Raw genomic sequence first — 55,316 nt, 5'->3', positions numbered from 1 at the left:
CAAAGTCATGAACGAGCTGAAGAAAAGTTTCCGTCCGGAGTTCTTGAACCGGATCGACGAAATTATCGTCTTCCACTCTCTCGACGAGAAGCATATTGCTGAAATCGTCAGCCTCATGGCCGATGAGCTCCGCAAACGCCTGAAAGAACAGGAAGTCGACTTTATCCTCACCGATAACGCGAAGAACTTCCTGGCTAAGGAAGGCTTTGATCCAAGCTATGGAGCAAGGCCGCTTCGCAGGGCGATCCAGAAACACATTGAGGACCGTCTTTCCGAAGAACTTCTTAAAGGAAGCATTTCCAAGGGCGACTCCCTTACTATAGACGAAAAAGACGGCGAACTTGTTGTACTTCGGAACGAAGAAGCGATGACGCAAACCAAGTAAGGTATAAAATCAAGCATTTTGCGGTGCGCAGCTGTACCGCAAAATGCTTTTTCTTTTGCCAAGTACTTTCATAGCATTCGCAAAAATGGTAAACTTTGAATGACGCTGGAACGGTTTGCCCGTTTTGCGCGTAGAAACAGAAGGGGAACTTCGCGCCATGAGTAAAACAAAAACGAAATTCATCTGCCAGCAGTGCGGGTATGAAACCCCGAAGTGGCTCGGCAAATGTCCCGGCTGCGGAGCGTGGAACAGTTTTGCCGAAGAAGTAGAGACGGTTGTCAAGACGCAGGGAATGAATTCTTCTTTTCTGCGGACGAAAGAAAAACCGACTCCGATCATAAACATAGAAAGCAGCGTAGAGCAGCGTGTGCTTACGGATAATGGCGAGCTCAACCGCGTTTTGGGCGGCGGGTTCGTCCCCGGTTCGCTCATACTGGTCGGGGGAGATCCCGGTATAGGGAAATCAACGCTGCTCCTGCAAACCTCGCACTCGCTGACCAAAGAGGGGCGGAAGGTTCTGTACATCTCAGGCGAGGAATCGATTCGTCAGACGAAGCTTCGCGCGGACCGGCTGGATGCCGTTTCGCCGAATCTATACGTGCTCTGCGAAACGAATATGGAAGTGGTTGAAGAGGCGATCCAGGAAGTCCAGCCGGATTTTCTGGTCATCGACTCCATTCAGACCGTCTACCATCCAAGCGTATCCTCCGCCCCGGGAACCGTTTCCCAAGTACGTGAATGCACAAGCCATTTCATGCGCATAGCTAAGCTTAAGAATATAGCGACGGTTCTTGTCGGCCATGTAACCAAGGAAGGCGCCATTGCAGGACCGCGCCTGCTCGAACACATGGTGGACTGTGTGCTTTATTTTGAAGGGGAACGGCATCACACCTACCGCGTTTTGCGTGCGGTTAAAAACCGGTTCGGTTCAACGAACGAAATCGGCATCTTCGAAATGCGGGAAACCGGGCTGGCCGAAGTGAGCAATCCGTCGGAGCTTTTCCTGTCCGAGCGTCCGCTTGGCGTAGCCGGGTCGACAGTCGTCGCCAGCATGGAAGGAACGAGACCGGTCCTGGTTGAGATACAGGCGCTTGTCTCGTCAACCAATTTCCCGTCTCCGCGAAGAATGGCTACGGGAATCGACCATAACCGGCTGTCGCTCATTATGGCGGTCTTGGAGAAACGGGTCGGCCTGTTCCTTCAGAGTCAGGACGCTTACTTGAACGTAGCCGGCGGAGTCAAACTCGATGAGCCGGCCGTCGATTTGGCCGTGGCGATAAGCATCGCCTCCAGCTTCAAAGAGCAGCCGACGCAGGCTTACGACGCCGTGTTCGGCGAGATCGGGCTCACGGGAGAGGTCCGCGGCGTATCGCGTATCGACCAGCGGGTCAAGGAAGCGCAGAAGCTCGGTTTCCGGCGCGTCATCATGCCTGAGAAAAGCCTCAAGGGCTGGACGCCTCCAAAGGGCATCGAAGTGGTCGGCGTAAGTACGGTGTCCGAAGCTTTAAAAGCGGCATTGGACTAGTCTAAAAGTCTGTGCGGCCTGACTAGTTCGGCTCTGCAAGACAGATCTATTGAAAACAAGGCATAGCGGAACACGCTCGGCTAACAGAACGGAAATGCTTCAGGAGGATTAACATGAGCAAAGAAGAAACTAAACGAGACGTCATGAGCCAACTGCTCCAGCTGGTCGCTCCGGGTACGCCTTTCCGCGATGGGCTCGAGAACGTGCTTCGTGCCAAGACGGGAGCCCTGATTGTCGTCGGATGTACTCCGGAAGTCATGGAAATCGTGGACGGCGGATTTTCCATCGACTGCGATTTTACGCCAAACTATTTGTATGAATTGGCCAAAATGGACGGAGCCATTATTCTAAATGAAGATGCCAAGAAAATTTTATATGCGAATACCCAATTGATTCCGAACTCTTCGATTCCATCGACCGAGACGGGAATCCGGCATCGTACGGCCGAGCGAGTTGCCAAGCAGACGAATAAACTGGTTGTGTCTATTTCCCAGCGTCGGAACATTATTACCTTGTATCAAGGAAACCTGCGGTATTCACTCAAAGATATCGGGGTCATCCTGACCAAGGCGAATCAGGCGATTCAGACGATGGAACGATACAAGACGGAACTGGATCAGTCCTTGATCAATCTGGGCGCTTCCGAGTTCGAAGAGCTTGTGACTCTGCATGATGTCACCAATGCCATTCAGCGGGTAGAAATGGTGCTGCGTATTAAGAACGAGCTCAACAGATACATCACGGAGCTTGGAACCGAAGGACGCCTGATTTCCATGCAGCTAGAAGAACTGGTCGGTAATACGGAGCTGGAAGTGCGTCTGCTTCTGAAGGATTATGTCCGGGAACTCAGCGAAGAGAAGATCAAAGATATTTTGCTGGGACTCAAGCGTCTCTCTTCCGAAGAATTGCTCGATCCGCATCACATTATCCGGTTGCTCGGCTATCCGCACACCAACGCCGTATCGGAGGAACTTGTTTCTCCGAGAGGGTTCCGGGTACTCAACAAAATTCCGCGGCTTCCTTCCATCATTATCAGTAATTTGGTGGAAAAATTCGGTCGCTTGCCTCATATCACGGTGGCGACAATCGAAGAGCTGGATGAGGTAGACGGAATCGGAGAGGTCCGGGCGAGAGCGATCAAAGAAGGGCTGCGCAGAATTCAGGAGCAAGTATTAATTGACAGGCATATTTAAATTGCATACAATCATAAAGTATAAATATGGGTTGGATCACGTTGTTTTAATGGGGTACAGTATATTTAGAGGTGGACTAAACTAATATGATAACCAAATCGCTTCCTAGCTTGTTTACTGTTGGGAATCTGTTTTTAGGCGTTCTGGCCATTATTCTCGTATTTAACGAAAGACCGGATACGGCGGCCGTACTTGTCATTGTGGCTATGCTGCTCGACGGTCTGGATGGACGAGTTGCTCGTGCGCTCAACGCACAGAGTGAGTTTGGTAAAGAACTGGATTCGTTGTCGGATGTCATTTCGTTCGGTGTAGCACCGGCATTCATTATGTACGTTGTCGCATTCGGCGATATCCGCCCGGCCGCGGCAGCTTGGGTCGTAACGGCAATATTCCCGATTTGCGGCGCTCTTCGATTGGCACGGTTTAATGTGGTGGCAGGTACACCGGGTTACTTTATCGGCTTACCTATTCCGGCAGCAGGCGGCATACTTGCAACGCTGGCATTGTTCCACAACGAGCTTAATGTCTATGTTCTACTGGTCAGCACAGTGCTGCTTTCCTATCTGATGGTGAGTAACGTCAAATATCCGAACTTTAAGAAAACGGGCATTCCCAAGGCCGCTATCTGGATTACACCGATCATTGTGATCATCGCCGTTATTATCGGAATCAGCAAACCATCGTTCATTTCCAAAATGATTTTCATACCGCTTGTGATCTATGCGCTCTATGGCTTAAAAAAAAACGTTGATCGCCTCTTCGTTCTTCGCCGCAGAAAGCGCAAAGGCATGGAAACGTCCGAAGATCTGGCGAATTCAAAAACTCATCTATAAAAAAGAGCAGGGAGCATAAGCTTCCTGTTTCTTTTTTTGCCGCTGAATCAGTATCGCAGTGAACAAAAAAAGCATCTATTTTCATCCGGGCTGCGGAGGAGAATACATGCTTTTTTTCTTCTATACTAAGACATATTGAAAAATCCGAGTGTCGAGCATTTTTTCGATTCGTCTTCGAGCACTTTTTCCAAGTTCACATCAAGTAGATTGCTCAGAGCGGAAAGATAAAAAAGGTGCTTACCGATTTCAGTGGAAATCGCCTCCATGCAGTGTTCGCACAACTGGCCTTCCAAATGGGTTTGCAGCTCGATTTTAGCCTGATCCAATGTCATTTCGGGAGAATACTCCTGTTTCTTGGCATTGACTTCAACGCAGCCGCATTCGGTAATCGATTTGATGACAGAGCGGTTCACACCGGCATTGGATTGTTGGAATTTGGACAATACATCAAGCAGGCTGCGGTGGCGAAGCAGCAGCTCACCAACTTGTTCCTGGAAATCTTTCAGGGACAGGGCATTCATCTCATGCACCTCATTTTAGTTTCGTCTCCATCTCATTATATAGAAATTAGGTTAGCGAGGCAATCTGACACCTTCCCTGTGTTTATACATCCAACATTTGGAACATACTTGTAACAGGGGAGAGGATCCTCTTACTTTGGATGATGGAGGTGAATCCGTAAGATGAAATGGATTCAATGGATTATTGCCGTCTTAGGTGGTGCGCTCGGTTACGGGTGGAGTGATGCCATTATTCAATTATCGGGAATCAACGGTGGAGCGGTTGCGGATTACACGGCAGCTGGAGCGGGATTTGTCGGGATGTTTATCGTGTCATGGATAGGCATGGGCCTTATTTTAAGACTGGTGCAGCGCGGAGAAAATAGCTTATCGCAAATGCCCGCTTCCGACCTTCTTCCGGCCGCATTCGGTACGATCGTGGGGCTGCTTGCAGCCGTGCTGGTATTCCCGGCGCTTGAACGGGTTCATGTGGTATTGGCGGGTATGGCTACCGTTCTTCTGGCCGTCATGGGCGGCCGGATCGGCTATGGTAAGAGCGAGGAAATTTTCGAACTTCTGAGCAGCCGAAAAGACGGCGGAAGCGGCAAAGGAAAAATGCCGGAGGAGCACAAGATTCTCGATACGAGCGTGATCATAGACGGACGGATTGCGGACATTTGCAAAACCGGATTTATTGAAGGGACGCTGGTTATTCCGGAATTTGTCCTTGAGGAGCTTCAGCATATCGCGGATTCTTCCGATTTGCTCAAACGTAATCGCGGCAGGCGCGGATTGGATATTTTAAATAAGATTCAGAAGGAACTTGACGTGAAAGTTCTTATCTATGAAGGCGACTTCGAGGAAATTTCCGAGGTGGACAGCAAGCTTATCCGGCTCGCCAAAGTGCTTCAAGGTAAAGTGATCACCAACGATTATAACTTGAACAAGGTTTGTGAGCTCCAGGGCGTGTCCGTTCTGAACATCAATGATCTGGCGAATGCCGTAAAACCGGTTGTCCTCCCCGGCGAAGAGATTCTGGTTCAGGTCATCAAGGACGGTAAAGAGCATGGACAAGGGGTAGCGTATCTGGATGACGGAACCATGATCGTCGTGGAAGGCGGACGGGACTTTATCGGTTCCCTGCTTGAGGTAATGGTTACAAGTGTCCTTCAAACGTCAGCTGGAAGAATGATCTTCGCGAAGCCGAAGCTCTTGGAAAAAGCGCAATAAAGGGTTATCATAGGGAGAGTATTTCGCTGGGGCTGCAGCTTGGCGCGTTAAAGCAGAAGAAGAAAGCTGCAGCAGCAAAACCCGGTGGTAACCGGAGGTATGCAGGTGAATAAAGTCGGCGTCATCGTCGTTGCGGCAGGCAGAGGTTCACGAATGCGGACGGCGGAAAGTAAACAATATCTGGAGCTGGCGGGTAAGCCGATTTTGGTACATACGCTGGAACTCTTCGAGAAGATTGCCCGCATCGACTCCGTCGTGCTGGTGACCGGGGAAGAGGACGTCCCGCGCTGCGAATCGTATGCCGCTCGCTACGGGCTGCATAAAGTCAGCCGGGTTATAGCCGGCGGGGCAGAACGGCAGGACTCCGTCCGGTCCGGACTGGAGGCGCTCGGCGCGGACACGCAGTGGGTACTTGTCCATGACGGCGTCCGCCCGCTTGTTACCGAGGAGCAGGTAGTCGCCTGTCTGGACAAAGCCATAGATACGGGTGCGGCCGTGCTGGCCGTTCCCGTTAAAGACACGATCAAGGTCGTGAGTGAGGATGGCCAGATCATGTCCACACCCGACCGTAAAAGCTTGTGGGCGATCCAAACGCCGCAGGCTTTTCGGTTTTCTCTTTTAAAAGAAGCGCATGAGGAGGCAGTCCGCGACGGATTCCTTGGCACAGACGATGCCATGCTCGTCGAACGGGCTGGGCATACGGTGCATGTCGTAGAAGGGGATTATGCCAATATCAAAATCACCACCCCCGAAGATCTGCCATGGGCGGAATGGTTGTTAGGCAACAGGAGAGGAGAATAGACGGATGATTCGAGTAGGACAAGGATTTGATGTGCATCAGTTGGCGGAGGGCCGCCTATGTATTATCGGAGGCGTTACGATTCCTTATGAAAAGGGATTGTTGGGGCATTCGGATGCGGATGTACTGCTTCATGCCATTACCGACGCCATACTGGGGGCGCTGGGTTTGGGCGATATCGGCAAGCATTTCCCGGATACGGCTGCCGAATTCAAGGATGCGGACAGCCTGGTGCTGTTGAAGCGGGTCTGGTCCCTGGCCAGAGAACGCGGTTACCGGCTCGGCAACGTCGATTCCACGATTATCGCGCAGAAGCCTAAGATGGCTCCGTATATTCCGCAAATGGCGGAAATTATTGCCCGGGCGCTGGACGCGGAACTGGAGCAGGTGAACGTGAAAGCGACCACTACGGAGCAGCTCGGCTTTACCGGAAGAGGTGAAGGAATCGCGGCGCAATCGGTTGTTTGTTTGATAAAAGGTGTGCTATCATAAATTATTATTTCAAAGGATCCCGTAAGGGAAAAACGGAAGAGAGGCTAATACCATGAGTACCCCACTCCGCGTACGTTACGCACCGAGTCCGACCGGACATCTTCATATCGGTGGAGCCCGTACCGCTTTATTCGATTATTTGCTTGCCCGTAAAAACGGCGGCCAATTCGTGGTCCGCTTCGAAGATACAGACCAGACCCGCCATGTCGAGTCCGGCGTACAGAATCAGCTCGACGGCTTAAGCTGGCTGGGGCTGAAGTGGGACGAATCCGTCGACATCGGGGGCCCGTACGCTCCTTACCGTCAGATGGAACGTCTGGGCCTGTACCAGCCGTTTATCGATCAACTGCTGAACGAGCGGAACGCGTATCACTGCTACTGCACCGAGCAGGAGCTCGAGCGCGAACGGGAAGAGCAGGAAGCGCGCGGAGAAACTCCGCAGTATTCGGGAAGATGCCGCCACCTGACCGCCGAACAGAAGGCGGAGTTCGAAGCGGAAGGACGTAAGCCTTCTATCCGGTTCCACGTACCGAAGGATAAGATTATCGCATTTAAAGATAAAGTGCGCGAAGAGGTCGAATTCGAAACGAACGGAATCGGCGACTTTATCATCGTCCGTCCGGACGGAATTCCGACCTACAACTTTGCCGTTATACTGGACGACCACTTGATGAAAATCTCCCTCGTCATCCGGGGCGAGGAACATCTGACGAATACGCCGCGCCAGATCATGCTGTATGAGGCGCTCGGCCTGCCGGTACCGGATTTTGCGCATCTTTCCTTGATCCTCAACCCGGACCGCAAAAAAATGAGCAAGCGCGACGAGTCCATCATTCAATTCGTACAGCAGTACAGCGAATTGGGTTACCTGCCGGAAGCGGTCGTGAATTTCATCGCTTTGCTGGGCTGGTCTCCCGGAGGGGAAGTGGAGATGTTCACGCTGGAAGAGCTTGTAGAGCAATTCGATCTGGACCGTGTTTCCAAAAGCCCGGCCGTCTTCGATATGGACAAGCTCAACTGGATGAACAATCATTACATCAAACAAGCGCCTCTTGAAAGAATCGCCGGACTGGCTGTTCCTCACCTTCAAAAAGCGGGGCTTATACCGGCGGAACTCTCGGAGGACCAGCAGCGCTGGGCGACCGAACTCGTCGGCTTGTATCAGGAACAGCTTCGTTACGCTGCGGAGATCGTAGATCTCGCCGAGCTGTTTTTCCGCGAAAAGCTGGCTTTCGACGATGAAGCGGCCGCGCTGCTTGCCGAAGAGCATGTGCCGGCCGTGGTGCAAAGCTTCTTGAAACAGGTGGAATCGGCCGATAGCCTGGCGCCGGAAAATGTGCAGAAGCTGCTTAAAGCCGTGCAGGCGGAAACCGGCTATAAGGGCAAACAGCTCTTTATGTCCATCCGCGTAGCTTTGACAGGACAGATGCACGGAAGAGACCTGAACATGACCATCCATCTGTTAGGCCGCGAAAAAGTACAGGAACGGCTTCGCGCCTTATTGTAAAGCTGTCTCTTTTGAGCTATACTGATACCAACTTTATACGATTATGAACAGCGCCGAACAGGAGAGTACCCATAAGACGGAATCTCCAGAGAGGATAACCGAGCGGCAACCCCGCTGGGCTGAAAGTTATCCGATCCCTTTATGAGGAAATGCACCTGTGAGCTGCTGCGCCGAATGATGGTTGTCCATCTGTAGGTTCAGTCGGGTCGTACCCGTTAACAACGCAGAGTTGGGAGACTTCACAGTCACCAAGCAGAGTGGAACCGCGATTATACGCCTCTGCAGCCTTACGGCTGCGGAGGCTTTTTAATTTTTACCAGGAGCAGTTGGTAGGAGCTAAACATCCCAGAAACGAATAAGAAGGTGATGAACCTTGTGGAAAACCATACGTTCTGATATAAAAGCCGTCTTCGACAATGATCCTGCCGCCCGAAGCTGGTTCGAGGTTGTGTTTACTTATTCCGGGCTCCATGCCATTTGGGCGCATCGGATTGCTCACTGGTTGTATACCCGCAAGCTGTTTGCGGCGGCACGTATCATTTCGCAGTTCAGCCGTTTTATGACTGGCATAGAAATCCACCCGGGAGCGACAATCGGCGAAAGGCTGTTTATTGATCACGGGATGGGGGTAGTGATTGGCGAAACGTGTGAAATCGGCAATGACGTTATTCTTTATCAGGGAGTCACCCTCGGCGGAACGGGTAAAGAGAAAGGCAAGCGGCATCCGACGATCGGCAGCAAGGTGGTTATCTCCTCGGGGGCCAAGATACTGGGCTCCTTCAAAGTGGGAGACAATGCGATGATCGGGGCCAATGCGGTCGTGCTTAAGGAAGTTCCCGCAAACTCTACGGTAGTGGGCATTCCCGGAAAGATTGTAAAAAGGGACGGAATCCGGGTCAACCGGCTGGATCACGGCAACGTGCCCGATCCGGTACTTGATCTTTGCCGCACTTTACAGGTGCAAATCGACGAATTAAGGGAACAATTAGAAGAAGAGAAGATCAAGAATGGAGGCGTTAGGGAGCATGACACTCAGAATGTTTAATACGATGACAAGAGAAAAAGAAGAATTCAAACCTCTTGAACCGGGCAAGGTGAAAATGTACGTGTGCGGCCCGACCGTATATAACTATATTCATATCGGCAACGGACGCCCGGCGATTTTCTTCGATGTCGTCCGCCGCTATTTAACCTATGTCGGTTACGAAGTGACCTACGTGGTGAACTTTACGGATGTGGACGATAAGCTGATCCGCAAAGCGGAAGAAACGGGAGAGACCGTCCAGGAGCTGGCCGACCGTTTTATCGCCGCCTATATGGAAGATATGAAAACCCTCCGTATCGAGCCGGCCACGATTCATCCCCGGGTAACGGACAACATGGAGATCATCATCACCTTCATTAATTCGCTGGTGCAGCAGGGCTTCGCTTACGAGAATGGCGGAGACGTGTACTACCGGACCTCCCGCTTTAAGGAATACGGAAAACTGTCTCATCAGAATCTGGATGAGCTTCAATACGGTATCCGCATCGAAGTGGATGAGCGCAAGGAAAATCCGCAGGATTTCGTCCTTTGGAAAGCGGCGAAACCGGGCGAGGTGTTCTGGTCCAGTCCGTGGGGCAACGGGCGTCCGGGCTGGCACATCGAATGCTCCGCTCTCGTACACAAGTACCTGGGAGAGTCGATCGATATTCACGGCGGCGGCGTAGACCTCACGTTCCCGCACCATGAGTGCGAAATTGCCCAGACGGAAGCCATTACGGGCAAGCCGATGGCGAAATACTGGCTCCATAACGAATTCCTCAATATCGATAACGAAAAAATGTCCAAATCCCTCGGCAACGGGGTGCTGATCAGAGAGATCGCCAAAAAGATCAAGCCGGAGACGCTCCGCTTTTTCATGCTGTCCTCCCATTACCGGAATCCTCTTAATTTCAGCGAAGACGGGTTAACGCAAGCCGGCAACGGATTGGACCGTATCCAGAATTGTGTGACCAACCTGAAGCACCGTCTCGGCATCGCTCAAGAAGATGCGCTGGACGATCAGGTAGAGGCGCGCGTGAAAGAAATCGAAGCCCAGTTTATTTCGAAAATGGACGACGATTTCAATACTCCCGATGCGATAACCGCTGTTTTCGATCTCGTCACGGAGGCCAACCGTGTGCTGCAGCAGGAGCGGGTATCCGCGGCAACACTCAGACTGATTATGGGACGCTTCCGCAATTTCGATTCCGTACTCGGCATCTTGGCAAGAGAAGAGGAAGAGCTGCTGGATGAGGAAATCGAGGGACTGATTGAAGAACGCAATGAAGCGAGACGGGCGAAAAACTGGGCGCGCGCCGATGAAATCCGCGACCTGCTTACTGAGAAGGGCATCTATCTCGAAGATACACCGCAGGGTATCCGTTGGCGCCGGAAATGAATCTTTCCGATAAGCTGAACCCGCAGCTGTTCCGGTACCCGCCTTCCCAAAAGCCGGAACTTCTCAACCCGCTGGTCCTTGCTTACATCGGGGATGCCGTCTATGAAATGTTTATCCGCCAGTACGTCATCTCCATGCCCAGCCAGCGGCCGAATCATCTGCACCGCGCGGCTACGCGCTACGTATCGGCCAAAGCGCAATCGAAAGCGCTGCAGGCGCTGATGCCTCTCCTTACGGAGGAAGAAGCGGGCATCGTCAAACGCGGGCGCAACGCCAAATCCGGCTCGACGGCCAAAAATGCGGATGTGCTGGAATACCGGCACAGCACCGCATTCGAATCCCTGATCGGCTATTTGTACTATAAGCAGGCGTATGAACGCCTGAACTATATCATGGAAGCCTCGCTGGCGCCGGAAAAAATTGCGGCTTTGCCGGCTTCGGAGTCCGAAGCGGGCACAGCTTCGAATCAACCCGGCGATACGGACACCGGCACCGGAAGGGTACAATCCGACGTCTCCGGAGGGCCGGAGGCAGCCGGAGCAGATCCGGAAGCGCCGTCCGATGCACACAAACTTTAAGCAGAATCATTATAGGAGGCACGACCATGGAAGAATACATCGGCGGTAAACACTCGGTGCTTGAAGCATTGCGCTCCGGCCGCACCATTCATAAAATATGGCTGAGCGAGTCCGCCCAGAAGCAACTGGCCCAGCCCGTTGCCGCGGAAGCCAAGAAGCTTGGCGTCATCGTGCAGACAGCCGACAAGCGCAAGCTCGATCAGCTTGCTCCGGATTTGCAGCACCAAGGCGTCGTTGCCCAGGTGGCGGCATACGATTACGCCAGCGTGGATGACATCCTGGCGCGCGCCGAGCGCAAAGGAGAGGATCCGTTCATTCTGATCCTCGACGAGATCGAAGATCCGCATAATCTCGGATCCATTCTCCGTACAGCGGACTGCACCGGCGTGCACGGCGTCATCATCCCCAAGCGGCGCTCCGTCGGCTTAACCGCAACCGTCTCGAAGACATCGGCGGGAGCGGTGGAGTATGTGCCCGTAGCCCGCGTGACGAATATTTCCCAGACCATCGCCGATCTGAAAGAACGCGGTGTCTGGGTAGCGGGCACGGACGTGACTGCGGCTGACGACGTATACCGCAGCAATTTTAAAATGCCGCTGGCTCTGGTCATCGGCAACGAAGGCCGCGGAGTCGGTCGCCTCATCAAAGAATCGTGCGATTTTCTCGTGAAGCTGCCGATGCATGGACGGGTGAATTCGCTCAATGCATCCGTAGCCGCGGGAGTATTGATGTACGAGGTAGTCAGACAACGTACTACGGGATAACCTCGTATGAAAGAATTCCTGATTGTGGACGGCTACAATATTATCGGGGCCTGGCCCGAGCTGAAGCAGCTGCGCGACCGCAGTCTGGAAGAGGCGAGAGACAGGCTCATCACCATATTGGCGGAATACCAGTCTTTCTCCGGCGTGAAGGTTTATCTGGTTTTTGACGCGTATCAGGTCCCGGGACTGGGCAAAACTTACGTGCAGAGCAGACTCAGCGTTTTGTATACGAAAGAGAAGGAAACGGCCGACGAACTGATCGAACGTCTCGTTACTCAACTGACCGGCCGGCGTCGTCAGATTTACGTGGCGACCTCCGATATGACCGAGCAGCATGTGATATTCGGCAAAGGCGCGCTCCGTCTTCCGGCTTCCGAACTTTTCGTCAAAATTAAACAGAGCCGCACGGAGGTCCGAAAACGTATCCGGGAAGAGGCCGAGAGCGGCCGAAACACCTTTGACAGTAAGCTGAATGAGGAAATGCGGGAGATCTTCGAGAAATGGCGTCGGGGGAAGTAACATCAGACACTTTTGAAAAAGTCTGGAAAAAGAATGTCCGTTTGCATTGACGATGTAAGATTACATAATGTATACTTATCCTATCCTTTTTAGCAAACTTGGTAGTTTTGCAGGCCGGAGGGATTGTTGGTGAGTGTCGACCTCAAAGAGCTTAGAATGACCGATTACGATCTCAAGACTGACGAAGACATCGTCGACGCTGTCCATTGCGGCAACAGCGACGCGCTGGAGTATCTGATCAACAAGTATCGCAATTTTGTTCGCGCTAAAGCCCGTTCGTATTTTCTCATCGGCGCTGACCGCGAAGATATCGTGCAAGAAGGCATGATCGGTTTATATAAATCGATTCGTGATTTCCGTGGAGACAAGCTATCGTCATTCAAAGCGTTTGCAGAGTTGTGCATTACGCGGCAGATCATTACGGCTATTAAAACGGCGACCCGCCAGAAGCATATCCCGCTTAACTCTTACGTTTCGCTGGACAAGCCTATCTACGACGAGGATTCGGACCGCACGCTGCTGGACGTTATTTGCGGCTCGAAGGTTACGGACCCTGAAGAACTGATTATCAATCAGGAAGAATTCAGCGGACTCGAAGACAAGATGGGCGAGATTCTGAGCGATCTGGAACGCCGTGTGCTTATGCTCTATTTGGATGGAAGATCTTATCAGGAAATTGCGGTGGATCTGGACCGTCACGTGAAGTCGATCGACAACGCGCTGCAGCGGGTCAAACGTAAGTTGGAGCGTTACTTGGAAGTACGCGATTTATAGATGAGGCACCCTTTCGGTGAATGGGTGTTTTTATTTTTGTCGCCGGCGGATACTGGAAATAAAGCACGTTTAAGGGAATGTCGGCTGGTCGATAATGAGAAGAGAACCCGGGTCGAGAAAGGGTTTTTTGCTGTGCGCGGGGCAGGATGTTATCCTTGACACCCCATACCGGTTATGTTAAAGTATTGCAGGTAGCCCTATCGCTTTTTTTTTGTGCGCAAAAATGGGTATATCCTGATACGGGAGGTGTAACACATGCGAGTTGTTATGACGCTAGCTTGCACGAACTGCAAGCAACGGAACTATACTTCCAACAAGAACAAGCGTAACCATCCAGACCGTATGGAGTTCAAGAAATTCTGCAAATATTGCAATGAACATACCGCTCATCGCGAAACCAGATAGTCTGTGGAGGTGTAGTGCGTGGCTTTCTTAGCTAAAATGAAGCAGGGTTTCGGCTCCTCGTTCTCGTTTTTTGGTGAAAGCTGGAGCGAACTGAAGAAGGTCAAGTGGCCAACACGCAAGGAAATGATCAGCTATACGACCGTTACCCTTGTGACGGTGGCTTTCGTGACTGTCTATTTTTTCTTGCTCGACCTGGGGATCTCTGAGTTGCTGCGGCTTGTCTTCAAATAAATTCAGGAACTAGGTGGCAAATATGGAAAAAAGATGGTATGTCGTTCATACCTATTCAGGTTACGAGAACAAAGTCAAAGCTAATTTGGAGAAGCGCGTTGAATCTATGGATATGGCGGACAAGATCTTCCGCGTACTCGTACCCATGGAGGAAGAGCTGGTAAACAAAGACGGCAAGAAGAAAACCGTCATGCGTAAAGTTTATCCCGGATACGTGCTCGTAGAGATGATTCAAACCGACGATTCCTGGTATGTTGTTCGCAACACTCCTGGCGTAACCGGCTTTGTAGGCTCGACGGGTTCCGGCTCTAAACCGACTCCGTTGCTTCCGGAAGAAGTCGAATCTATTCTGAAGCATATGGGAATGGAAGAACCGAAACCGAAGATCGATTTCGATCTGAAGGAAACGGTTCGCGTGAAGGTAGGTCCTTTTGCGAATTTCGTCGGCACTGTCGAAGAAATTATTGCAGACAAGAGCAAGCTCAAGGTTCATGTCAACATGTTTGGTCGAGAGACTCCGCTGGAGCTTGAGTTCCATCAGGTGGAGAAACTGTAGACTACATCGATTCAAATCCCTCTATTGAGGAAGTTTCTCTTGCGGAATCAGGTTGCTGATTCTGGCTGGTTCCTTAAGAAAAGCTTAGCCAGATCTGTTTCTTTCGCGGATGGGCTTTTGCTGGTGGGAGGGAAATGATCCCGTCGAACCACACTACGTGCAAGGAGGTGTCATCACACATGGCAAAAAAGGTAATTAAAATGGTGAAACTGCAGGTTCCTGCAGGGAAAGCGAATCCTGCTCCGCCAATCGGTCCTGCTTTGGGTCAAGCTGGCGTGAACATCATGGCTTTCTGTAAGGAGTTCAATGCTAAGACTGCTGATCAAGCAGGTCTGATCATTCCGGTTGTTATCACTGTATTCGAGGACCGTTCGTTCACATTCGAAACGAAAACGCCTCCGGCAGCCGTACTTCTTCGTATCGCAGCTGGCGTCGAAAAAGGTTCCGGCGAACCGAACAAGAAGAAAGTTGCAACGGTTAAGCGTGCGAAAGTTCGCGAAATCGCTGAAACGAAAATGCCTGACCTTAACGCTGCAACCGTAGAGGCTGCAATGCTTATGGTTGAAGGTACTGCTCGCAGCATGGGCATCACGATCGAAGACTAATTCGATTCGTAGGCTTCTCCTGGAAGCCGCAAAACAGTGGGAGGGCAATCCGTTACGACCACAGAGGAGGAATACAAATGGCTAAACACGGTAAGAAATATAACGAAGTGGCTAAGCAGGTTACTGCCGATGCACTTTATGAGCCGGCTGAAGCGATTGAGCTTGTTAAGAAAACAGCTCCGGCGAAATTTGATGAAACAGTTGATATTGCTGTTCGTCTTGGCGTTGACCCAAGAAAACAGGACCAGGCTGTCCGCGGCGTAGTTGTACTTCCGCACGGTACTGGTAAAACTAAGCGCGTCCTCGTATTCGCGAAAGGCGACAAAGCTAAAGAAGCAGAAGCAGCTGGCGCTGATTTTGTAGGCGATCAGGATATGATCAACAAAATCCAGCAAGGTTGGTTCGAATTCGATGTTTGCGTAGCTACTCCTGACATGATGAGTGAAGTTGGTAAGCTCGGACGTCTGCTCGGTGGTAAAGGCCTTATGCCTAACCCTAAAGCAGGTACCGTAACTTTCGACGTTACCAAAGCTGTTCAAGAGATCAAAGCTGGTAAAATCGAATATCGCCTGGATAAAGCAGGACAAATTCATGCTCCACTCGGCAAAGTATCTTTCGACGCTGACAAGCTCTCCGAGAACTTCAAAGCGCTGATCGACGCACTGCTCAGAGCGAAACCTGCCGCTGCTAAAGGTGTATACCTGAAAAGCGTTGCAATTTCCTCCACAATGGGCCCGAGCGTTCGCGTGAACCTTCAATCCTTCAGATAAGTTATTCTACGGTTGACATCTTATGTCGAACGTGATAATATTACTGAGGTCGTTAGTTTAACAAACGAATATATAGACCGTAGACAGCAGGTGCCGATGGGAACATCCCAAACAGCTTAATGTCCTGCCGAGGTGTTATGATATAAGTTCGGGTTATACCGGAAGTGTCATGCCTTCGTAGAGTCTACGAAGGCATTTCTTATGCTTAGGCTGCGGAAATGCTTGTAATAGATTCGGTGAAAACCAGATTGACAAGAAGTGAGGTGTACCTATGGCAAACGCAAAGATTTTAGCAGAAAAAGAGCAGATCGTATCCGACTTGTCGGAAAAACTACGTGCAAGCTCCTGTACAATCGTAACCGACTATCGTGGACTTAACGTTGCGCAAGTAACGGAACTTCGTAAGCAACTACGTGAAGCAGGCGTAGAATTCCAAGTTCTTAAGAACTCGATGGTAAGACGTGCAACTGCTACCGCTGAGCTGACGGAACTGGATGCACATCTGACAGGACCGACTGCTATCGCGTTCAGCAAAGACGACGTTGTCGCTGCAGCTAAAATCCTTAACAACTTTGCTAAGAAAAACGAAAGCCTGAGCATTAAAGCGGGCGTTGTTGAAGGTAAAGTTGTGGATGTAGCTCAAATCAAAGCGCTGGCAGACCTGCCTTCCCGCGAAGGTCTTCTGTCCATGCTCCTCAGCGTGCTTCAAGCACCTGTGCGCAACTTCGCTCTTGCGGTTAAAGCTGTGGCTGAAAAGCAAGAAAGCGGAGCGGAAGCTTAATTTTTACCCAAAAATCATTCAAATGAATATAATGGAGGTTTAACCATGAGTAACGAGCAAATCTTGGAAGCCATTAAAGGCATGACAGTTCTTGAACTGAACGATCTGGTTAAAGCAATTGAAGAAGAATTTGGCGTCACTGCTGCAGCTCCAGTTGCAGTAATGGGCGGCGCTGCTGGCGGTGCTGAAGCTGCTGAGCAATCCGAGTTCGACGTAATCCTGAACAACGCTGGTGCTTCCAAAATCAACGTTATCAAAGTCGTTCGCGAAATCACTGGTCTTGGTCTGAAAGAAGCAAAAGACCTGGTTGACAACGCACCGAAGCCTATCAAAGAAAAAGTAGGCAAAGAAGAAGCAGAAGCAGTAAAAGCAAAACTCGAAGAAGCTGGCGCTTCCATCGAAGTGAAATAATTTTGCTTTACACGAGAAACCTCTTGAAGCCTGGCTTCAAGAGGTTTCTTTTGAATTTATGGAGTTTTTTGCATGCAGTTCATGTAGAGCTCCATAATTCCGGGTATTCTAGGATAGGAATAGCGACTTGAATACAAAGGAGCGATGGCGGTGGCGGATCACTACTATACGCAAAAACCGACAGTGAAACACGATGTGCGGGAAATAGAGTTTCAAGTGGGAGAACGCAAGCTCCGACTGATGACGGACGCCGGCGTTTTTTCCAAGAACGAGGTTGATTTTGGCAGCCGTCTGCTAATTGAAACCATGGCACTGCCGGCTAAGGCCCATGTTCTGGATGTGGGCTGCGGATATGGACCAATCGGACTGAGTGCAGCTTTTAAATATCCGGCCGGTCGTGTGACGATGGTAGATATCAACGAACGGGCTGTGGAACTGTCACGGCAAAACGCGGAACGCAACGGAATCCGGAATGTCACCGTACTTCAAAGCGATAAGCTGGAGGCGGTTAAGACGGAGAAGTTCGACGTCGTATTGACAAATCCGCCGATACGGGCAGGCAAACAAACCGTGCATGCCATTTTTGAAGAGGCTTGCGAGTGCCTGAATCCGGGAGGCGCTTTATGGGTGGTTATCCAGAAGAAACAAGGGTCGCCGTCGGCATTCGCTAAGATGGAAGAGCTTTTCGGAGAGGCTGAAGAGGTTACAAAAGACAAAGGCTACCGTATATTACGGGCCTTTAAGAAATAGTCAAGTGTCTGAGAAAAAAGTTTGACTTGACAATCCTGATATGGTATCATTAAAAAATGTCAGTATTAAGATGGGCTTGATGTCTTTCGTTAAAGAAAATGTCAAGCATTTTTTTTGGAGAGAAATGAATAAAATTTCAAACGTTGAGTATAATGTTGAAATTTTAGGAAATTCTAACAAAATAGTAGTACTAGTCATAACGATGCGGATCAACAAGAAAAACCTCCATCCATTGCAGTCGCTTCTTCGGACGGGCTCTCTGACAAGATCGGAGATGTCCAACCTTAGCGTGCGCCCGGCTTAGACGCCCTTCCTTAAGGGGGTGCCACCATACAAGACGGCGCCGCCTGAAGTGTACGTCGATAGAAGTTTTTCTTATTTATTTTTATGAACTGAGTAGACTTAAGGGGTGAATGAAGTTGGCGGGACATCTTGTTCAATTTGGACGACGCAAACGCAGGACTTATGCTCGAATTAATGAGGTGCTGGACATCCCCAACCTGATTGAAATTCAACAAAAATCATACGAATGGTTTTTGGATGAAGGATTGCGGGAGATGTTTTTAGATATCTCACCGATTCAGGATTTTACGGGGAATCTAGTGCTTGAGTTTATTGACTACAGCTTAGGAGAGCCTAAGTATTCCGTGGACGAATCCAAAGAGCGGGACGTAACCTACGCTGCACCGCTTCGGGTGAAGGTACGTCTGATCAATAAGGAAACCGGAGAAGTAAAGGAACAGGAAGTGTTCATGGGCGATTTCCCGATCATGACCGAAACCGGAACCTTTATTATTAACGGTGCTGAACGTGTAATTGTCTCCCAGCTCGTTCGTTCTCCTAGCGTCTATTATAGCACTAAAGTGGATAAGAACGGTAAAAAGACTTACACGGCTACGGTTATTCCTAACCGGGGAGCCTGGCTGGAATTAGAGACGGACGCGAAAGATATCATTTATGTGAGAATCGACCGCACACGTAAAATTCCGGTTACCGTTCTTCTGCGCGCACTTGGATTCGGAACCGATGCCGAGATTCTTGATCTTCTTGGCGACAATGAATATATACGCAACACACTCGACAAAGACAACACCGATTCAACGGATAAAGCGCTGATTGAAATTTACGAGCGTCTTCGTCCGGGCGAGCCGCCGACCTTGGATAACGCAAGAAGCTTGCTTGTAGCGCGTTTCTTCGATCCGAAGCGTTATGACCTCGCTAACGTAGGTCGGTACAAAATCAACAAGAAGCTTCATATCAAGAACCGTTTGTTCAACCAACGTCTTGCCGAAACTCTTGCGGATCCGGAAACGGGCGAAATCGTAGCCGAAGCCGGTCAACTGCTTGACCGCCGTCTGCTTGACGAAGTGCTGCCTTTCCTGGAGAAGAAGATCGGGTTTAAAGATTATTCCGTTCCTAACGGAGTTGCCGGAGAAGAGATCATTCCGGTTCAAACCATCGATGTGTACTCCCCGATTGAAGACGGGAAAGTAGTTAAGGTAATTTCTAACGCTGTCATTGACAAGTCCGTTAAGAACATTACACCGGCCGATATCATTTCGTCCATTAACTACTTTATAAACCTTCTGCACGGAATCGGAAACACGGATGATATCGATCATCTCGGTAACCGTCGTCTCCGCTCGGTTGGCGAACTACTTCAGAACCAGTTCCGTATCGGTTTGTCCCGTATGGAACGTGTCGTTCGCGAACGTATGTCCATTCAGGATGCGAACGTTATTACACCACAGGCTCTGATCAACATACGTCCGGTTATTGCCGCGATTAAAGAGTTCTTCGGAAGCTCCCAACTCTCGCAGTTTATGGACCAGACGAATCCGTTGGCTGAGCTGACGCACAAACGCCGTCTGTCCGCATTGGGTCCCGGTGGTTTGACGCGTGAGCGCGCGGGCTTTGAAGTTCGTGACGTCCATCACTCCCACTATGGCCGGATGTGTCCGATTGAAACGCCGGAGGGTCCGAACATCGGGTTGATCAACTCCTTGTCCACCTTCGCGCGGATCAACGAGTACGGCTTTATCGAGGCTCCTTACCGCCACGTAGATCCGAAGACCGGTGTGGTCACGGAAGAAATCGTGTATATGACAGCGGATGAAGAGGATAACTACGTCGTTGCTCAAGCGAATGCTGAACTTTCGGAAGAAGGAACATTCGTTAATGACAGTGTTATCGTTCGTTATAAAGATGATATCTTGACTCTGCCTAAAGAACGCGTCGACTACATGGACGTATCTCCTAAGCAGGTCGTATCGGTTGCGACAGCATTGATTCCGTTTTTGGAAAACGATGACTCCAACCGTGCCCTCATGGGATCCAACATGCAGCGCCAAGCCGTTCCGCTTCTTATTCCTAAGGCGCCGCTCGTCGGTACGGGAATGGAACATAAGTCCGCTAAAGACTCCGGTGTTTGTATTGTTGCCAAACATGACGGAATTATTGAAAAAGTTGCCGGCAATGAAATTTGGCTGCGCCGCCAGGAACTGGTGGACGGTAAATTGGTCAACGGCAATCTCATCAAGCATAAGCTTCACAAGTTTATGCGTTCCAACCAAGGTACGTGTATCAACCAGCGTCCGATCGTTCAAAAGGGCCAGCTTGTTAAAGCGGGCGACATCCTTGCTGACGGTCCTTCGACGGAACAGGGCGAACTAGCTCTTGGTCGTAACGTAGTCGTTGCCTTCATGACATGGGAAGGTTACAACTATGAGGATGCGATCCTTCTGAGCGAAAGACTTGTAAAAGAAGATGTGTATACATCCATTCACATCGAGGAATACGAGTCCGAAGCCCGGGATACGAAGCTCGGTCCGGAAGAGATCACTCGTGACATTCCGAATGTCGGCGAAGATGCTCTGAAGAACCTCGACGAGCGCGGAATTATCCGCGTCGGTGCCGAAATCGGCGCGGGCGACATTCTCGTCGGCAAAGTAACGCCGAAAGGCGTAACGGAACTGACGGCAGAAGAACGTCTCCTGCACGCGATCTTCGGTGAGAAGGCGCGTGAAGTGAGAGACACTTCCCTGCGTGTTCCTCACGGAACCGACGGTATCGTCGTAGACGTGAAAGTATTTACACGCGAGAACGGCGACGAACTGCCTCCGGGCGTTAACCAGCTCGTTCGTGTCTACATTGCCCAGAAGCGTAAAATCTCCGAGGGTGATAAAATGGCCGGACGTCACGGTAACAAAGGGGTTATCGCGCGTATCCTCCCTGAGGAAGATATGCCGTTCATGCCGGACGGAACGCCTGTAGAAGTCGTACTGAACCCGCTGGGCGTACCTTCGCGTATGAACATCGGTCAAGTACTGGAAGTTCATTTGGGTATGGCCTCCAGAGCGCTCGGTATCCACGTGGCCACGCCGGTATTCGACGGAGCGCGCGAGTACGACGTGTTCGATACGATGGAAGAAGCCGGCATGCAGCGCAACGGTAAAACCAAGCTCTATGACGGACGTACAGGCGACGCTTTTGAACGCGAAGTTACCGTTGGCGTCATGTACATGATTAAACTGGCGCACATGGTCGATGATAAAATCCACGCCCGTTCCACAGGTCCGTACTCTCTCGTTACACAGCAGCCTCTGGGGGGTAAAGCCCAGTTCGGCGGACAGCGTTTCGGGGAGATGGAAGTGTGGGCCCTAGAGGCCTACGGTGCGGCTTACACGCTGCAGGAAATCCTGACCGTGAAGTCCGATGACGTGGTTGGTCGTGTTAAAACGTACGAATCCATCGTCAAAGGCGAGAACGTGCCGGAGCCGGGTGTTCCGGAATCGTTTAAAGTATTGATCAAGGAGCTTCAAAGCTTAGGGATGGACGTTAAAATCCTGTCCGGCGATGAAGAGGAAATCGAGATGAAAGAACTCGATGATGAGGAAGATACGACCAGTGACAAGCTTAATCTGAACCTTGAAGGGGCAGAAATTGGAGTCGAATAGCTGCAACTGATAGAGGAAAGGCGGACATAGCAGTCCGCCTCCTTCCCATAACTAGCACATTCTAAGGAGGGTTGCTCCTTGTTGGACGTAAACAACTTCGAATTTATGAAAATTGGATTGGCCTCACCTGAGAAGATCCGTTCGTGGTCCCGTGGGGAAGTTAAAAAACCGGAAACCATCAACTACAGAACTCTGAAACCGGAGAAAGAAGGTTTGTTCTGCGAGAAGATTTTCGGACCGACGAAAGACTGGGAGTGTCACTGCGGTAAATACAAGCGTGTGCGTTACAAAGGTGTCGTTTGTGACCGTTGCGGCGTTGAAGTAACACGTCAGAAGGTTCGCCGCGAACGTATGGGACACATTGAGCTTGCCGCTCCCGTATCCCACATCTGGTATTTCAAAGGTATTCCAAGCCGCATGGGTCTTGCTTTGGATATGTCTCCTCGTTCCCTTGAAGAGATTATCTACTTTGCATCCTATGTAGTAACGGACCCCGGAGACACGCCTCTTGAGAAGAAGCAGCTTCTTTCCGAAAAAGAATACCGCAGCTACCGTGAGAAATACGGCTATGCTTTCCAAGCGGGTATGGGTGCCGAGGCGGTTAAGAAACTTCTGCAGGATATCGACATCGATAAAGATGTGGAATCCTTGAAAGAAGAACTCAAAACCGCTCAAGGCCAACGCCGCAACCGGGCGATCAAACGTCTGGAAGTTATGGAAGCTTTCCGTAATTCGAAAAACCGTCCGGATTGGATGGTTCTTGATGTGCTGCCGGTTATTCCTCCGGAACTTCGCCCGATGGTTCAGTTGGACGGCGGACGTTTTGCGACTTCCGACCTTAACGATCTGTATCGTCGCGTTATTAACCGTAACAACCGTCTGAAGCGTCTTCTCGACCTGGGCGCCCCGGATATTATCGTTCAGAACGAGAAGCGTATGCTTCAAGAAGCCGTTGACGCTCTGATCGATAACGGCCGTCGCGGCCGTCCGGTAACGGGTCCCGGTAACCGTCCGCTTAAATCTCTCAGCCACATGCTGAAAGGTAAGCAGGGCCGTTTCCGCCAGAACTTGCTCGGTAAACGTGTTGACTATTCCGGCCGTTCCGTTATCGTTGTAGGTCCTAGCCTCAAAATGTACCAGTGCGGTCTGCCTAAAGAGATGGCATTGGAACTTTTCAAGCCTTTCGTTATGAAAGAGCTCGTAAACAAAGGTCTTGCCCATAACATCAAAAGCGCGAAACGCAAAGTAGAGCGCGTTAGCCCCGAAGTATGGGACGTCCTTGAAGAAGTCATTAAGGAGCACCCGGTTCTTCTGAACCGTGCCCCCACACTGCATAGATTGGGTATCCAGGCGTTCGAGCCGATTCTGGTCGAAGGACGCGCCATCAAGCTGCATCCGCTCGTATGTACGGCCTATAACGCCGACTTCGACGGTGACCAAATGGCCGTTCACGTGCCGCTTTCCGCTGAAGCGCAGGCTGAAGCACGGCTTCTCATGCTTGCGGCAGGCAACATTCTTAACCCGAAAGACGGCAAGCCGGTTGTAACTCCATCGCAGGATATGGTTCTGGGAAGCTTCTATCTGACTACGGACAACAAGTATGGCCGCGGTGCGAACTTGATCTTCCGTTCCGTTAACGAAGCCGTTTCCGCTTATCAGAACGGGACTGCCGAGCTTCATGCCCGAGTAGCTATCCCTGCTAAGGTTTTGAACAAGAAGAACTTTACGGAAGCCCAACAGAACGCTTATCTGATTACGACTATCGGTAAAATCATCTTTAACGAGATTTTCCCGGATGACTTCCCGTACATCAATGATGCGACTAAAGCGAATCTGCTTAACGGCCCGTCCGATGACTATTTCGTATTTGAAAAAGGCTCCAACATCCGTGCCAGAATGGAAGAGCTGCCGGAAGCGAAAGCGGTCGGTAAAGACTACCTCGGTTCGATTATTGCCGAGTGCTTCCGTAATTACCATACAACTAGAACTTCGGTCATTCTCGACAAGATCAAAGAACTCGGCTTCACATACTCCACTAAAGCCGGTATTACGGTTGCCGTGGCGGATGTCGTGGTACCTAACGAGAAGAAGAAGATTCTTGAAGATTCCGAAGAGAAGGTACGCACGGTAACGAACCAATACCGCCGCGGTCTTATTACCGACGACGAGCGTTATGACCGTGTTATCGCGATTTGGAGTAAAACGAAGGATGAAATCACGGATATCCTGATGAAATCCCTCGACAAATACAACTCCATCAACATGATGGTGGAATCCAAAGCACGGGGTAACAAATCGCAAATCACTCAGCTGGGCGGTATGCGTGGTCTGATGGCCAACCCGTCCGGTAAAATCATCGAGTTGCCGATTAAATCGAACTTCCGTGAAGGCCTCACCGTCTTGGAATACTTTATTTCCACGCACGGTGCCCGTAAAGGTCTTGCCGATACGGCCCTTCGTACAGCGGATTCGGGTTACCTGACTCGCCGTCTCGTTGACGTAGCCCAAGACGTTATCGTTCGTGAAGATGACTGCGGAACGGATAAAGGATTCATCGTCAGCAAAATTCAGGATGGTAAAGAGGTTATCGAAGACCTGTTTGACCGTATTGAAGGCCGCTATGCGTTTGAAACGATTCGTCACCCGGAGACGGGCGAAGTTATCGTAAACCGCAATGAGCTGATTGAAGCCAACATTGCGAATGCGATCATTGATGCGAATATTGAACGTCTTCAAATTCGTTCCGTACTCAGCTGCCGTTCCCGTCACGGGGTCTGTAAGAAGTGTTACGGACGCAACCTGGCGACTGGCCAGCACGTTGAAATCGGAGAAGCTGTCGGTATTATCGCGGCTCAATCCATCGGTGAGCCGGGAACCCAGCTTACCATGCGTACGTTCCATACCGGGGGCGTAGCCGGAGACGATATCACGCAAGGTCTTCCGCGTATTCAGGAGCTTTTCGAAGCCCGGAATCCGAAAGGTCAAGCGATTATCTCTGAAATCGACGGACTTGTTAAAGAGATCCGCGAAGCTAAGGATCGCCGTGAAATTGAAGTTCAGGGCGAAGCCGAGTCCCGTGTATACGCGGTACCATACGGTTCCCGCGTAAGAGCGATTGTCGGGCAGACGATCGAAGCCGGGGATGAGCTGACCGAAGGTTCGATCGATCCGAAGGAAATGCTTCGTATCAAAGGTATCCGCGGCGTTCAAAACTATATCCTTCAAGAGGTTCAGCGCGTTTACCGGAACCAGGGTGTAGAAATTAACGATAAACACGTCGAAGTTATGATTCGTCAAATGCTTCGCAAGATTCGTATCGTTGATGCCGGGGATACGACGCTTCTGCCAGGTTCCTTCGTAGACATGCACGAATATGAAGAAGCGAACAAAGTAGCTTTGTTTGCGGATAAAGAGCCTGCCGTAGCTAAACCGATCCTGCTCGGGATTACGAAAGCGTCGCTGGAGACGGATTCCTTCCTCTCCGCGGCATCGTTCCAGGAGACAACGCGCGTATTGACGGATGCCGCGATCAAAGGCAAAGTCGATCAGTTGCTCGGTCTCAAGGAGAATGTTATCATTGGTAAGTTGATTCCTGCAGGTACGGGTATGACCCGCTACCGGAACATTCGGGTCGTAGATCCGAACCAGGAACCGTCTGAAGAAGAAAACACAGAAAAAGAAGCGGTATCCGTTGAATAAACGGAGCTGATTCGGCAATAAAGTGCCCGTCTCCCGAGATTTTGTAAAAAAAATCAAAGGAGACGGGTAATATTCTTGACACTGCCTTGCCGAGATGCTAATATATCGTAGTGTGCCTAAATTAATATTCTTTCCTGTTCTTTGGAGGATATGGGATTATGACATATGACAAAGTAAAACAGGCTTCGAAATTAAGTGTCGGCACAAAGCAAGCAACGAAAAGCGTCGAGCTTGGTCAGGCATTAGAAGTTATTGTTGCCAAAGATGCAGATCCGCGATTGACTACTAAGATTGTTAATCTCTGCAGCAAGTCAGGAGTAGAGGTTACTTACGTAGATTCTATGAAGCTGCTTGGAAAAGCATGTGGAATTGAAGTGGGAGCCGCTGTGGCTGCGATCGTCGATAAATAGTAAGGCCGAGTGTTTTTGTTTCTAGATTTCATGTGAGAATAACCAGCTTATTTTTGCTGAGTCTAAAAACAAAAACTTTCCTTTGCTTTTTTACGACTCGCCTGGATCTGTGGGCTTGCAATAAAGGAAGTAACAAATGCTAGAGAGGAGGTGGCGGCATGCCAACAATTAATCAGCTAGTTCGTAAAGGACGTCAAGCTAAAGTCGTTAAATCGAAATCCCCAGCTCTCCAAAGAGGTTTCAACGCCCTGAAAAGAGAGTCTACGGAAATTAGCGCTCCACAAAAACGTGGTGTTTGTACTCGTGTAGGTACAATGACTCCGAAGAAACCGAACTCCGCACTTCGTAAATACGCTCGTGTGCGTTTGACGAACCGTGTAGAGGTTACAGCATACATTCCGGGTATCGGACACAACCTGCAAGAGCACAGTGTTGTTCTGATTCGCGGCGGAAGGGTTAAAGACCTTCCAGGGGTACGTTACCACATCGTTCGCGGTGCACTGGATACGTCCGGTGTTAACAATCGTATGCAAGCTCGTTCCAAATACGGTACGAAGCGTCCGAAAGCGAAGAAGTAATAATTTTTGAAGCAATTATTTTTTGGGGAAAGGGGGATCACTATGCCTCGTAAAGGTCCAGTAACACGCAGAGACGTATTGCCAGATCCGATTTACAACAGCAAATTGGTTACTCGTCTGATCAACCGCATCATGATCGACGGTAAAAGAGGGGTAGCACAATCGATTCTATACAACGCATTTGAACTCGTGCAAGAGCGTACCGGTAAGGAGCCGATGGAAGTTTTCGAACAAGCCATCAAGAACATCATGCCGGTGCTGGAAGTTAAATCTCGTCGTGTCGGCGGTGCTAACTACCAAGTTCCAATCGAAGTTAAACCTGAGCGTCGTACGACTCTAGGTTTGCGTTGGCTCGTAAACTACTCTCGTCTTCGTGGTGAGAAAACCATGGAAGAGAGACTGGCTTTCGAAATTATCGATGCTAGCAACAACACGGGTTCTTCCGTTAAGAAACGTGAAGATGTACACAAAATGGCGGAAGCGAACAAAGCGTTTGCTCACTACCGTTGGTAGGATTCAGATCCTCGAATTAGGAAGGAGACAAAATCATGGCAAGAGAGTTCTCCTTAAAAGATACACGTAATATCGGGATCATGGCGCATATCGATGCGGGTAAAACGACTACAACCGAGCGGATCCTGTACTACACAGGCCGTACCCACAAAATCGGCGAGGTGCACGAAGGTGCAGCTACGATGGACTGGATGGAGCAGGAGCAGGAGCGCGGAATCACGATTACTTCCGCCGCTACCACTGCTGCATGGAGAGGTCACCGCATCAATATCATTGATACCCCGGGACACGTTGACTTCACAGTAGAAGTTGAACGTTCCCTGCGTGTATTGGATGGAGCTGTTGGCGTATTCAGTGCCAAGGAAGGCGTAGAGCCTCAGTCTGAAACCGTTTGGAGACAGGCTGATAAATACAGCGTTCCTCGTATTGCTTACGTAAACAAAATGGACATCATCGGCGCTGACTTCTTAGGAGTAGTTGATTCGATGCGTGACAAGTTGGGTGCCAATGCGGTAGCTATTCAGCTTCCGATCGGTGCTGAGAACGACTTTGTCGGCATCATCGACATCGTCGAAGAAAAAGCTATCCTTTACAAGGATGACCTTGGTAAAGAAGTAGAAGACATCGAGATTCCTGCGGAGTACAAAGACAAAGTCGCTGAACTTCGTATGGAGCTTGTTGAGAAAGTTGCCGAGCTTGACGAAGAACTTACAATGAAATACCTGGAAGGCGAAGAGATCACGGTTGCTGAGCTGAAAGCGGCTCTCCGCAAAGGCGTAGTATCCGTTAAAATCTTCCCGGTTATCTGTGGTTCTTCTTACCGTAACAAAGGGGTTCAGCCTATGCTGGACGCTGTTATCGATTATTTGCCGGCTCCAATTGACGTACCGGACATTCAAGGCGTTCTTGAAGATGGTACCGAAACGACTCGCAAATCTTCCGATAGCGAACCTTTTGCTGCGCTTGCATTCAAAATCATGACCGACCCTTACGTTGGTAAACTCACGTTCTTCCGTGTGTACTCCGGCGTTCTGCAGTCCGGTTCCTATGTTCTGAATGCTACTAAAGGCAAGCGTGAGCGCGTTGGCCGTATTCTTCAAATGCACGCGAACAGCCGTCAAGAAATCTCCGAAGTTTACTCAGGGGATATCGCGGCAGCTGTAGGTTTGAAAGATACTGGCACAGGCGACACCCTCTGTGACGAGAAAAACGCGGTTATCTTGGAGTCCATGAACTTCCCTGAACCGGTTATCGAAATCGCAGTTGAGCCTAAAACGAAAGCCGACCAAGACAAAATGGGCGTTGCGCTTTCCAAGCTTACTGAGGAAGATCCTACATTGCGCGCTAGTACCAACGAGGAAACCGGTCAAACGATTCTCGCGGGTATGGGTGAGCTTCACTTGGAAATCATCGTTGACCGCATGCGTCGCGAATTCAAAGTGGACACCAACGTAGGTAAACCGCAGGTTGCTTATCGCGAAACATTCAAGTCTGGTGCCAAGGTTGAAGGTAAGTTTGTTCGTCAATCCGGTGGCCGTGGTCAATACGGACATTGTTGGGTTGAGTTCCAACCGCTTGAACCGGGCAGCGGCTTCGTATTCGAAAGCAAAATCGTCGGTGGTTCTATTCCTAGAGAATACATCGCTCCGATCCAAGCTGGTATCGAAGAATCCATGAAGAACGGTGTAATCGCCGGTTTCCCTGTTGTGGACATCAAAGCAACTGTCGTCGACGGTTCTTACCATGATGTTGACTCCAACGAAATGGCGTTTAAAATCGCCGGTTCCATGGCTCTTAAAGCAGCTAAGGAAAAATGTAACCCGGCCCTGCTTGAGCCGATCATGAAAGTAGAAGTAACGGTTCCGGAAGAGTACATGGGCGACGTAATGGGCGACCTGAACTCCCGCCGCGGACGCATTGAGGGTATGGATAGCCGTTCGGGTGCGCAAGTCATCCGTGCTAAGGTGCCTCTCTCCGAAATGTTCGGTTACTCCACGACACTTCGTTCCAGAACGCAAGGTCGCGGTGTTTACTCTATGGAAATCTCGCATTATGAAGAAGTGCCTAGAACTATTGCAGAAGAAATCATTGCAAAGAACAAAGGCGCTTAATATAAAATTGAGCTTAAACTTTATCCCGAGGAGGAATTGTTTAACATGGCAAAGGCTAAATTCGAACGTAATAAACCGCACGTTAATATCGGTACTATTGGTCACGTCGACCACGGTAAAACAACTCTGACAGCTGCGATCACTAACGTACTGTCCAAAAGATATGGTGGATCCGCAGTAGCATTCGACCAAATCGACAAAGCACCAGAAGAGCGCGAACGTGGTATCACTATCTCCACAGCACACGTTGAGTATGAGACTCCTAACCGTCACTACGCTCACGTAGACTGCCCGGGTCACGCCGACTATGTTAAAAACATGATCACTGGCGCGGCTCAAATGGACGGAGCGATCCTGGTTGTATCCGCAGCTGACGGCCCTATGCCGCAAACTCGCGAACACATCCTTCTTTCCCGTCAAGTAGGCGTTCCTTACATCGTCGTATTCATGAACAAATGCGACATGGTTGAAGACGAAGAACTTCTTGAACTGGTTGAAATGGAGATCCGTGATCTTCTTTCCGAGTATGAGTTCCCAGGCGACGACACTCCGATCATTCGTGGTTCCGCTCGTGAAGCTCTGCAAAACCCAGACGGCGAATGGGCCGACAAAATCATTGAGCTCTTCGAACAAGTTGATACTTACATCCCAACTCCAGAGCGCGAAACCGACAAGCCTTTCCTTATGCCTGTCGAGGACGTATTCTCCATCACAGGTCGTGGTACAGTTGCTACAGGCCGTGTAGAGCGTGGTACTGTTAAAGTACAAGACGAAGTTGAAATCGTTGGTATCGCTGAAGAAACTCGCAAATGCGTAGTTACAGGCGTGGAAATGTTCCGTAAACTTCTTGATTCCGCTCAAGCTGGTGACAACATCGGCGCACTGCTTCGTGGTGTAGACCGTAAAGACATCGAGCGCGGACAAGTTCTTTCGAAACCAGGTTCCGTTAAACCGCACACTAACTTTTCTGCACAAATCTACGTTCTGACTAAAGAAGAGGGTGGCCGTCACAAGCCTTTCTTCACAGGTTACCGTCCTCAGTTCTACTTCCGTACAACTGACGTAACGGGTATCATCGCCCTGCCAGAAGGAACTGAAATGGTTATGCCTGGTGATAACATCACTGTAACGGTAGAACTGATCAACCCAATCGCTATCGAGCAAGGTACTAAGTTCGCGATCCGTGAAGGCGGCCGTACTGTTGGTGCCGGCGCAGTAGCAACAATCAGCAAATAATATCGTCTAACGACGGTCTTCATAAGCAACACGTACTGTAACGAGACCCCTGTACTGTAACGAAGTAAGACGAAGGCCCTGCCCTTGGTGGTGGGGCCTTTTTATATGAAAGCTTATCAATTTGCCAATCAAGTTCGGCCAGACACATCAGATGTCAAAGACGATAACAAGCATCGCTATCGATAAAGAAAAACGAACGATTATGCACATGAAAGCGACATTTTCGGAGACCTTATCGTTTCTAGATATTTGTCGTATAAAAATGTTGCATTTATCTTTGGGATTCGATATAATAGTGAGCGTTGGTCTGTGACGTTGCGATGATGTGAGAGGTTGCTGGCACACCCGGCCCCTTTGCCATGGGAGTGGTTGTCAGGAGATTTTCACGGAGTATGTCCGATACTAAATTGGGCGATAGAAGGAGGGACTTATATGGCAAAGCAAAAAATTCGTATCCGTTTGAAAGCTTATGATCACAGAGTGATCGATCAATCGGCTGAGAAAATCGTTGAGACTGCCAAGCGTTCCGGAGCAAGTGTTTCCGGTCCGATTCCGCTTCCAACTGAGAAGCAAATTATCACGATTCTTCGTGCGGTACACAAATACAAAGATTCTCGTGAGCAATTCGAGCAGCGTACACACAAGCGTCTGATCGATATCGTGAATCCTACACCACAAACTGTGGATGCTTTGATGAGACTGGACTTACCGTCCGGCGTAGATATTGAAATTAAACTGTAAAGCTTCTATATATAGAAGAAACAAAAAGGAAAAGAGGTGTCAACGATGAAAGGTATCTTAGGTAAAAAACTTGGAATGACTCAAGTGTTTACACCGGAAGGAAACGTAGTACCTGTCACTGTTATCCAAGCTGGACCTTGCGTGGTTCTGCAGAAGAAAGATGTGGATAACGACGGATACGAATCGATCCAAATCGGTTTCGCGGACAAGAAAGAAAAAAATGCAATTAAGCCTGAAATTGGTCATGCCAAAAAGGCTAACACTGCTCCTAAGCGCTACGTTAAAGAATTTCGTGGAGTGGCACTGGGTGAGTACGAAGTTGGCCAAGAGCTGAAAGCTGATCTGTTCAGCGAAGGTGAATTTGTTGACGTATCCGGAACTTCCAAAGGTAAAGGGTTCCAAGGCGTTATCAAAAGACACAATCAGCATACGGGTCCAATGTCTCACGGCTCCCGATATCATCGTGGACCGGGTTCGATGGGTTCCATCTCAGCTAACCGTGTAATGAAAGGCAAGAAATTGCCAGGACATATGGGTAGCGAAACCGTAACCCTGCAAAACTTGCAAGTTATTAAAGTTGATGCGGAACGCAACGTAATTCTTGTTAAAGGCTCCATTCCTGGTCCTAGAAACAGCTACGTAAGCGTGAAATCCGCGGTGAAAAAGTAAGAAAGGAGGAAGACTGATGCCAAAAGTAGCTCTTTATAATGTATCCGGTACACAAGTCGGTGAAGTAGAACTGTCTGATGTAGTGTTCGGTATCGAACCTCACGTACACGCTCTGCATGAAGCTGTTTTGCTCCAGCAAGCATCCGTTCGTCAAGGAACCCACAAGGTTAAAGGACGTTCTGAAGTACGCGGCGGCGGACGTAAGCCGTGGAAGCAAAAAGGTACTGGCCGTGCTCGTCAAGGTAGTATTCGTGCTCCACAATGGAAGGGTGGCGGTGTCGTATTCGGACCGACTCCTCGCAGCTATGGTTACAAACTGCCTAAGAAGGTTCGTCGTCTTGCAATCAAGTCGGCTCTGTCCTCGAAGGTAATCGATAACGACATTATCGTTCTGGATCAGCTTCAAATGAATGCTCCGAAAACGAAAGAATTCGTAGCTATTTTGAAAAACCTCAACGTAGAGCGCAAAGCTCTCGTGGTTGCTGCTTCTTACGAAGATAATGTTGCTCTCTCCGCTCGTAACATTCCGGGAGTTAAATTCGTTGTTGCTGATGGAATCAACGTGCTCGACGTAATGGTTCATGACAAATTGATCATTACGAAGGATGCGGTTCAGAAGGTAGAGGAGGTGCTTGCGCAATGAAGAACCCACGCGATATTATCAAGCGCCCGGTCATCACGGAACGTTCTACGGAAATGATGGCTGACAAAAAATATGTGTTCGAAGTTGAAATCCGCGCTAACAAAACGGAAATCAAGCAAGCGATCGAACAAATTTTCAAAGTAAAAGTATCGAGCGTGAACACACTCAGAATGCCAGCGAAGCCGAAACGTCAAGGACGTCACTCTGGTTACACTTCCGAATGGAAGAAAGCCATCGTGACACTTAGCGCAGACAGCAAAGAGCTGGAATTCTTTGAAACGGTATAACAATATCTCTAAAGTAAGGAGGTAACACAGGTGCCAATTAAAAAGTATAAACCGACCTCTCCAGCAAGACGTGCCATGTCGGTATCTTCTTTCGAAGAAATCACGACATCCATACCGGAGAAATCCCTGCTTGCTCCTCTGAGCAAACAAGCCGGTCGTAACAACCAAGGTAAAATCACTACTCGTCACCAAGGTGGCGGACATAAGCGTAAATACCGCATCATCGACTTCAAACGCAATAAGGACGGCATTCCGGGTCGCGTTGCTACGATCGAATACGATCCAAACCGTTCCGCTAACATCGCTCTGATCCACTATGCAGACGGTGAGAAGAGATACATCATCGCTCCTAAAGGTCTGAAAGTCGACGATCAAATCCAATCCGGATTGGGTTCTGACATTAAAGTAGGTAACGCACTGGCTCTGGAAAACATTCCAGTCGGTACAGTTATCCACAATATTGAGCTGAAGCCAGGCAAAGGCGGACAATTGGTTCGTGCTGCCGGTACGGAAGCTCAACTTCTCGGTAAAGAAGATGTGTACGTGACAATTCGTCTTTCCTCGGGCGAAGTTCGCAAAGTGCTTAAGGGCTGCCGCGCGACAATCGGTTCTGTAGGTAACGGAGATCACGAACTCGTGAAAATCGGTAAAGCAGGACGTAATCGTTGGCTCGGCAAGAGACCAGAAGTCCGCGGGGTAGTAATGAACCCGAACGATCACCCACACGGTGGTGGTGAAGGCCGCGCTCCAATCGGACGTAAGTCTCCGTTGTCCCCATGGGGCAAACCGACACTCGGTTATAAAACTCGTAAAAAAGGCAAAGCTTCTGACAAGTACATTGTACGTCGTCGCACGAAGTAATTTATACACATCTGAATATCTTATGGTTCAGAGAAGGGAGGGGCTTCAATGGGTCGCAGCTTAAAAAAAGGTCCTTTTATCGACGGACATCTGATGAAAAAGGTCGAAGAACTGAATGAGTCGAGCAAGAAAACGGTAATTAAAACTTGGTCTCGTCGTTCTACGATTTTCCCGCAATTCGTGGGCCACACAATCGCGGTGTATGACGGAAGAAAACACGTGCCTGTATACGTAACGGAAGATATGGTCGGACACAAACTCGGTGAGTTTGCACCAACTCGTACGTACAAAGGTCACGATGACGACAAGAAAACAGGCAAGCGCTAATCGTTATTTTTACTGAGAGGAGGTACTACTATGCAAGCTAAAGCTGCTGCTAAATTCGTTCGGATCGCTCCTCGCAAAGTGCAGCTGGTAATTGACTTGATTCGCGGCAAACAAGTAGGCGATGCGGTTGCAATCCTTCGCCATACTCCAAAGTCAGCTTCTCCGATCGTGGAGAAAGTGCTGAACTCCGCAATTGCCAACGCTGAGCACAACTATTCGATGGATCCTAACAAACTTGTTATTAGTGAAGTTTATGTGAACCACGGTCCAATCATGAAAAGATTCCGCCCTCGTGCGATGGGTCGTGCAAGCCGTATCAATAAACGTACCAGCCACATCACTGTTGTGGTATCTGAGAAATAAGGAGGGATAACGTGTGGGTCAAAAAGTAAGCCCGGTGGGTCTTAGAATTGGTATTATTCGCGATTGGGAATCCAAGTGGTATGCTGAGAAAGATTTCGGCGACCTGCTGATGGAAGACGTTAAAATTCGTGAATATCTGAAGAACAAGCTGAAAGATTCTGCAGTGTCCCATATCGATATCGAGCGCGCGGCTAACCGCGTTAACGTGACGATTCATACAGCTAAGCCTGGTATGGTTATCGGTAAAGGTGGAGCGGAAGTTGAAAACATCCGTAACTACATTGCCAACATGACAGGTAAGAAAGTACACATCAACATTGCTGAAGTGAAAAACCCTGAGCTCGACGCTGTCCTCGTTGCAGAAAGCATTGCACAACAGCTTGAGCGCCGCGTATCTTTCCGTCGTGCTATGAAACAAGCGATGCAAAGAACGCAAAGAGCGGGAGCTAAAGGAATTAAAGTTTCGACCAGCGGTCGTCTGGGCGGAGCGGAGATTGCCCGTACGGAAGGATACAGCGAAGGAACAGTTCCACTCCACACGCTTCGTGCGGATATCGATTATGGTACAGCTGAAGCGCACACGACCTACGGACGGATCGGCGTGAAAGTATGGATCTATCGTGGAGAGGTACTTCCGACAGCTAAGAAAAAGGCTCAATCGGAAGGAGGCAACTAATCATGTTAGTACCTAAACGTGTAAAACACCGCAAAGAACACCGCGGTAAAATGAGAGGTCGCGCTAAAGGCGGCACTGAAGTTGTGTTCGGCGAATACGGTCTCCAGGCTCTTGAGCCTGCGTGGATCACAAACCGTCAGATCGAAGCAGCACGTATTGCCATGACTCGTTACATCAAGCGTGGCGGTAAAGTGTGGATCAAAATCTTCCCTTCAAAGCCTATCACCCAAAAGCCTCTTGAAGTTCGGATGGGTAGCGGTAAAGGTAACGTTGAGAAGTGGGTCAGCGTAGTAAAACCAGGTAAAGTTATGTTCGAACTTGCCGGTGTTAGCGAAGAAGTTGCTCGCGAAGCTATGCGTCTTGCTATGCACAAGCTTCCCGTTAAATGTAAGTTCGTGAAGAAAGAAGAAGTGGGTGGTGAAGCACATGAAGGCTAGTGAATTCCGCAACTTAACCACTGCTGAGATTGAACAAAGAATTAACGGTTTCAAGGAAGAACTTTTTAACCTCCGTTTTCAACTAGCTACCGGACAACTGGATAACCCGGTTCAAATTCAGAAGCTGCGCAAAGAAATCGCCCGTGCGAAAACAGTTTTGCGTGAAAGAGAACTCGGGATTGGTTAAGCAAATTCAGAAGGGAGGGCTCGTATATGGCAGAGCGTAACGAACGTAAAGTCCAAACCGGTAAAGTGGTCAGCGATAAAATGGATAAAACCATCGTTGTTGCCGTGGAAACTTACAAAAAACACGACTTGTACCACAAGCGGATTAAATATACGAAGAAGTTTAAAGCTCACGATGAGAACAATGAAGCGCAAATTGGCGACACCGTGAAAATCATGGAAACTCGCCCATTGTCTAAAGACAAGCGTTTCCGTCTCGTTGAGATCGTTGAAAAAGCAGTTATTGTTTAACCAACAGGTATAATCCGAAAGGAGGGACTAACATGATTCAACCATTATCTCGTTTGAAGGTTGCGGACAACTCCGGTGCGAAACAGCTGATGTGCATTCGTGTGCTTGGCGGTACTGGTCGTCGTGTAGGCAATATCGGTGATTTGATCATCTGCTCTGTGAAAGAAGCAACACCAGGGGGCGTTGTCAAAAAAGGTGATGTAGTCAAAGCGGTAATCGTTCGTACGAAGAGCGGAGCTCGTCGTAAAGACGGATCTTACATCACATTTGATGAGAACGCGGCAGTTATCGTAAAAGATGATAAGAGCCCTCGTGGAACTCGTATTTTCGGACCAGTTGCTCGTGAACTTCGTGATAAAGACTTCATGAAGATCGTTTCTCTTGCTCCTGAGGTTATCTAACACAGGCAGCTCAATTAAATTGCGGCGCGGCTTTCTTCTGGAAAGTCCGGCAGCTCTTACGAAGTTAGCTTTCATACGAAAGCTTAGGAGGTGTAATCAACATGCCAAGAACGAAAAAGAGACTTGAGTCTCATAACCATAAACTGCATGTAAAGAAAGATGACACAGTTTTTGTTATCTCCGGCAAAGACAAAGGTAAGAAAGGTCGCGTTCTCGCAGCTTACCCGCGTGAAAATCGTGTTCTGGTCGAAGGCGTGAACATGATCAAGAAACATGCGAAACCTTCCCAGCAAAACCCTCAAGGCGGAATCATTACTCAAGAAGCTGCAATTCACGCTTCCAACGTAATGCTCGTGGATCCTAAGAGCGGCAAACCGACTCGTGTAGGTTACAAGGTCCTTGAGAACGGAACTAAAGTACGTATTGCGAAAAAATCCGGCGAAGCTATCGATTAATCGACTAAGTGCGGAAAGGAGGCACCAGAATGGCAGCAAGAATGAAAGATCGTTTCTTGAATGAAATCACTCCTGCTCTGATGCAGAAGTTTAACTACACCACTGTTATGCAAGTTCCTAAGATCGAGAAAGTAGTCATCAACATGGGGGTTGGTGAGGCTGTATCGAACTCCAAGGTGCTCGACAGTGCCGTAGAGGATCTGCAAAAAATCGCGGGTCAAAAACCGGTAATCACTCGTGCGAAGAAATCCATCGCGGGTTTCAAACTTCGTGAGAACATGCCGATCGGCGTTAAAGTAACACTGCGCGGCCAACGCATGTATCAATTCCTGGACAAATTGTTCAACGTATCGCTTCCGCGCGTACGTGACTTCCGTGGAGTTTCCTCCAAAGCGTTCGACGGACGCGGTAACTACACGCTTGGTCTTAAAGAACAATTGATCTTCCCAGAGATCGAATACGATCAAATTGATAAAGTTCGTGGAATGGACATCGTAATCGTAACGACTGCGAAAACGGACGAAGAAGCTCGTGAACTGCTTACCCAACTCGGAATGCCGTTTGTGAAGTAAGAACAAATCATCACGGAGCTTTCGGAAGGAAGCCCCTGCCGATAATGATCGGAGAGAGTTTTCAGGCGAAAACTTGTAGGAGGTGTAATTTAAGTGGCAAAAACTTCGATGAAAATCAAGCAACAACGTCCCCCTAAGTTCAAAGTGCAGGCGTATACTCGCTGCGAACGTTGCGGCCGCCCGCATTCCGTTCTCCGCAAATTTAAAATTTGCAGAATTTGTTTCCGTGAACTAGCATATAAAGGCCAGATTCCAGGTGTGCGTAAAGCAAGCTGGTAATCCACTTATTTTCGGGAAGGAGGTTCACATCCATGGTTATGTCTGATCCAATTGCAGATATGCTTACACGCATTCGTAATGCAAACATTGTTCGTCACGAGACGGTAGAAATTCCGGCCTCCAAGATCAAGAAAGAGATTGCTGAAATCCTCAAAAATGAAGGTTTCATCCGTGACGCTGAATTCGTAGAAGATAACAAGCAGGGCATCATCCGCTTGTTCCTGAAATACGGTCCGAATAACGAGCGCGTAATCACCGGTTTGAAACGTATCAGCAAACCTGGTCTGCGCGTATACACAAAATCCCAAGAGATCCCTCGGGTACTTGGCGGTCTGGGTATCGCTATCATCTCCACTTCCGGTGGCGTGATGACGGACAAAGACGCTCGTCAAGCAAAATCCGGCGGAGAGGTTCTCTGCTACGTTTGGTAATTTAGACTCGATTGAATGGAGGTGCAAACATGTCTCGTATTGGTCGCAAACCAATTACTGTTCCAAGTGGCGTTGACGTAAAGCTTGAGAACACGACAATCACGGTAAAAGGACCGAAAGGAACCCTTTCCCGCGAACTTCACAAAGATATGAAGGTATCCGTACAAGACAATGTCATTACGGTTGAAAGACCTTCTGATCATAAACTGCATCGTTCCCTGCACGGCACGACTCGCAGCGTATTGAACAACATGGTTACAGGAGTAACGCAAGGTTTCGAGAAGAATCTGGAGCTTGTTGGCGTAGGTTACCGTGCTAACAAAACCGGAAACAAACTCGTCCTGAACGTAGGTTACTCTCACCCGGTTGAAATCAACCCTGAAGGCGGAATCGAATTCGACGTACCGAGCAACACGAAAGTGATTGTTAAAGGTATCGATAAAGAACTCGTTGGCGCTACTGCTGCCAAAATTCGTGCCGTTCGTGAACCTGAGCCGTATAAAGGTAAAGGTATTAAGTACGAAGGCGAACGCATTATCCGCAAAGAAGGTAAAGCTGGTAAGAAGAAGTAAGGCGGCCTAAGGCCGGCCTGACATCGGAATATAGATGAAAGGAGTGCAACCCATGATTACTAAAGGCGATAAGAATAAAGCACGTCTGAAAAGACATCTGCGTGTTCGTAAGAAAATTCAAGGGACGACAGCACGTCCTCGCTTGAACATTTTCCGCTCTGAAAAGCACATGTATGCGCAAATCATTGACGATGTGAACGGAGTAACAGTGGCATCGGCATCCACTCAGGACAAAGAGCTTAAAGAGGTTAGCAACGGCGGTAACGTCGAAGCTGCTCGTAAAGTCGGCGAACTGGTTGCGAATCGTGCGAAAGAAAAAGGCGTGAGCCAAGTAGTATTTGACCGCGGCGGATATCTCTATCACGGACGTGTTCAGGCTCTGGCCGAAGCAGCTCGTGAAGCTGGTCTAGAATTCTAAGAAAACATCTCATAAGGAGGTAAACGACTTGCGTGTAGATCCTAACACTTTAGAGCTGACTGAAAAAGTTGTTCATATTAATCGCGTTGCTAAAGTTGTAAAGGGCGGACGTCGCTTTAGCTTTAGCGCTCTTGTCGTAGTAGGCGATGGTAACGGCTATGTCGGCGCTGGTATCGGTAAAGCTTCCGAAGTTCCTGATGCAATCCGCAAAGGAATCGAAGATGCTAAGAAGAACCTCGTCCACGTTCCTATCGTTGGAACTACGATTCCGCACCTTGTAACTGGTCATTTCGGCGCCGGACGTGTGCTGCTGAAACCAGCATCTGAAGGTACCGGTGTTATTGCTGGCGGCCCTGTTCGTGCAGTACTCGAACTTGCTGGCGTTGGCGACATTTTAACAAAATCCCTGGGTTCTTCGAACTCCATGAACATGGTGAACGCTACTTTAGAAGGTCTTTCCCGTCTGAAGAAAGCGGAAGAAGTAGCCAAACTTCGCGGCAAAACCGTTGAAGAGTTGATGGGTTAAGGAGGATAAACATGTCTAAACTTCAAATTACCCTTAAGCGTAGTCTGATCGGACGTCCAGAAACACAGAAGAAGACGGTTCAGGCTCTTGGTCTCAGAAAGCTGAACCATTCTGTTGTTCAAAGCGACAATGAAGCAATCCGTGGTATGATTAATCAAGTCAGCCACCTTATCGAAGTTAAAGAAATTCAAGCATAAGTAACACATTCAATCTGGAGGAGGTGCAACTATGAAATTACATGAGCTGAGCTCTGCAGAAGGCGCACGCCACACTCGCAAGCGTCTCGGTCGCGGTGTAGGTAGCGGACTCGGAAAAACTTCCGGACGCGGTCACAAAGGTCAGAACGCCCGTTCCGGCGGTGGTGTTCGTCCAGGCTTTGAAGGTGGACAAAACCCACTTTACCGTCGTCTCCCTAAGCGTGGTTTCGTGAACCCAACGCGTAAGGAATTTGCTATCGTAAACCTGGAAGACCTGAATAAGTTCGAAGCTGGTACGGAAGTAACTCCTGAGCTTCTGATGGAAACGGGTGTTGTAAAATCACCTAAAGATGGAATTAAGATTCTTGGAAACGGCGAACTCACTGTAAAGCTTACAGTTAAGGCGAACAAGTTTTCCCAATCTGCGGTAGATAAAATCCAGGCTGCCGGCGGTCAATCCGAGGTGATTTAATGTTCCGGACCCTGTCCAACATCTTTAAAGTAGAGGATTTGCGTAAGAGAATCATTTTCACGCTTCTCGTGTTAATCATCTACAGAATCGGCGCCTTCATTCCGGTTCCCAATATCAATGCAGAGCTTCTGAAGCTGCAGGATCAGGCCAACCAGAATAGCGTGTTCGGGCTGCTGAATACTTTCTCCGGCGGAGCGCTTTTCCAGTTCTCCATCTTCTCGATGTCGATCTTTCCGTACATTACGGCTTCGATTATCGTTCAACTACTGTCCATGGACGTTGTTCCAAGGCTTACACAGTGGGCGAAAGAGGGAGAAGTGGGGAGAAAGAAATCGGCCCAGCTTACTCGCTACTTAACGGTTGTGCTTGGCGTGATTCAAGCTTATGGATATGCGATCATGTTTAACAACTCCTTCCAGGGGCTTGTGATCAATCCTAGCTTTGCTACCTACTCTCTGATAGCGATTGTCTTGACGGCAGGAACGATGTTCCTGATGTGGTTAGGTGAGCAGATCACTGAAAAAGGGATCGGAAACGGGATTTCGATTATTATCTTCGCGGGAATCGTAGCTGCTATTCCGACAGGAATCAGTCAGATTTACCAGACGCAGTTTGCGAATGCAGGAGATGCCCTGTTCCTGAACATCTTGAAAATCGTCCTCATTCTGATCGTAGTAGTAGCCATCATCGTGGGCGTTATCTACGTTCAGCAGGGAGTTCGGAAGATACCCGTACAATACGCTAAACGTGTTGTAGGGAGGAAAATGTACGGCGGACAGAGCACGCACATTCCCATGAAAGTGAATGCTGCAGGAGTAATTCCGGTCATCTTTGCCGTATCACTGCTTCAATTCCCGACGATTATTGCAGGTTTCTGGGCGGGGAATCCATTTGCGGATTGGATTATCCGCAATCTAAGCATTAACAATTCGGCGCCGATTGCGCTTGCTCTATATGTACTACTGATTGTCGGCTTCACCTATTTCTACACGTTTGTACAGATTAATCCGGTGCAAATGGCTGATCAAATGAAGAAGAACGGCGGTTATATTCCAGGCGTTCGTCCCGGAAAACCAACTTCCAGCTACCTGACAAGAGTAATGTCTAGAATTACTTTGTCCGGCGCCTTCTTCCTGGCTTTCATCTCGATTCTCCCAATGATCTTCGGGGCTCTGGCAGGTTTGCCAACTTCGGTTCGGATCGGCGGAACTTCACTTCTCATCCTTGTGGGTGTGGCATTGGAGACGTTGAAAACAGTAGAAAGCCAACTGATCAAACGTCATTACAAAGGATTTATCAACAAATAGCAATAGGTTCTGATGTAGGCACTTTGTTGCGGCATCGGCACCTATTGTGCTGTTCGTACTACTAAGTGCCGAAGGAGGGAAAAACGTGAACGTTTTATTTATGGGTCCTCCGGGTGCGGGTAAAGGTACTCAGGCGGAGAAAATTGTCAGCGAATTTCAGATTCCTCACATTTCAACCGGCGATGCCTTTAGATTGGCAATGAGTCAAGGGACGCCGCTCGGCATAGAAGCTAAATCCTATGTCGATCAAGGCAAACTTGTTCCAGACGAAATCACTAACGGTATTGTTCGTGAACGTCTGCAGCAGCCGGATTGCGACAAGGGTTTTCTTCTCGATGGTTTTCCGCGTACGATTGCTCAAGCGGAAGCCTTGGATGAGATCCTGCAATCTCTGGGTAAGCGAATCGATCACGTCATTAATTTGAAAGTGGATCGCAGCTTCCTGCTGGCCAGACTGACCGGTCGCCGTATCTGCAAATCCTGCGGCGCCACGTATCACGTGATTTTCAATCCTCCGAAGCAGGAAGGCGTATGCGACAAATGCTCCGGCGAATTGTATCAGAGATCTGATGATACGGAAGAGAAAGTCGGTACCCGCTTGGACGAATACACGTCGAAGACAGCACCGCTTCTTGAGTACTACCAGAAACGTAACGTATTGCGCGAGGTTGATGGGGAGCAGGATATCGAGGATGTAACTTCCCAAATCAGTTCATTGCTGCGAGGTCATTCTGAATGATCATTTGTAAGTCCGAAGTAGAGTTGGAACTTATGCGTGAGGCAGGTCGAATCGTAGCCGAGACCCACAAGTTGATGGCTGAATCGGTTCGTCCAGGCATTACGACTAAGGACCTGGATAAAATCGCTGAGGAATACATTCGCAGTCAAGGTGCCATACCCTCTTTCAAAGGCTACAACGGTTTCTCTGGCAGCATCTGCACTTCAGTTAATGAAGAATTGGTGCACGGCATTCCCGGCAGCCGCAAATTAGTCGAAGGCGACGTTATCAGCATTGATATCGGGGCACAATATAAAGGATATCATGGTGATTCGGCCTGGACTTATGGCGTCGGTGAAATTTCTGAAACCGCAAAGAAACTTCTGGAAGTAACTGAACGTTCGCTGTTTGCCGGATTGGCGGAAGCCAAACCGGACGCTCGGCTGTATACGATCTCACACGCCATACAGCAAGTGATCGAAGACGCGGGTTTCTCGGTTGTTCGTGAATATGTCGGTCACGGGATCGGCACGGAGCTTCACGAAGATCCGCAGATTCCCAACTATGGGATTCGGGACAAAGGCCCCCGGCTTAAACCCGGTATGGTACTTGCAATCGAGCCTATGGTGAACGTCGGACAGCGATTCGTAAAGACACTCGAGGATGATTGGACCGTAGTTACCGTAGATAATTCCTTATGTGCACATTTCGAACATACCATTGCCATTACGGCAGACGGTTATGAAATATTAACCCAGCTGAAGGCTTAGGTGACCGAATTGGTAGATCAGGAACAGCTGCCGCAGCCCGGTCAAATCGTAAAAATTCTCCGAGGCAAAGATCAAGGTCAATATGCGATTATCATCCGAGCGGAGGATTCCAGATTCGTTTGGATCGCCGATGGTGATAAACGCAGATTCGACCAGCCGAAGAAGAAGAATGTTCAGCATCTTCAGCTTCAGTCCAAGATCAGCGGAGAAGTTTCCAGAAGTTTAACGGAAAGCAGCCGTGTTACGAATGCCAAGTTAAGACATGCGGTGAAGAAGTTTATCGACAGTCTACAATCTGAGGCAGATGAGAAAGGAGAATAATCGGTGGCTAAAGAAGATGTAATTGAAGTGGAAGGTACAGTAATCGAACCTCTTCCGAACGCAATGTTTAAGGTAGAGCTTGAGAACGGACATAAAATTTTGGCCCATGTTTCCGGAAAGATCAGAATGCACTTCATTCGGATTTTACCTGGCGACAAGGTTACTGTAGAATTATCCCCATATGACTTGACGAGAGGTCGTATAACCTATCGGTTCAAATAAATAGCTGCAACGCCGCAGTCTTAGCCGACATAGCGGCCAACCCTTACGAAGCAAGTTTGCGGTGGCAAACTCTCAGGAGGTAATAAACATGAAGGTAAGACCGTCGGTCAAGCCGATCTGCGAAAAATGCAAAGTCATTCGTCGCAAAGGCAATGTCATGGTAATTTGTGAAAACCCGAAACATAAACAAAAACAAGGTTAAAAGGAGGTGCACGTTCAACAATGGCACGTATTGCTGGTGTAGACTTACCGCGTGACAAGCGCGTTGAAATCGCATTGACGTACATTTTTGGTATCGGTAAAACGACTTCTCAGAAAGTTCTGAGCCAAACTGGCGTTGACGCATCCACTCGTGTTCGCGATCTTACGGAAGAAGAAGTAAGCAAAATTCGTGAAGTTATCGACAAAACGATCAAAGTGGAAGGCGACCTTCGTCGCGAAATCGCTCTGAACATCAAACGTCTGGTTGAAATCGGATGCTACCGTGGTATCCGTCATCGTCGTGGCCTGCCTGTTCGTGGTCAACGCACGAAAACCAATGCTCGTACACGTAAAGGTCCTCGTCGGACTGTAGCTAACAAGAAGAAATAATAAAGGGGGTTAGAGTGAACAATGGCTAAACCTAAAAAAGTCGTCCGTACGAAACGTCGTGACCGTAAAAATATTGAATCCGGTGTGGCACACATCCGTTCCACATTCAACAATACAATCGTAACGATCACGGATCCTCATGGAAACGCGCTTTCCTGGGCAAGTGCCGGTAACCTGGGCTTCAAAGGATCCCGTAAAAGCACTCCGTTTGCTGCGCAAATGGCTGCTGAATCTGCAGCTAGAGCCGCTATGGAACATGGTCTGAAAGTTGTTGAAGTCATGGTTAAAGGCCCTGGTGCCGGTCGTGAAGCAGCAATTCGTTCTTTGCAGGCTGCTGGTCTCGAAGTCAACCTGATTAAGGACGTAACACCAATTCCGCATAACGGTTGCCGTCCTCCAAAACGTCGTCGCGTGTAATTTCAAGTCGGCATGTGGTATAAATATTCTAAACATGTGAATAATGATGTTGAAGGATAGGCATACTACATCGTTTATGGAAATGTTCCAGGGTAACGACGTTTTGAAGGAGGGTTAATTTCATGATCGAAATCGAAAAGCCAAAAATAGAGACCGTATCTTTAAGCGAAGACGGAGCTTACGGCAAATTCGTCGTAGAACCGCTGGAACGCGGATACGGGACCACATTAGGTAACTCACTACGTCGTATCTTACTGTCTTCACTACCGGGTGCTGCGGTTAGCTCCGTACAAATCGACGGAGTTCTCCATGAATTCTCGACTATACCGGGAGTTATGGAGGACGTAACGGAGATTATTCTGAATCTGAAAGGTCTCTCTTTGAAAATCCATTCAGACGAAGAAAAAGTATTGGAGATCGACGCCGAAGGAGAAGGTAGAATCACAGCTGCTGATATTCGCGGAGATAGTGATGTGGAGATCTTGAACCCGGATCTTCATATCGCGACTCTATCGTCTGACTCTCGTCTTCATATGAGAATTCATGCGAACAGAGGCCGCGGTTATGTGCCGGCTGATAAGAACAAACGGGATGAGCAGCTTATTGGCGTCATTCCGGTTGACTCGATCTACACTCCGATCACGCGTGTGAACTACACGGTGGAGAACACTCGTGTCGGCCAAGTGACGAACTACGACAAACTAACCCTCGAAGTGTGGTCGGACGGAAGTATTCGCCCTGAGGAAGCAGTAAGTCTTGGTGCGAAGATTCTGACGGAACACCTAATGCTCTTTGTTGGATTAACCGATGAAGCTAAAGATGCGGAGATCATGGTAGAGAAAGAAGAAGATAAGAAAGAGAAAGTTCTCGAGATGACGATCGAGGAACTGGATCTTTCCGTTCGTTCTTACAACTGCCTGAAGCGTGCCGGTATCAATACCGTGCAAGAGCTGATCACCAAAACCGAAGAAGATATGATGAAAGTGCGTAACCTTGGCCGTAAATCTCTTGAAGAAGTTCAAGAGAAGCTCGAAGAGCTGGGTCTTGGCCTGCGTACGGAAGAATAATCACCTCAGAAGGAGGGTTAAGACATGGCATATCAAAAGTTAGGCCGTGACTCCAGTGCGCGGAAAGCATTGTTCCGCGACCTCGTAACGGACCTTTTCATTAACGAGCGCATTCAAACAACTGAAGCGAAAGCGAAAGAAGTTCGCTCTATCGCCGAGAAGCTCATTACATTAGCGAAACGCGGAGATCTGCATGCTCGTCGTCAAGTAGCTGCATTTGTTCGTCGTGAAACCGCAGGAGACCAGGATGCAATCCAGAAGTTGTTCTCCGAGCTGGCAACTCGCTATGCGGAGCGTCCAGGTGGATACACACGTATCCTGAAACTGGGACCTCGTCGTGGAGATGCTGCTCCTATGGTATATCTGGAACTGGTAGACCGGGCGTAACGAAGGGTGGGAAAGGGTGGACAGAATCTTTGGATTCTGCTGAAGCCCTTTTTTTGCAATCTGACCGGATTGTGCTCACCTCCCGATCAACCTGTCCGTTCGGTATACGGAGGGTATGGTTTCGTGAGAAATATAAGAATAACGGTAAGTTATGACGGCACCTCGTACTCGGGTTTTCAGACGCAGCCTCATGGCAATACGGTCCAGGACTATCTGGAACGGGCCATTCGGATGCTGTCCGGGGAGACGGTGAAGATCACCTCATCGGGGCGGACGGACGCTGGCGTTCACGCCCGCGCTCAGGTGATCAACTTCACTACAGCCTCCCAGATCCCCGCAGAACGCTGGTGCCTTGCTCTTAATTCCAGGCTTCCGAAAGATATCGTTGCGCTTCGTGCGGATGAAGTGCCCTTATCTTTTCATGCCCGCAAGTCGGCAAAAAGAAAAACCTATTCCTATACGATCCGTACTGCGCGGATACCGGATACTTTTCAACGCCGATACCAATTCCACCATCCCAACCCTTTGGATGTGGATGCCATGAGAGACGCTCTAGCGGCGATCCTAGGCACGCACGACTTCTCCTCGTTCTGTTCGGTCAAAACCGTAGCCGAATCGCGTATTCGTACGATTTATGACGCTTGGATCGTTGAAGAAACGGATCAAATGTCTGTCGAGCCCAACCAGCCGGGGCAGCTTCGCTTTTATTTCACCGGTAGCGGTTTTCTCTACAACATGGTCCGGATTCTCGTGGGAACATTGATACAAATCGGGGAAGGCAAACGCCCAGCCGAAGAAATGGCTGCGATTTTGAGGGGACGTAACCGGGCGCTTGCGGGCCCGACAGCCGAAGCCCACGGGCTGATGCTGTGGAATGTAGAATACGCGGAATAATGTAATTTAATTCTTGCTATTCCCTGGACTATGCTGTAAAATATGTGATGGTGTTTCTTGAAGGGCTACCCCACGGCCCCGACTTCAAAAACACCCGAAGATTCAAGACGTATTTTAACCTATGACTATGTTTGTTAATAAAGTTCGGAGATATATTTTTAGGAGGATCAGAGCATGCGTACCACATATATGGCTAAGCCGAATGAAGTTGAACGCAAATGGTACATCATTGATGCTACCGGCAAGACGCTCGGACGTCTGGCTAGTGAAGCTGCAAGCATTATCCGCGGCAAACACAAACCGCAATTCACACCGCACGTGGATTCCGGAGATTTCGTAATCATTATCAACGCTGAGAAGATTCATCTGACCGGCAACAAACTGCAAGACAAGAAATACTACCGTCACTCGATGCACCCAGGTGGTCTGAAAGTTACGACAGCTCAAGATATGCTGAACAAAAAGCCTGAGCGTGTACTGGAATTTGCTATTCATGGCATGCTGCCTAAGACACGTCTTGGCAACAGCATGAAGCTGAAGCTGAAAGTATATGCAGGCGCGGAACATCCACACCAAGCACAACAACCAGAAGTTTGGGAACTTCGGGGTTAATTGAAAGGGAGGACTGACTTGTGGCACAAGTTCAATACTACGGAACCGGTCGTCGTAAGCATTCGGTAGCACGTGTACGTCTAGTACCGGGCGAAGGACGCATCATCATCAACAAACGTGACCTTAACGAATACTTCGGCCTGGAAACGCTGAAACTAATCGTGAAACAACCTCTGACGCTGACCGAAACAATCGGCAAGTACGATGTACTCGTACTGGCTAACGGCGGCGGAATGAGCGGACAAGCCGGCGCAATCCGCCATGGCATCTCCCGCGCACTGCTTAAAGCAGATCCTGAATTCCGCGGTTCTCTGAAACGCGCTGGATTCTTGACTCGTGATCCACGTATGAAAGAACGTAAGAAGTACGGCTTGAAAGCAGCTCGTCGTGCACCTCAGTTCTCGAAACGTTAAGATCGGTTATACAAAGCAAACCCTTCTGGGTACAGAAATGTACCGGAAGGGTTTTTTTGTGTTCTTTTGACCGTTCCGGATAAATGATCCTTTTCTCGTTCGTTATAACACTCTATAATTCCGAGATAACGCACGAACTTATCGACCTTTTGTTCAATATGATAAAAAGATCGTCTTTAGGCTATTGACAACACTAAGTTGTGATTTATAATGAAATAAAATAACAAAACAGATTAGGATACTCGGAATTAAAATGGGAGGGTACAAATATGAATTTGTTTGAAAAGGAAGCGTTAGTGAACAAAGCCGCTGAAGAATTTGAGAACCAGTCACCCGAAGAGCTTATTCGATGGGCGGTTAACACATTCCCAAGCATTACGCTGGCTTGCAGCTTCGGTGCGGAAGACGTAGTGCTGGTGGATATGCTGCACAAAGTGAGCCCGGAAACAGACATATTCTATCTGGACACTAATGTACATTTTCAGGAGACGTACAATACAAGAGATCGTTTAGAGGATCACTATCAAAAATCTTTTATTCAAGTTCTCCCTAAGCTAACACTGGAAGAGCAAGCGGCTCAGTACGGCGCCGAGCTGTGGTTGTCCGCTCCGAACGAATGCTGCAACATCCGCAAGGTGGATCCCTTAACGGACATTTTAAAAAATTACGACGCATGGATTACGGGAATCCGCAGGGATCAAGCTCCGACCCGGGCAAATGCCAAAAAGGTCGAATATGATGTAAAGTTCGGGCTTGTTAAATTTAACCCACTTGCTGGCTGGACATCAGACGATGTTTGGGATTACATTCGTTCCAACGGTATTATTTATAACGCTCTTCATGACCAGAACTTCCCTAGTATCGGCTGCAGCCACTGCACGAATCCGGTCGCTCCGGGTGAAGACCCGCGTGCGGGCCGCTGGGCAGGCAATGATAAAACGGAATGCGGACTTCATAAGTAAGCGAGAAACCGACATTATTTAGAAGACTAAAGGAGAGACATCCATGCCATCTTCAATCGCGCCTCACGGCGGCACTTTAATTAATCGCCTGATTACGGGAAGCGAACGCGAACAACTTCTTGCAGCGGCGGGCGACCTGCCTCAAATTCGCATAAACAATTGGGCCATTTCCGACCTTGATCTTATTGGAGTAGGAGCATTTTCCCCGCTAACCGGTTTTCTGAATGAAGAAGATTACCATTCGGTTGTCGAACGCATGCGTTTGGCCGATGGCACCGTATGGAGCATACCTGTGACCCTGGCGGTTGAAGAAGCCGTTGCGGAGGAGCTCGCTGTCGGTACGCAAGCGGCTTTGGTGGGAGAAGAGGACGGCGTCGTATACGGTCTTATAGACGTGACGAGCATTTACAAGGCCGATCAGCAGCTCGAAGCCCGTCAAGTCTTTAAAACGGACGATAAGGAGCATCCTGGCGTACAGAAGCTGTTATCGAGGCCGTCTACCTATATCGGGGGCCCTGTGCAGGTGTTGAATAGACCGAAGCCGGCCAAGTTCGAAGATTTTTACTATGATCCGGCCGAGACTCGTCGAATTTTTGCCGAGAAGAACTGGCGGACTATCGTAGGGTTCCAAACCCGTAATCCGGTCCACCGGGCGCATGAATATATTCAAAAATCCGCTATGGAAATCGTCGATGCCTTGTTTCTGAATCCGTTGGTTGGCGAAACCAAGTCCGATGATATTTCCGCAGATGTGCGGATGAAAAGCTACTTCGTTCTCCTTGAAAATTATTATCCTTCGGATCGTGCTTTTCTCGGTGTTTTTCCGGCTGCCATGCGCTACGCGGGTCCGCGGGAAGCTATTTTCCATGCTTTGGTCCGCAAAAACTACGGCTGTACCCATTTTATCGTGGGCCGCGACCATGCGGGTGTAGGCGATTACTACGGTACTTATGAAGCCCAGGAAATCTTCAGTAACTTTACACCGGAAGAAATCGGTATTACGCCTCTTTTCTTCGAGCATAGCTTTTACTGCACGAAGTGCGGGAATATGGCATCGAGCAAAACTTGTCCGCACGATAAAGCTGACCACCTGCACCTGTCGGGCACGAAAGTACGCGCCTTGCTGCGTGACGGCCAATGTCCGCCTCAGGAGTTCACACGCCCCGAAGTGGCGAAAGTGCTCATAGACGGCATGTCAGAGCCTGTAGGCACGTCCGCGCAGTAGGTATAATTGTCCACCCTGTCCCATATAGATGAATGGAGTCTATTGGGGAACAGAGGTGGATTTTTTCATGCGGAGACCAAGAAAAAGGTTTGTCGTATGGCTGACCTGGGACAGCGGCATCAAGATCATCATGGCGGCCCTGCTGGTTATGCTGATGGCCTTTATGTACACCTACGAGCTGCCCTCGACACGAACATGGAGCGAATGGTCCATGCCTCTTTCAGGGAAGACGATTGCTCTGGATGCCGGGCACGGAGGCCCTGACGGAGGGGCGATCAGCCAATCCGGCGTAATAGAGAAGGATATCAACCTCGCGATCACTTTGTATTTGCGTGATTATTTGCAGCAGGCTGGCGCTATGGTGGTGATGACAAGGGAAACGGATACGGATTTGGCCCAAGAGGGAACGAAGGGACTCAGCCGCCGGAAAACAGAAGATTTGTTAAGCCGCGCCGAATTCATAAACGGCAAGAAAGCCGACTTGTTTATCAGCGTCCACTTGAACAGCATTCCGTCCGATAAGTGGAGGGGCGCACAAACGTTCTACTACCCGAACCATCCGGACAACGCAACCTTGTCCACACTCATTCAGAACGAACTCAAAAAAAATCTGGAAAATACGGAGCGTGTCGCCAAAAAGGCTGATACCGGCGTTTATTTGCTGAAAACCTTGAAAATGCCGAGTGCGCTCGTCGAAGTCGGGTTTTTATCCAATCCGGAGGAATCGAGGCTGCTGGCCGACGATAAGTATCAAAAGAAAGTTGCCGCGTCCGTTTATCAAGCGATTCTGCGTTATTTCTCCGGGGAGAAAGTGCGTTCGTCCTAATCGGTATGTTATAATGATCTGAACAGAAATAAGCCTACCGAGGTGGAACAGATGGTGACCAAAGAGCTTATCCGGCAATCGCTTCAGCCTATAACAGATCCGACTTACGGAGCTTCTATCGTAGAACTGAACTTCGTTAAAGACGTGGTCATTAAAGAGAACCGTGTTTCTCTTACGTGTGTTTTGTCCGTTACGGATGAAAGCTACAAAGCAAGTATAAAGGAACGCATTGAATCCGCTTTGTCCCAAATCGGAGCCGAAGGGGTTCATATTCGTTTTCGTGAAATAACGGATTATGAGAAAAACCAGCTCTCCGCTTATGAGGATGCATCTGAGGCCGGAAGCGTTGAGACTGCCGACACCAATGCCGGAACGGGACAAGAAGCGGCTCCTTTGCTGAATCCCGATTCACCCGTCAATTTTATTGCCGTCGCAAGCGGTAAGGGTGGCGTAGGGAAGTCTACCGTAACGGCGAATCTGGCTGTTGCTTTGGCGCGTCTCGGTAAGAGAGTGGGAATTATGGATGCGGACATCTACGGCTTCAGTATTCCGGATATGATGGGAATAGAGGAACAGCCTCAGCTTGTTAATAACCGGATTATCCCCGTACAAAAATTCGGAGTTAAAGTTATCTCCATGGGTTTCTTTGTGGAGGATAATTCGCCGGTGATCTGGCGTGGACCTATGCTGGGCAAGATGCTCCATAACTTCTTCCACGAAGTGGACTGGGGAGAACTGGACTACCTGCTGCTCGATCTGCCTCCCGGTACGGGCGACATCGCGCTGGATATTCATCAGCTTCTGCCGCAAAGCAAAGAGATCCTAGTTACGACCCCTCATGCTACTGCCGCTTTTGTAGCAGCCAGAGCGGGCGCCATGGCCGTGCATACCAAACATGAGATTATCGGTGTGGTGGAGAACATGGCTTACTACGAGTGCTCCAAATGCGGGGAGAAAGATTACGTCTTCGGCCGCGGCGGCGGAGGCATGCTGGCGGAACAGCTGCATACCCAATTGCTTGCTCAAATTCCATTGGGCGCACCGGACAATCATATTTCCGAACCTGATTATTCCCCGTCAGTTTACAAAGAAGATTCCACCACCGGCCAACTTTATCTGGAGCTGGCACGGAGTGTCGTTCAACAGACTCAAAAGGACTGATGCACAAGCATCAGTCCTTTTTTTAATATTCGGAGTCCTGATCCTTCTTACCCTTTTTGTTCGGGGATTCCTTCTCATCCTGGCCTTGATCTCCTTGATCGCCTTCCTGGCCTTGATCTTGTTTGCTTTTTTGGTCCCCCTGGCCCTGTTGACCGCCTTCGCCTCCGGATCCTTGTCCGCCCTTACCGCCTTGTCCTCCGCCCTGGCCACCTTTTCCTCCTTGGCCGCCCTGGCTTTGGCCGCCGGCACCTTTAGGTACGATGCCCTCTTCCATGACTTTTCTCATAATGGTGAGCATCTGAGCTTGGAACAAGGGGCTCTGGAATGATTCCTGAATGACATTCATCATCTGCTGACGGTACTGGGTCGTCCGGGTCAGCTCCATCATGAGCTGCTGGTATTCTGGATTTTTCATAACTTGCAGGAGCTGTTTCTGATACTCCGGATCTTTCATGAGATCCTTGTGGAGCTGCTTATTCTGCGTACTCACTGCCTTGGCGAAATCACCGGCGAAACGCGGGTCTTTCATCATATCCCTTACGAATTTACTGCTTTCCGTGCTGGTCAGAACATCCTTGACCGCCGTTTGCATCTGCAGTTTTTGACCGTCGGTCAACATGCTGACAGAGGAATTGCCCGAACCTGCCGAAGATAAGCCGGAGCGGGCAGCTTTATCGATCGCCGCGCGGCCCTCGTCCGACTTTAGAATGTCAAGCACCATGGATTTGGTTTCTTTATAATTGCCCTGGGACGATGAAGACCCCTGTGAAGAATTGTCGGAACTGCAGGAAGCCAAGAGAATAACTGCAACTAAGGCAGGAACATAACGCACTGTTTTCCGATTCATTGTGCACACAAGCTCCTTTCCCCTAAATTAGTACCGTTAGTATGTGTGGGGGGGAGCCTTTTCATAAACGGATGAAATGGTTGATTGCTGAGAAAGTTGGGCGGATTTGGCCGTTTCAAGAACAGGAACCGGGGGAGTTAATAAACCTGTTTAAACGACTGTTCTTCCACGGCTTTATTTTCAGTCTGCGCCTGTTTCATCAGCTCCGTTACCGTCACGAATTCATACCCCTTGCTCTTAAGCTGGTCGATAATGGCGGGAAGGGCTTCATGGGTCTGTTTACAGGAGTCGCTGGCATGGAGCAGAACGATATCGCCGGGATGTGCTTTACTTACAACGCGGTTGATAATGGTCTCCACTCCGGGATTTTTCCAATCCAGTGAATCCGTATCCCATTGAATAACTTTATATCCTAGCTGGTCCGCAATACCGAGAACCCGTTTGTCGAAATCGCCGTTGGGCATACGAATCAGATTCGGACTTTTGCCGGTAAACTCCTTTAGGACTCCGTCAGCGGTCTGAATTTGTTTGCGGATCTCTTCGTCTCCCAGACTGCTGTAGTTTACATGCTTATGGCCGTGACTTCCGATCTCATACCCGTTCTTGATAATTCGGTTTACAATATCGGGGTGGCTTTTGCTCCAGGGCGAGGAAAGAAAGAACGTCGCGTTTTTGATACCTTTTTGCTCCAGCACATCCAGGATCGGATCTGTACGCGTTTCCCCCCACGAGATGTCGAACGTCAACGCAATCTGTTTCTTTTCCGTTTTGACATTGTAAATTGCCGCGGGACCCCCGCTTGAAAAAACGGCCATATTCCCCCGTTCGGAATAGACGATACCTGCGGCGAAAACTACGGCGACACCGATAAAGACGGCTTGTTTTATTTTCTTGCCGTTAAAGACGTAAAAATGGCTCACGATTGCTCCGGCCTCCTTCTCCTTGGGCTTGTATTCCGGCTTAGTAAAATGTATGCTCGTACCATCGAGTTATGCGTTAAAGAGAAAGGAGAACAGGAAATTGAAGTGGAGAGAGCTGTTTAAGCATTTCGGAGAAATGAAGCATTACCTGATTGCTTCCGTTTTGGTTTTCGCAGCCGGTTTAGTACTGGGGACTATGTATCCGGACCGCTTTCAGGCTTTTCTGGACCAGCAGATGAAGGGCCTGGAGAAAATTTCGGAACTGGTTAAAGGCAAAGAAAATCTTAACCTCTGGTTGTTTATCGTTATTTTTCTGAACAATGCGATCAAGTCATTGATGTTTGTATACCTAGGACTGTTTTTCGGTATTCTTCCCTTAATGGTGCTCCTGGTAAACGGGATGCTGTTGGGGTATGTCATTCAATATCAGATGGAAGCGCAAAGCCTTGCTTATGTTCTAAAAGGAATCCTACCGCATGGAATTCTGGAGATTCCGGCTATTATCGTAGCCTGCGCCTACGGACTTCGACTCGGTATTCTTGTTATCAAAATGATCGGGGGACTCTTCTCTTCCAAAAGAAGCGGGAACGCCGCGGCAGAGTTTAAGCGTGTTATGAGGCTGACCCGACCGTTAATTTTGCTTGTCGTAGGAACGTTGCTCCTTGCGGCTGTCGTGGAAAGCACAGTGACTCTGTGGCTTTTAAAAGGATAACAATTGTAAAAATTTTCTTGAATCCCGTCATAAAAATGACAAAACATGAGCATAACAGTAAAGCGGAACGGTTGCCTGCGTCCGGATGGGTGCAGGAGCCTTCTCACTGTTGTGGATGCAGAGTCGATTTTGAGGGGAGCTAGAATAAGTTGATGCTTGGATTTCTTTTTAATGACAGGGAATGCAGAGAACTGGACTATGTGCTAAGAAAAGAATTAGACGAAATGCTCTTCGATCTTAACGATAAGAGAATGGACGAGGAGATTAAGAAAGCTATAGAATCCCGATATAAGGTTATCTTCCGGATGTATGCCAGGCTTGCTTCGCCGAGGGAAATATCTAAGTACGCCAGGAACCGGGTCCAGCATCAAAAAAAGTCTTGACTTAAGTTGAACTTTCATGGTAAATTAAATTTCGCTGATTCGACAAAGTTTTCATTTAACAAGCCAAGCAAAAAAAAGAATTTCAAAAAAAGCTTGCAATGAATAGTCGATCTGTGATATATTGAAAAAGTCGCCGCTGAAAGTTAGCGGGTTAAGACGAGGTTACAAAACGACAGAAATTGTCCTTTGAAAACTGAACAACGAGTGATTGAAGCGTCTCAAG

72 protein-coding genes and 1 other annotated feature (1 of these 73 only partly in view) are annotated in these 55,316 nt (G+C 49.1%); of the genes, 69 read left to right on the top strand and 3 right to left on the bottom strand.

The annotated features are described in order from the left end of the window. The 4 genes from clpC to pssA all read left to right on the top strand — a co-directional run. Positions 1-385, top strand: the 3' end of a protein-coding gene (gene clpC, locus HMPREF1207_RS11195) for an ATP-dependent protease ATP-binding subunit ClpC (protein WP_009674508.1). 2,063 nt of this gene lie to the left of the window's left edge; only the last 385 of its 2,448 coding nucleotides appear in the window; the start codon falls outside the window, past its left edge; the stop codon is at positions 383-385. A gap of 157 nt (positions 386-542) precedes the next feature. Next, positions 543-1,910, top strand: a complete 1,368-nt coding sequence (gene radA, locus HMPREF1207_RS11190) for a DNA repair protein RadA (RefSeq protein WP_009674513.1) — start codon at positions 543-545, stop codon at positions 1,908-1,910. A gap of 113 nt (positions 1,911-2,023) precedes the next feature. Then, positions 2,024-3,103: a DNA integrity scanning diadenylate cyclase DisA gene (gene disA, locus HMPREF1207_RS11185; protein WP_009674485.1), complete on the top strand. Its 1,080-nt coding sequence runs from the start codon at positions 2,024-2,026 to the stop codon at positions 3,101-3,103. Positions 3,104-3,189: 86 nt separating this feature from the next. After that, complete coding sequence (pssA, locus tag HMPREF1207_RS11180) at positions 3,190-3,936, top strand: CDP-diacylglycerol--serine O-phosphatidyltransferase (protein ID WP_009674505.1); 747 nt, start codon at positions 3,190-3,192, stop codon at positions 3,934-3,936. Positions 3,937-4,061: 125 nt separating this feature from the next. On the opposite strand, the gene HMPREF1207_RS11175 is transcribed toward pssA, so the two are convergent. After that, positions 4,062-4,457: a hypothetical protein gene (locus HMPREF1207_RS11175; RefSeq protein ID WP_009674494.1), complete on the bottom strand. Its 396-nt coding sequence runs from the start codon at positions 4,455-4,457 to the stop codon at positions 4,062-4,064. A gap of 162 nt (positions 4,458-4,619) precedes the next feature. Between HMPREF1207_RS11175 and HMPREF1207_RS11170 the strand changes: the two genes are divergently transcribed. The 63 genes from HMPREF1207_RS11170 (at position 4,620) to HMPREF1207_RS10870 (ending at position 52,231) form a co-directional block, all read left to right on the top strand. Next, the gene (locus HMPREF1207_RS11170; RefSeq protein ID WP_009674506.1) at positions 4,620-5,666 is read left to right on the top strand and encodes a PIN/TRAM domain-containing protein; all 1,047 of its coding nucleotides are present in this window, start codon (positions 4,620-4,622) and stop codon (positions 5,664-5,666) included. Between the two features lie 99 nt (positions 5,667-5,765). After that, entirely contained in the window at positions 5,766-6,467 is a 702-nt protein-coding gene (ispD, locus tag HMPREF1207_RS11165) for a 2-C-methyl-D-erythritol 4-phosphate cytidylyltransferase (protein WP_170318678.1), read from the top strand. Positions 6,468-6,471: 4 nt separating this feature from the next. Next, the gene (ispF, locus tag HMPREF1207_RS11160; protein ID WP_009674488.1) at positions 6,472-6,957 is read left to right on the top strand and encodes a 2-C-methyl-D-erythritol 2,4-cyclodiphosphate synthase; all 486 of its coding nucleotides are present in this window, start codon (positions 6,472-6,474) and stop codon (positions 6,955-6,957) included. A gap of 52 nt (positions 6,958-7,009) precedes the next feature. Then, entirely contained in the window at positions 7,010-8,464 is a 1,455-nt protein-coding gene (gene gltX / locus HMPREF1207_RS11155; RefSeq protein ID WP_009674495.1) for a glutamate--tRNA ligase, read from the top strand. A gap of 373 nt (positions 8,465-8,837) precedes the next feature. Next, a complete protein-coding gene (gene cysE, locus HMPREF1207_RS11150) occupies positions 8,838-9,509 on the top strand; it encodes a serine O-acetyltransferase (protein WP_009674501.1) in 672 nt (223 codons plus the stop codon). Next, positions 9,490-10,887 (top strand): cysteine--tRNA ligase, encoded by a 1,398-nt coding sequence (gene cysS, locus HMPREF1207_RS11145; protein ID WP_009674497.1) that lies wholly within the window; start codon positions 9,490-9,492, stop codon positions 10,885-10,887. The genes cysE and cysS overlap by 20 nt, the downstream gene beginning before the upstream one ends. Continuing rightward, complete coding sequence (locus HMPREF1207_RS11140) at positions 10,884-11,465, top strand: Mini-ribonuclease 3 (RefSeq protein ID WP_016423667.1); 582 nt, start codon at positions 10,884-10,886, stop codon at positions 11,463-11,465. The genes cysS and HMPREF1207_RS11140 overlap by 4 nt, the downstream gene beginning before the upstream one ends. A 26-nt stretch (positions 11,466-11,491) precedes the next feature. Next, on the top strand, positions 11,492-12,229 hold the full coding sequence (rlmB, locus tag HMPREF1207_RS11135) for a 23S rRNA (guanosine(2251)-2'-O)-methyltransferase RlmB (RefSeq protein ID WP_009674512.1): 738 nt from the start codon (positions 11,492-11,494) through the stop codon (positions 12,227-12,229). A gap of 6 nt (positions 12,230-12,235) precedes the next feature. Next, complete coding sequence (locus HMPREF1207_RS11130) at positions 12,236-12,748, top strand: NYN domain-containing protein (protein WP_009674489.1); 513 nt, start codon at positions 12,236-12,238, stop codon at positions 12,746-12,748. A 129-nt stretch (positions 12,749-12,877) separates the two neighbouring features. After that, positions 12,878-13,522 (top strand): RNA polymerase sporulation sigma factor SigH, encoded by a 645-nt coding sequence (sigH, locus tag HMPREF1207_RS11125; RefSeq protein WP_009674492.1) that lies wholly within the window; start codon positions 12,878-12,880, stop codon positions 13,520-13,522. A 255-nt stretch (positions 13,523-13,777) separates the two neighbouring features. Further along, positions 13,778-13,927 (top strand): 50S ribosomal protein L33, encoded by a 150-nt coding sequence (gene rpmG, locus HMPREF1207_RS28715; protein WP_082211310.1) that lies wholly within the window; start codon positions 13,778-13,780, stop codon positions 13,925-13,927. 18 nt (positions 13,928-13,945) lie between these two features. Beyond that, positions 13,946-14,158, top strand: coding sequence for a preprotein translocase subunit SecE (gene secE / locus HMPREF1207_RS11120; RefSeq protein ID WP_009674493.1), 213 nt, complete (start codon positions 13,946-13,948; stop codon positions 14,156-14,158). A 22-nt stretch (positions 14,159-14,180) separates the two neighbouring features. Then, positions 14,181-14,714 (top strand): transcription termination/antitermination protein NusG, encoded by a 534-nt coding sequence (gene nusG, locus HMPREF1207_RS11115; RefSeq protein WP_009674510.1) that lies wholly within the window; start codon positions 14,181-14,183, stop codon positions 14,712-14,714. Positions 14,715-14,893: 179 nt separating this feature from the next. After that, positions 14,894-15,319 (top strand): 50S ribosomal protein L11, encoded by a 426-nt coding sequence (gene rplK, locus HMPREF1207_RS11110; RefSeq protein ID WP_009674499.1) that lies wholly within the window; start codon positions 14,894-14,896, stop codon positions 15,317-15,319. 77 nt (positions 15,320-15,396) lie between these two features. Further along, positions 15,397-16,089: a 50S ribosomal protein L1 gene (rplA, locus tag HMPREF1207_RS11105; RefSeq protein WP_009674490.1), complete on the top strand. Its 693-nt coding sequence runs from the start codon at positions 15,397-15,399 to the stop codon at positions 16,087-16,089. A gap of 59 nt (positions 16,090-16,148) precedes the next feature. Then, positions 16,149-16,298 (top strand) — a sequence feature (ribosomal protein L10 leader region). A gap of 62 nt (positions 16,299-16,360) precedes the next feature. After that, positions 16,361-16,870, top strand: coding sequence for a 50S ribosomal protein L10 (rplJ, locus tag HMPREF1207_RS11100; protein ID WP_009674491.1), 510 nt, complete (start codon positions 16,361-16,363; stop codon positions 16,868-16,870). A gap of 45 nt (positions 16,871-16,915) precedes the next feature. Next, complete coding sequence (gene rplL / locus HMPREF1207_RS11095; protein WP_009674515.1) at positions 16,916-17,281, top strand: 50S ribosomal protein L7/L12; 366 nt, start codon at positions 16,916-16,918, stop codon at positions 17,279-17,281. A gap of 150 nt (positions 17,282-17,431) precedes the next feature. Beyond that, on the top strand, positions 17,432-18,031 hold the full coding sequence (locus HMPREF1207_RS11090) for a class I SAM-dependent methyltransferase (protein WP_009674517.1): 600 nt from the start codon (positions 17,432-17,434) through the stop codon (positions 18,029-18,031). Between the two features lie 419 nt (positions 18,032-18,450). Further along, positions 18,451-21,987 (top strand): DNA-directed RNA polymerase subunit beta, encoded by a 3,537-nt coding sequence (gene rpoB / locus HMPREF1207_RS11085; RefSeq protein ID WP_082211309.1) that lies wholly within the window; start codon positions 18,451-18,453, stop codon positions 21,985-21,987. 78 nt (positions 21,988-22,065) lie between these two features. Continuing rightward, positions 22,066-25,686: a DNA-directed RNA polymerase subunit beta' gene (rpoC, locus tag HMPREF1207_RS11080; protein ID WP_009674509.1), complete on the top strand. Its 3,621-nt coding sequence runs from the start codon at positions 22,066-22,068 to the stop codon at positions 25,684-25,686. Positions 25,687-25,844: 158 nt separating this feature from the next. Beyond that, complete coding sequence (locus HMPREF1207_RS11075; RefSeq protein WP_009674511.1) at positions 25,845-26,096, top strand: ribosomal L7Ae/L30e/S12e/Gadd45 family protein; 252 nt, start codon at positions 25,845-25,847, stop codon at positions 26,094-26,096. 158 nt (positions 26,097-26,254) lie between these two features. Continuing rightward, positions 26,255-26,674 (top strand): 30S ribosomal protein S12, encoded by a 420-nt coding sequence (gene rpsL, locus HMPREF1207_RS11070; RefSeq protein ID WP_009674503.1) that lies wholly within the window; start codon positions 26,255-26,257, stop codon positions 26,672-26,674. Positions 26,675-26,716: 42 nt separating this feature from the next. After that, positions 26,717-27,187, top strand: coding sequence for a 30S ribosomal protein S7 (rpsG, locus tag HMPREF1207_RS11065; protein WP_016423665.1), 471 nt, complete (start codon positions 26,717-26,719; stop codon positions 27,185-27,187). Between the two features lie 35 nt (positions 27,188-27,222). Further along, positions 27,223-29,298 carry an elongation factor G gene (gene fusA / locus HMPREF1207_RS11060; protein ID WP_016423664.1) on the top strand — a complete coding sequence of 692 codons (2,076 nt, stop codon included), beginning with the start codon at positions 27,223-27,225 and terminating at the stop codon, positions 29,296-29,298. 45 nt (positions 29,299-29,343) lie between these two features. After that, positions 29,344-30,534: an elongation factor Tu gene (gene tuf, locus HMPREF1207_RS11055; protein WP_009676807.1), complete on the top strand. Its 1,191-nt coding sequence runs from the start codon at positions 29,344-29,346 to the stop codon at positions 30,532-30,534. Between the two features lie 432 nt (positions 30,535-30,966). After that, positions 30,967-31,275: a 30S ribosomal protein S10 gene (rpsJ, locus tag HMPREF1207_RS11050; protein ID WP_009676797.1), complete on the top strand. Its 309-nt coding sequence runs from the start codon at positions 30,967-30,969 to the stop codon at positions 31,273-31,275. 45 nt (positions 31,276-31,320) lie between these two features. Then, positions 31,321-31,944 (top strand): 50S ribosomal protein L3, encoded by a 624-nt coding sequence (gene rplC, locus HMPREF1207_RS11045; protein WP_009676828.1) that lies wholly within the window; start codon positions 31,321-31,323, stop codon positions 31,942-31,944. A 16-nt stretch (positions 31,945-31,960) separates the two neighbouring features. Next, the gene (gene rplD, locus HMPREF1207_RS11040) at positions 31,961-32,587 is read left to right on the top strand and encodes a 50S ribosomal protein L4 (protein ID WP_009676814.1); all 627 of its coding nucleotides are present in this window, start codon (positions 31,961-31,963) and stop codon (positions 32,585-32,587) included. Beyond that, entirely contained in the window at positions 32,584-32,874 is a 291-nt protein-coding gene (gene rplW / locus HMPREF1207_RS11035; protein ID WP_009676809.1) for a 50S ribosomal protein L23, read from the top strand. The genes rplD and rplW overlap by 4 nt, the downstream gene beginning before the upstream one ends. Positions 32,875-32,904: 30 nt before the next feature. Continuing rightward, positions 32,905-33,735 carry a 50S ribosomal protein L2 gene (gene rplB / locus HMPREF1207_RS11030; protein ID WP_009676817.1) on the top strand — a complete coding sequence of 277 codons (831 nt, stop codon included), beginning with the start codon at positions 32,905-32,907 and terminating at the stop codon, positions 33,733-33,735. A 48-nt stretch (positions 33,736-33,783) separates the two neighbouring features. Further along, complete coding sequence (gene rpsS, locus HMPREF1207_RS11025) at positions 33,784-34,062, top strand: 30S ribosomal protein S19 (protein ID WP_009676795.1); 279 nt, start codon at positions 33,784-33,786, stop codon at positions 34,060-34,062. Positions 34,063-34,092: 30 nt separating this feature from the next. Next, on the top strand, positions 34,093-34,425 hold the full coding sequence (gene rplV / locus HMPREF1207_RS11020; protein ID WP_016423663.1) for a 50S ribosomal protein L22: 333 nt from the start codon (positions 34,093-34,095) through the stop codon (positions 34,423-34,425). A 13-nt stretch (positions 34,426-34,438) separates the two neighbouring features. After that, complete coding sequence (gene rpsC, locus HMPREF1207_RS11015) at positions 34,439-35,101, top strand: 30S ribosomal protein S3 (protein WP_009676810.1); 663 nt, start codon at positions 34,439-34,441, stop codon at positions 35,099-35,101. A 2-nt stretch (positions 35,102-35,103) separates the two neighbouring features. Next, positions 35,104-35,538 (top strand): 50S ribosomal protein L16, encoded by a 435-nt coding sequence (gene rplP / locus HMPREF1207_RS11010; protein WP_009676823.1) that lies wholly within the window; start codon positions 35,104-35,106, stop codon positions 35,536-35,538. Continuing rightward, the gene (rpmC, locus tag HMPREF1207_RS11005) at positions 35,528-35,725 is read left to right on the top strand and encodes a 50S ribosomal protein L29 (protein ID WP_009676819.1); all 198 of its coding nucleotides are present in this window, start codon (positions 35,528-35,530) and stop codon (positions 35,723-35,725) included. Before rplP ends, rpmC begins: the two co-directional genes overlap by 11 nt. A gap of 26 nt (positions 35,726-35,751) precedes the next feature. Beyond that, a complete protein-coding gene (gene rpsQ / locus HMPREF1207_RS11000; protein WP_009676813.1) occupies positions 35,752-36,015 on the top strand; it encodes a 30S ribosomal protein S17 in 264 nt (87 codons plus the stop codon). A gap of 32 nt (positions 36,016-36,047) precedes the next feature. Then, a complete protein-coding gene (gene rplN, locus HMPREF1207_RS10995) occupies positions 36,048-36,416 on the top strand; it encodes a 50S ribosomal protein L14 (RefSeq protein WP_009676804.1) in 369 nt (122 codons plus the stop codon). A gap of 101 nt (positions 36,417-36,517) precedes the next feature. Beyond that, positions 36,518-36,871, top strand: a complete 354-nt coding sequence (gene rplX / locus HMPREF1207_RS10990) for a 50S ribosomal protein L24 (protein WP_009676802.1) — start codon at positions 36,518-36,520, stop codon at positions 36,869-36,871. Positions 36,872-36,900: 29 nt separating this feature from the next. Next, positions 36,901-37,443: a 50S ribosomal protein L5 gene (gene rplE, locus HMPREF1207_RS10985; protein WP_009676826.1), complete on the top strand. Its 543-nt coding sequence runs from the start codon at positions 36,901-36,903 to the stop codon at positions 37,441-37,443. A 93-nt stretch (positions 37,444-37,536) separates the two neighbouring features. Next, complete coding sequence (locus tag HMPREF1207_RS28705; RefSeq protein WP_040953112.1) at positions 37,537-37,722, top strand: type Z 30S ribosomal protein S14; 186 nt, start codon at positions 37,537-37,539, stop codon at positions 37,720-37,722. A gap of 32 nt (positions 37,723-37,754) precedes the next feature. After that, complete coding sequence (rpsH, locus tag HMPREF1207_RS10980) at positions 37,755-38,153, top strand: 30S ribosomal protein S8 (RefSeq protein ID WP_009676818.1); 399 nt, start codon at positions 37,755-37,757, stop codon at positions 38,151-38,153. Positions 38,154-38,182: 29 nt separating this feature from the next. Beyond that, positions 38,183-38,725, top strand: coding sequence for a 50S ribosomal protein L6 (gene rplF / locus HMPREF1207_RS10975; RefSeq protein WP_009676801.1), 543 nt, complete (start codon positions 38,183-38,185; stop codon positions 38,723-38,725). A gap of 52 nt (positions 38,726-38,777) precedes the next feature. Continuing rightward, the gene (rplR, locus tag HMPREF1207_RS10970; protein WP_009676825.1) at positions 38,778-39,143 is read left to right on the top strand and encodes a 50S ribosomal protein L18; all 366 of its coding nucleotides are present in this window, start codon (positions 38,778-38,780) and stop codon (positions 39,141-39,143) included. Positions 39,144-39,171: 28 nt separating this feature from the next. Beyond that, entirely contained in the window at positions 39,172-39,669 is a 498-nt protein-coding gene (rpsE, locus tag HMPREF1207_RS10965) for a 30S ribosomal protein S5 (protein ID WP_009676829.1), read from the top strand. Positions 39,670-39,680: 11 nt separating this feature from the next. Beyond that, a complete protein-coding gene (gene rpmD, locus HMPREF1207_RS10960) occupies positions 39,681-39,866 on the top strand; it encodes a 50S ribosomal protein L30 (RefSeq protein ID WP_009676811.1) in 186 nt (61 codons plus the stop codon). A gap of 31 nt (positions 39,867-39,897) precedes the next feature. After that, entirely contained in the window at positions 39,898-40,338 is a 441-nt protein-coding gene (gene rplO / locus HMPREF1207_RS10955) for a 50S ribosomal protein L15 (RefSeq protein WP_009676816.1), read from the top strand. Continuing rightward, positions 40,338-41,645 carry a preprotein translocase subunit SecY gene (secY, locus tag HMPREF1207_RS10950; protein WP_009676812.1) on the top strand — a complete coding sequence of 436 codons (1,308 nt, stop codon included), beginning with the start codon at positions 40,338-40,340 and terminating at the stop codon, positions 41,643-41,645. The genes rplO and secY overlap by 1 nt, the downstream gene beginning before the upstream one ends. An 85-nt stretch (positions 41,646-41,730) precedes the next feature. Further along, a complete protein-coding gene (locus HMPREF1207_RS10945) occupies positions 41,731-42,384 on the top strand; it encodes an adenylate kinase (RefSeq protein WP_009676820.1) in 654 nt (217 codons plus the stop codon). Then, positions 42,381-43,133: a type I methionyl aminopeptidase gene (gene map / locus HMPREF1207_RS10940; RefSeq protein ID WP_009676821.1), complete on the top strand. Its 753-nt coding sequence runs from the start codon at positions 42,381-42,383 to the stop codon at positions 43,131-43,133. Before HMPREF1207_RS10945 ends, map begins: the two co-directional genes overlap by 4 nt. Positions 43,134-43,142: 9 nt before the next feature. Beyond that, positions 43,143-43,454 carry a KOW domain-containing RNA-binding protein gene (locus HMPREF1207_RS10935; RefSeq protein ID WP_009676822.1) on the top strand — a complete coding sequence of 104 codons (312 nt, stop codon included), beginning with the start codon at positions 43,143-43,145 and terminating at the stop codon, positions 43,452-43,454. A 3-nt stretch (positions 43,455-43,457) separates the two neighbouring features. Beyond that, the gene (infA, locus tag HMPREF1207_RS10930) at positions 43,458-43,676 is read left to right on the top strand and encodes a translation initiation factor IF-1 (protein ID WP_009676800.1); all 219 of its coding nucleotides are present in this window, start codon (positions 43,458-43,460) and stop codon (positions 43,674-43,676) included. A gap of 88 nt (positions 43,677-43,764) precedes the next feature. After that, positions 43,765-43,878, top strand: coding sequence for a 50S ribosomal protein L36 (gene rpmJ / locus HMPREF1207_RS10925; RefSeq protein ID WP_003333770.1), 114 nt, complete (start codon positions 43,765-43,767; stop codon positions 43,876-43,878). Between the two features lie 20 nt (positions 43,879-43,898). Further along, complete coding sequence (gene rpsM / locus HMPREF1207_RS10920) at positions 43,899-44,267, top strand: 30S ribosomal protein S13 (RefSeq protein ID WP_016423661.1); 369 nt, start codon at positions 43,899-43,901, stop codon at positions 44,265-44,267. Positions 44,268-44,288: 21 nt separating this feature from the next. Beyond that, complete coding sequence (gene rpsK, locus HMPREF1207_RS10915; protein WP_016423660.1) at positions 44,289-44,684, top strand: 30S ribosomal protein S11; 396 nt, start codon at positions 44,289-44,291, stop codon at positions 44,682-44,684. Positions 44,685-44,806: 122 nt separating this feature from the next. After that, complete coding sequence (locus HMPREF1207_RS10910) at positions 44,807-45,751, top strand: DNA-directed RNA polymerase subunit alpha (protein ID WP_009676831.1); 945 nt, start codon at positions 44,807-44,809, stop codon at positions 45,749-45,751. Between the two features lie 24 nt (positions 45,752-45,775). Continuing rightward, positions 45,776-46,138, top strand: a complete 363-nt coding sequence (rplQ, locus tag HMPREF1207_RS10905; protein ID WP_009676799.1) for a 50S ribosomal protein L17 — start codon at positions 45,776-45,778, stop codon at positions 46,136-46,138. Between the two features lie 123 nt (positions 46,139-46,261). Beyond that, complete coding sequence (truA, locus tag HMPREF1207_RS10900) at positions 46,262-47,032, top strand: tRNA pseudouridine(38-40) synthase TruA (RefSeq protein ID WP_009676806.1); 771 nt, start codon at positions 46,262-46,264, stop codon at positions 47,030-47,032. A gap of 174 nt (positions 47,033-47,206) precedes the next feature. Next, the gene (gene rplM / locus HMPREF1207_RS10895) at positions 47,207-47,644 is read left to right on the top strand and encodes a 50S ribosomal protein L13 (RefSeq protein ID WP_009676830.1); all 438 of its coding nucleotides are present in this window, start codon (positions 47,207-47,209) and stop codon (positions 47,642-47,644) included. Between the two features lie 20 nt (positions 47,645-47,664). Further along, positions 47,665-48,057: a 30S ribosomal protein S9 gene (gene rpsI / locus HMPREF1207_RS10890; RefSeq protein ID WP_009676832.1), complete on the top strand. Its 393-nt coding sequence runs from the start codon at positions 47,665-47,667 to the stop codon at positions 48,055-48,057. Between the two features lie 269 nt (positions 48,058-48,326). After that, the gene (locus HMPREF1207_RS10885; RefSeq protein WP_009676808.1) at positions 48,327-49,019 is read left to right on the top strand and encodes a phosphoadenylyl-sulfate reductase; all 693 of its coding nucleotides are present in this window, start codon (positions 48,327-48,329) and stop codon (positions 49,017-49,019) included. Positions 49,020-49,062: 43 nt separating this feature from the next. Beyond that, positions 49,063-50,244 (top strand): sulfate adenylyltransferase, encoded by a 1,182-nt coding sequence (gene sat / locus HMPREF1207_RS10880; RefSeq protein WP_009676798.1) that lies wholly within the window; start codon positions 49,063-49,065, stop codon positions 50,242-50,244. A 67-nt stretch (positions 50,245-50,311) separates the two neighbouring features. After that, positions 50,312-51,070: an N-acetylmuramoyl-L-alanine amidase CwlD gene (gene cwlD / locus HMPREF1207_RS10875; protein WP_009676805.1), complete on the top strand. Its 759-nt coding sequence runs from the start codon at positions 50,312-50,314 to the stop codon at positions 51,068-51,070. 51 nt (positions 51,071-51,121) lie between these two features. Continuing rightward, positions 51,122-52,231 (top strand): Mrp/NBP35 family ATP-binding protein, encoded by a 1,110-nt coding sequence (locus HMPREF1207_RS10870; protein WP_009676796.1) that lies wholly within the window; start codon positions 51,122-51,124, stop codon positions 52,229-52,231. Positions 52,232-52,253: 22 nt separating this feature from the next. Here the strand turns inward: HMPREF1207_RS10870 and gerD are convergent, their stop codons facing one another. Together gerD and pdaB are read right to left on the bottom strand one after the other, a co-directional pair. Continuing rightward, complete coding sequence (gerD, locus tag HMPREF1207_RS10865; protein ID WP_009676827.1) at positions 52,254-53,078, bottom strand: spore germination lipoprotein GerD; 825 nt, start codon at positions 53,076-53,078, stop codon at positions 52,254-52,256. A gap of 137 nt (positions 53,079-53,215) precedes the next feature. Beyond that, positions 53,216-53,998 carry a polysaccharide deacetylase family sporulation protein PdaB gene (pdaB, locus tag HMPREF1207_RS10860; protein ID WP_009676824.1) on the bottom strand — a complete coding sequence of 261 codons (783 nt, stop codon included), beginning with the start codon at positions 53,996-53,998 and terminating at the stop codon, positions 53,216-53,218. 100 nt (positions 53,999-54,098) lie between these two features. Between pdaB and HMPREF1207_RS10855 the strand changes: the two genes are divergently transcribed. Together HMPREF1207_RS10855 and HMPREF1207_RS10850 are read left to right on the top strand one after the other, a co-directional pair. Then, the gene (locus HMPREF1207_RS10855) at positions 54,099-54,710 is read left to right on the top strand and encodes a stage II sporulation protein M (protein ID WP_009676815.1); all 612 of its coding nucleotides are present in this window, start codon (positions 54,099-54,101) and stop codon (positions 54,708-54,710) included. A gap of 152 nt (positions 54,711-54,862) precedes the next feature. Further along, a complete protein-coding gene (locus tag HMPREF1207_RS10850; RefSeq protein ID WP_009676794.1) occupies positions 54,863-55,093 on the top strand; it encodes a hypothetical protein in 231 nt (76 codons plus the stop codon). Positions 55,094-55,316 lie beyond the last annotated feature (223 nt).

This window comes from Paenibacillus sp. HGH0039 (genome assembly GCF_000411255.1).
Classification (GTDB): domain Bacteria; phylum Bacillota; class Bacilli; order Paenibacillales; family NBRC-103111; genus Paenibacillus_F.
Note: the sequence above shows the minus strand (reverse complement) of the source record. Positions and strands in the feature narration are given on the sequence as shown.

Bases quoted from the DNA above. Each gene is read 5' to 3' on its own strand.
- rplN (WP_009676804.1), top strand. From the start codon at position 36,048: ATGATTCAACCATTATCTCGTTTGAAGGTTGCGGACAACTCCGGTGCG.
- rplO (WP_009676816.1), top strand. From the start codon at position 39,898: ATGAAATTACATGAGCTGAGCTCTGCAGAAGGCGCACGCCACACTCGC.
- rpsJ (WP_009676797.1), top strand. From the start codon at position 30,967: ATGGCAAAGCAAAAAATTCGTATCCGTTTGAAAGCTTATGATCACAGA.
- rpsM (WP_016423661.1), top strand. From the start codon at position 43,899: ATGGCACGTATTGCTGGTGTAGACTTACCGCGTGACAAGCGCGTTGAA.
- ispF (WP_009674488.1), top strand. From the start codon at position 6,472: ATGATTCGAGTAGGACAAGGATTTGATGTGCATCAGTTGGCGGAGGGC.
- rpsS (WP_009676795.1), top strand. From the start codon at position 33,784: ATGGGTCGCAGCTTAAAAAAAGGTCCTTTTATCGACGGACATCTGATG.
- HMPREF1207_RS11140 (WP_016423667.1), top strand. From the start codon at position 10,884: ATGAATCTTTCCGATAAGCTGAACCCGCAGCTGTTCCGGTACCCGCCT.
- rplR (WP_009676825.1), top strand. From the start codon at position 38,778: ATGATTACTAAAGGCGATAAGAATAAAGCACGTCTGAAAAGACATCTG.
- rplW (WP_009676809.1), top strand. From the start codon at position 32,584: ATGAAGAACCCACGCGATATTATCAAGCGCCCGGTCATCACGGAACGT.
- rpsH (WP_009676818.1), top strand. From the start codon at position 37,755: ATGGTTATGTCTGATCCAATTGCAGATATGCTTACACGCATTCGTAAT.
- HMPREF1207_RS10850 (WP_009676794.1), top strand. From the start codon at position 54,863: ATGCTTGGATTTCTTTTTAATGACAGGGAATGCAGAGAACTGGACTAT.
- rplP (WP_009676823.1), top strand. From the start codon at position 35,104: ATGTTAGTACCTAAACGTGTAAAACACCGCAAAGAACACCGCGGTAAA.
- map (WP_009676821.1), top strand. From the start codon at position 42,381: ATGATCATTTGTAAGTCCGAAGTAGAGTTGGAACTTATGCGTGAGGCA.
- rplQ (WP_009676799.1), top strand. From the start codon at position 45,776: ATGGCATATCAAAAGTTAGGCCGTGACTCCAGTGCGCGGAAAGCATTG.
- radA (WP_009674513.1), top strand. From the start codon at position 543: ATGAGTAAAACAAAAACGAAATTCATCTGCCAGCAGTGCGGGTATGAA.
- pssA (WP_009674505.1), top strand. From the start codon at position 3,190: ATGATAACCAAATCGCTTCCTAGCTTGTTTACTGTTGGGAATCTGTTT.
- sat (WP_009676798.1), top strand. From the start codon at position 49,063: ATGCCATCTTCAATCGCGCCTCACGGCGGCACTTTAATTAATCGCCTG.
- tuf (WP_009676807.1), top strand. From the start codon at position 29,344: ATGGCAAAGGCTAAATTCGAACGTAATAAACCGCACGTTAATATCGGT.
- rpmC (WP_009676819.1), top strand. From the start codon at position 35,528: ATGAAGGCTAGTGAATTCCGCAACTTAACCACTGCTGAGATTGAACAA.
- rplM (WP_009676830.1), top strand. From the start codon at position 47,207: ATGCGTACCACATATATGGCTAAGCCGAATGAAGTTGAACGCAAATGG.
- nusG (WP_009674510.1), top strand. From the start codon at position 14,181: ATGGAAAAAAGATGGTATGTCGTTCATACCTATTCAGGTTACGAGAAC.
- HMPREF1207_RS10870 (WP_009676796.1), top strand. From the start codon at position 51,122: ATGGTGACCAAAGAGCTTATCCGGCAATCGCTTCAGCCTATAACAGAT.
- rpmD (WP_009676811.1), top strand. From the start codon at position 39,681: ATGTCTAAACTTCAAATTACCCTTAAGCGTAGTCTGATCGGACGTCCA.
- cwlD (WP_009676805.1), top strand. From the start codon at position 50,312: ATGCGGAGACCAAGAAAAAGGTTTGTCGTATGGCTGACCTGGGACAGC.
- rpsG (WP_016423665.1), top strand. From the start codon at position 26,717: ATGCCTCGTAAAGGTCCAGTAACACGCAGAGACGTATTGCCAGATCCG.
- HMPREF1207_RS11175 (WP_009674494.1), bottom strand. From the start codon at position 4,457: ATGAATGCCCTGTCCCTGAAAGATTTCCAGGAACAAGTTGGTGAGCTG.
- cysS (WP_009674497.1), top strand. From the start codon at position 9,490: ATGACACTCAGAATGTTTAATACGATGACAAGAGAAAAAGAAGAATTC.
- HMPREF1207_RS11130 (WP_009674489.1), top strand. From the start codon at position 12,236: ATGAAAGAATTCCTGATTGTGGACGGCTACAATATTATCGGGGCCTGG.
- rplK (WP_009674499.1), top strand. From the start codon at position 14,894: ATGGCAAAAAAGGTAATTAAAATGGTGAAACTGCAGGTTCCTGCAGGG.
- rplV (WP_016423663.1), top strand. From the start codon at position 34,093: ATGCAAGCTAAAGCTGCTGCTAAATTCGTTCGGATCGCTCCTCGCAAA.
- rplE (WP_009676826.1), top strand. From the start codon at position 36,901: ATGGCAGCAAGAATGAAAGATCGTTTCTTGAATGAAATCACTCCTGCT.
- gerD (WP_009676827.1), bottom strand. From the start codon at position 53,078: ATGAATCGGAAAACAGTGCGTTATGTTCCTGCCTTAGTTGCAGTTATT.
- gltX (WP_009674495.1), top strand. From the start codon at position 7,010: ATGAGTACCCCACTCCGCGTACGTTACGCACCGAGTCCGACCGGACAT.
- rplX (WP_009676802.1), top strand. From the start codon at position 36,518: ATGCCAAGAACGAAAAAGAGACTTGAGTCTCATAACCATAAACTGCAT.
- HMPREF1207_RS11075 (WP_009674511.1), top strand. From the start codon at position 25,845: ATGACATATGACAAAGTAAAACAGGCTTCGAAATTAAGTGTCGGCACA.
- disA (WP_009674485.1), top strand. From the start codon at position 2,024: ATGAGCAAAGAAGAAACTAAACGAGACGTCATGAGCCAACTGCTCCAG.
- HMPREF1207_RS11170 (WP_009674506.1), top strand. From the start codon at position 4,620: ATGAAATGGATTCAATGGATTATTGCCGTCTTAGGTGGTGCGCTCGGT.
- rlmB (WP_009674512.1), top strand. From the start codon at position 11,492: ATGGAAGAATACATCGGCGGTAAACACTCGGTGCTTGAAGCATTGCGC.
- rpmG (WP_082211310.1), top strand. From the start codon at position 13,778: ATGCGAGTTGTTATGACGCTAGCTTGCACGAACTGCAAGCAACGGAAC.
- rplJ (WP_009674491.1), top strand. From the start codon at position 16,361: ATGGCAAACGCAAAGATTTTAGCAGAAAAAGAGCAGATCGTATCCGAC.
- rplA (WP_009674490.1), top strand. From the start codon at position 15,397: ATGGCTAAACACGGTAAGAAATATAACGAAGTGGCTAAGCAGGTTACT.
- rpsQ (WP_009676813.1), top strand. From the start codon at position 35,752: ATGGCAGAGCGTAACGAACGTAAAGTCCAAACCGGTAAAGTGGTCAGC.
- rpsK (WP_016423660.1), top strand. From the start codon at position 44,289: ATGGCTAAACCTAAAAAAGTCGTCCGTACGAAACGTCGTGACCGTAAA.
- rpsL (WP_009674503.1), top strand. From the start codon at position 26,255: ATGCCAACAATTAATCAGCTAGTTCGTAAAGGACGTCAAGCTAAAGTC.
- fusA (WP_016423664.1), top strand. From the start codon at position 27,223: ATGGCAAGAGAGTTCTCCTTAAAAGATACACGTAATATCGGGATCATG.
- HMPREF1207_RS10910 (WP_009676831.1), top strand. From the start codon at position 44,807: ATGATCGAAATCGAAAAGCCAAAAATAGAGACCGTATCTTTAAGCGAA.
- HMPREF1207_RS10885 (WP_009676808.1), top strand. From the start codon at position 48,327: ATGAATTTGTTTGAAAAGGAAGCGTTAGTGAACAAAGCCGCTGAAGAA.
- secY (WP_009676812.1), top strand. From the start codon at position 40,338: ATGTTCCGGACCCTGTCCAACATCTTTAAAGTAGAGGATTTGCGTAAG.
- rpmJ (WP_003333770.1), top strand. From the start codon at position 43,765: ATGAAGGTAAGACCGTCGGTCAAGCCGATCTGCGAAAAATGCAAAGTC.
- ispD (WP_170318678.1), top strand. From the start codon at position 5,766: ATGCAGGTGAATAAAGTCGGCGTCATCGTCGTTGCGGCAGGCAGAGGT.
- rplC (WP_009676828.1), top strand. From the start codon at position 31,321: ATGAAAGGTATCTTAGGTAAAAAACTTGGAATGACTCAAGTGTTTACA.
- rplF (WP_009676801.1), top strand. From the start codon at position 38,183: ATGTCTCGTATTGGTCGCAAACCAATTACTGTTCCAAGTGGCGTTGAC.
- rplL (WP_009674515.1), top strand. From the start codon at position 16,916: ATGAGTAACGAGCAAATCTTGGAAGCCATTAAAGGCATGACAGTTCTT.
- rplD (WP_009676814.1), top strand. From the start codon at position 31,961: ATGCCAAAAGTAGCTCTTTATAATGTATCCGGTACACAAGTCGGTGAA.